Raw genomic sequence first — 55,504 nt, forward strand, 5'->3', positions numbered from 1 at the left:
GCCGGAGCCGTACCGCACGGTCGCCAACGCCCAGTACCGGTACTACCTGTACTACGGCGGCATCACCGACGGCGACACCATCGTGACGATGTTCCTCGACCTCGCCGACCTCTGGGAACGCGCCGCCCTCGACGGCACGCCGGTCAGCGCGATCGTGGGCGACGACCCCGTCGAGTACGCCGAGGAGTACGCCCGTGCCTACGGCGGGACGCAGTGGATCGACAAGGAGCGCGCCCGCCTCATCAAGGCGTTCGACGACGCGAAGAAGAAGGAGGAATCATGACGACGCCAGCCCTCTCGGTGCACGGCATCGAGAAGTCGTACAAGGATCTGCACGTGCTGCGCGGCGTCGACTTCGAGGTGGAGCGGGGATCGATCTTCGCCCTCCTCGGGTCGAACGGCGCGGGCAAGACCACCATGGTGCGCATCCTCTCCACGCTGCTGAAGTCCGACGCGGGCACGGCGACGGTGCAGGGCATCGACGTCGCGGCGAACCCGGTCGGAGTGCGCGAGCGCATCAGCCTCACCGGACAGTTCGCCGCGGTCGACGAGATCCTCACCGGACGCGAGAACCTGGTGCTGGTCGCGAAGCTGCGGCATCTCCCCGACGCCGGCGCCGTGGCCGATCGGCTTCTCGCGCGCTTCCGGCTCACCGAGGCCGGGGGCCGCAAGGTCGGCACGTACTCCGGAGGGATGCGGCGCCGGCTCGACATCGCGATGAGCCTGGTCGGCGACCCCGAGGTCATCTACCTGGACGAGCCGACCACGGGCCTCGACCCCGAGTCGCGCATCGAGGTTTGGGACGTCGTGAAGGAGCTCGCGGGCGGCGGCACGACCGTGCTGCTCACCACGCAGTATCTCGACGAGGCGGAGCAGCTGGCCGACCGCATCGCGATCCTGCACGAGGGCCGCATCATCGCGAACGACACCCTCGCCGGGCTCAAGCGGCTGCTTCCGGCCGCGAAGGTCGAGTACGTCGAGAAGCAGCCCACCCTCGAGGAGATCTTCCTCACCCTCATCGGCCCCTCATCCCCTTCGACGGGCTCAGGGACCCAGGTCCAGAGAGGAGATGCAGCATGACCACGCACTTCGCCGCCGACACGGCGACGCTCACCGGCCGCTCGATGCGGCACATCTTCCGCAGCCCCGACACGATCATCACCACCGCGGTCACCCCGATCGCCCTGATGCTCCTGTTCGTGTACGTCTTCGGCGGCGCGCTCCAGCAGAGCACCGGCGCCGAGAACTACGTGAACTACCTGCTGCCGGGCATCCTGCTCATCGCGATCGCGTCGGGCATCGCCTACACGGCGTTCCGACTGTTCACCGATATGCAGAGCGGCATCTTCGAGCGGTTCCACTCCATGCCGATCGCGCGGTCGAGCGTGCTGTGGGCCCACGTGCTCACGTCCCTCACGGCGAACGCCATCACCCTCGCGATCATCTTCGGGGTCGGGTTCCTCATGGGCTTCCGCACCGGGGCGAGCGTCTGGGCCTGGCTCGGAGTGATCGGCATCCTGATGCTGTTCACGCTGGCACTCACGTGGCTGGCGATCATCGCGGGCCTGAACGCCAAGACCGTCGACGGCGCGAGCGCCTTCTCGTATCCGCTGATCTTCCTCCCGTTCATCAGCTCGGCGTTCGTGCCGACCGACACCATGCCGGCACCGGTGCAGTGGTTCGCGGAGAATCAGCCGGTCACCTCGATCGTCGACTCCCTCCAGGCGTTGTTCGCGGGGGAGCCGGTCGGGTCCGACATCTGGGTCGCTCTCGCCTGGTGCGTGGGGATCCTCGTGGTCGCCTACGTGTTCGCGATCATCTCGTACCGGAAGAAGGTCAGCTGATCGACGCCCAGCGAGACGGAACGCTCCGACCGGGGACTCTCCCCGGCCGGGGCGTTTCGCCGCGCTCGGCGGCCGTTCGAATCGCCCGATTGGCTCCATCCCGCCTGGATTTGCCGCAAAGTGGGCGACTCGAAGTCAGCGGAGGCCGACCGGACCGAGCAGCACGCGGCGACCGGTCCGGACCCAGACGGCGCCGTCGGCACGGTGCTCGGCGCGGGTCGTGAAGCGGTACCGGTAGGACACGGCGCGCACCCATCGCGGCCGCTCGCCGTGGAAGGGGTCCACGCGCAGCATCCGCAGCGTCGGGGCATCCGCCTCCAGGAGCCGCACGAGGAACACCGAGAACCAGTCGTCCAGCGAGTGCCCGAGCGGCAGGAACCACATCAGCCAGTCCAGCCGCAGGTGATACGGGGCGAACTGCCGCGGGATCCGCCGCACGTCCCCCGGCTTCCCGCGGAACTCGTACTCGCGCCAGTGCCGACCCTCCTCGTCGTCAGACCCCTCAACGACGATCTCGATCCGCTCCCGCGTGACCGTGCCGAAGGCTCCGTAGGCGTTGGCGAGCTGCCAGCGGTGGAAGCTCGCGTTCATGAGCTGCCGTCGAGCGAAGAGGTTGCGCACGGCGGGCACGCTCAGCACGACGAACAGCACCCCGACCGCCGAGGCCACCACGACCCACCACAGCGGCATGCCCGACACCGTCCACGGCAGCGAGGTCTCCGGCGTCCGCTCCGGAGTCCCGATGCCGGGGAGGCCGATCGCGGAGAACCCGAGCACGATCGTCGCCCAGTTCAGCCACGCGAAGTTCCCGGTGAGCACGAGCCACAGCTGCGTCGCGATCACGATGCCGCCGGCGACGGCGCCGACGATCTGCGGCACCGGACCGGGAAGCCACAGCGACAGCAGCGGGGCGAAGAGGAAGAACGGCACGACGAGCTGCGCGACGTGGTTCCCGACGACCTCGAGCTTGTGGAACCACCGCGGCAGCAGATGCGCCTGGCGGCTCAGCGGCCCGGGCATCGGCTGAGTCTCGTGGTGGAAGGTCATCGCGGTGAGGTCGCGCCACTCCCGTCCGCCGCGGATCTTGATCATCCCGGCGCCGAACTCCAGCCGGAACAGCAGCCACCAGAACAGCACGATCACCACGGTCGGCGGCGGCTGGTCGTTCGATCCGAGGAAGGCCGCGAGGAACCCCGCCTCCAGCAGCAGCATCTCCCACCCGAAGGAGTAGAACGTCTGCCCGATGCTCACCACCGACATGTAACCGAACCACAGGGCGAGGAAGGCGAGCAGCGGCACCCACGGCGGTCCGAGCTGCGGCACCCCGGCGATGAGCAGGGCGGCGATGACGATCCCCGCCCCGCACAGCGCGACCAGGCGCCGGTCGGTGTAGCGGACGCGGGTGAAGAGCGTGGGGTGCAGCAGCTTCCGGCGCTCGCGCTTCTGCGCCACCCAGTCCAGCAGCACGGGCGCGGGCAGGAGCCCGTGCTCACCGAGGAGCGGACGGAACTGGTCGAGCGTCGAGACGAACGCGACGAGGTACAACGCCGCGATGCCCCGCTGCAGGACCTCGCGGGCGAACCCGAAGTCGACCGCCGCGAACCCGTCCACGGCCACAGGCTACGCCGCGGCCGCCCTCCCGATGAGGGGGTTGCGCGGAGTGGGGATCAGTTCTGCATCGCGATCTGCTGCCCCTTCACGAGCGGATAGGCGACGAGGTCCGTACCGTCGAGATCCTCCTTGTGCATGTCCACACCGGTGATCTGGCTGTTCTCGTAGGTCGTGTAGTAGTACACGCCCGTCGCGGTGTTGGCGCACGACGAGTAGATGGTGATCTCGTACTTCTCCTCGTCGCCGACCTGCACGCACCCGCGCTGCTGGGCGACAGAGCCGAGGATCTGGAAGAACTGGCTGATCGACTCCGACTCCGTCGTCCCGCACACCGAGTTCATGCGCGTGAACACCGCCTTCACGAACCGCGACGACGACGACAGGTCGCCCGGCAGCCCGATCCCGCCCATGCCGCGGCTGTAGAGGTCCATCGGCACGTCCGCGGCGAACGTGTTCTCCGGCTGCCGCTTCGAGAGGTGCTGATAGTCGTTGAGCCGGAAGCTCTGGATGTCGAACGTGGGGTTGTTCGTGAGCACGCCCCACGGGTTGTCGTAGACCTTGAGGCCGCCGCGCACGCTCTCGACCGTGATCGATGCGCTCTTGTCGGCGATGATCCAGTGCAGCGGCGACAGCGGGAACTCCGGGCTGAAGTTGATGTCGACGAGACTCACCGACCGCAGCGCCTCTTTCACCTCGGCCACCGTTCCGAACTGCCCGAGGACCCAGGGGATGAACTCGAACGGCGTGACCTCGGTGTCCCCCGACCCCGGCGCCGGATAGTGCGCGTTGTCCGGGAAGTTGAGCCCCGCCATGCCGAGCCCCTTCTCGTTGACCGCGTCGTAGTAGAGCGGGTAGCCGTCGGCGATCGTGGCGATCCCGATGATCGCGTGGTGCGTCGGCAACGACGGCAGCCGATGGAACGGGAACGGGAAGTTCCGCGGTGTGACGGTCACGGTCTCGTTGTACGAGAACTCCAGATCGAGATTCCTCCCGAAGTAGTGGTCGGCGGTCGTGAAGCTCAGTCCTGTGCACATGGTCGTGTCCCCCCATCCGCGGGCCGGTCGACCCGCCGGTTTCGCGCCATGCTTCCACCTTCGGCACCGGAATATAAGTGGGGTCACCCACGACGAAGGAGGGCCTCCCGCTGCGGGAGACCCTCCTTCGAGACGTGCGTCAGGTGTCAGCTGGTGACGGTCCAGTCGAACTGGTCGCCGTACTCCTCGAGCCACGCGTCGACGGCGTCGGCTTCCTTGCCCTCGCCGTACTCGTTGACCACGAGGTCTTCGAGCGCGCCGTACTGCTCGTCGTCGAGCTTGATCTTCTCGATCAGCTCCGCCGCCTCGGGGAACTCGTCCGCGAAGCCCGCGGTGCCCAGGAAGTGCAGGCCCTCGGCCTTGCCCATGGCGCCCTTCGGGTCTTCGAGGTCCTTCACGGGGAAGGCGTCGTTGGCCCAGAACGGACGCCACAGCGTGACGACGATGTCCTCCTTCTTGTCGGTCGCGGTCTTCAGCTCGGTGAGCATCGCCGCGGTCGACGAGGTGACGAGCTCGTACTCGCCGTCGAGGCCGTACTCGGGCATCATCTTCTGGGTCTGGGCGGTCAGGCCCGCACCCGGCTCGATGCCGTAGATCTTGCCGTCGAAGTCGGCGCCCTTGCCCGCGAGGTCCTCGATCGAGGTGAGCTCGGAGTACTCCGGCACCGCGAGGGTCAGCTTGGCGTTCTCGTAGTACTTGCCGAGGTCTTCGATGTCGTCGCCGTACTTGTCCATGTACGAGGCGTGGGTGAGTTCCGGCCACGCCGACGGGTAGATGTCGACATCGCCCTGCGCGAGCCCGGTGTAGAGCGGGCCGGCCTCGGTGAGCGTCTTCATCTCGACCGTGTAGCCGATCTTCTCGAGCTGGTCCTGCAGGAGGTAGGCGGTGCTGAGGCCGTCGGTCCAGGAGGGCAGGAACCCGAGGGTGATGGTGCCCTTGTCGTCGGCACCGTCGCCGCCGCCGCTCGTGCCGCCGGCGCCGTCGCCGCTGCATCCGGCGAGGGTGAACGCTGCGGCAGCCCCGAGGGCGGTGATGGTCAGGATCTTCTTCTTCATGTGACTCTCTCTCTTGCGTTCCGTATGTGATTCAGGAGGTGCGGACGAGGCCGCGGGACAGCTGTGCCGGGATCGAAACCGTGCCGGGATCCGCGCCCCGGCGCCCCTTTTCCGTCCCGCACCGGACGAAAGGGGGCGGGGGCGGAGACAGGGGCGCTCAGGCGCGGGCGAGCTCGGATTCGGTCGAAGCCTCCTCGGCGGGTGCGGAGGCTGCGGGCTCCGACGCCACGGGGGCGGACGGCCGGGACGAACCGCGACGCTTCAACATGCCGAGGAGCGAGGAGCGGTTCTCGCCGGGCGCGCCCAGAGCGGCGGTCACCCGGTCGAGGAACACGGCGATGAGCACGACGCCCAGTCCGGCCTCGACGCCCTTGGGGATGTTGATCGTCGAGATCGCCTCGACGACCATCTTCCCGAGCCCGTCGGCACCGGCCATGCCGGCGATGACCGCCATCGACAGGGCGAGCATGATGACCTGGTTGACGCCGGCCATGATGGTCGGCATCGCGAGGGGAAGCTGGATCCCGCGGAGGATCTGCCCCGGCGTCGCTCCGAAGGCGTGGCCGGCCTCGACGGTCTCCGCGTCGACGCCGCGGATGCCCAGCTCGGTCAGGCGCACGCCGGGAGGCAGCGCGAAGATCACGGTGGCGACGAGTCCGGGCACCACACCGATGCCGAAGAACACGATCGCCGGGATCAGGTATACGAAGGCCGGCATGGTCTGCATGAAGTCGAGCACCGGCTTGAGCGTCGCGCGCACGGTCGCATTGCGCGCCGACCAGATGCCGAGCGGCACCGCGATCAGCACGGCCACGACGGCGGCGACGAGCACCAGGGCGAGCGTCTGCATCGCCGGGACCCAGAGGTCCATGGCGACGATGAGCCCGAACGACAGGATCGTACCGATGGCGAGCTGCCACGAGCGCACGACCCAGGCGATCAGCGCCGCGATCACGATGATCACGGCGAAGTGCGGCGTGAGGAGCAGGCGGGTGAGGCCGTCGACGAGGAAGCTCACCACGAACGAGATCGCGTCGAGCAGTCCGTCGAGGTTGGCGGTGATCCAGTCGACACCGGCGGCGACCCAGTCGCCCACAGGAATGCGGAAACCGTCCATCAGCGCACCTCCTCCGCCGGGGTCCCTGAGGCGAACCCGCCCGGGGTCCCTGAGCTCGTCGAAGGGCCGGGCTCTGCCGTCCATCCGTCGTCGAGCACGGCGTCGATCTCGGCCTGGGGCATGGGGGTCATCGGCAGCAGGATCTCCTCGGTCGCTCCGGGCCCGGGACCGAGCGCCGCGAGCAGCGTGACGCGCGGGATCACGCCCGCGAGGCGGCCGTCGGCATCCGTCACCGCGAGGGGCAACGGCGACTCGACGGCCGGGACGAACAGGTTCATGAGGACGTCGTCCTCGCGGACGCTCTGCAGCACCGGCTTGATGATCGAGTCGAGGCGCGTGGCGCCCTGCCGCACGAGCTTCACGGCGTCACGGTCGGTGACGACGCCGACGAGCTGGCGGTCCTTGCCGACCACGTAGGTCGCCGACATGTAGGCGTCGCGCATCTGGCGGAGCGCCGTGCGGGGGCCTGCCGACTCGGCGACGACCGGGCGCGGGCGCTCCATCACGTTCGCGGCGGTGAGCACGCGGGCCCGGTCCACGTCCTGCACGAACTGCTCGACGTAGTCGTTCGCCGGGTCCATGAGGATGTCCTCCGGCGTGCCGATCTGCACGATGCGGCCGTCGCGCATGACGGCGATGCGGTCGCCGAGGAACATGGCCTCGTTGAGGTCGTGCGTGATGAAGACGATGGTCTTCTGGAGCTTCTGCTGCAGCTCCAGGAGCTGCTCCTGCATCTCGCGGCGGATCAGCGGGTCGAGCGCGCTGAAGGCCTCGTCCATGAGCAGGATGTCGCTGTCGGCGGCGAGGGCGCGGGCGATGCCCACGCGCTGCTGCATACCGCCGGAGAGCTCGGAGGGCAGCTTGTCGCCCTGACCCTCGAGCCCGACGAGAGCGAGGATCTCCTCGGCCTTGGCCTGGCGCTCGGCCTTGCCGACGCCCTTGAGCTCGAGCGGGTAGGCGACGTTCGCGGCGACCGTGCGGTGCGGCAGCAGCGCGAAGTGCTGGAACACCATCGAGATCCGGTCGCGGCGGATCTCCCGGAGGCGCGCGGCCGGGATCCCCGTGATGGGGTCTCCCCCCACGGTGACGGTGCCGGCGGTGATGTCGTGCAGGCCGTTCAGCATGCGGATGATGGTCGACTTGCCCGATCCGGACAGGCCCATGATGACGAAGATCTCACCGCGGTTGACGGTGAAGCTGGCGTCGATGACGGCTGCGGTACCCGCGTCGGCGACGGCGGCACGGCTCTCCCCGGCCTTCAGTCGGCGGACGGCGGCGCTCGGATTCCTCCCGAACACCTTGTACAGATGGCGCGCTTCGAGTGCTGTTTCGGACACGTTTCCCCTGCGGCTCGGCCTTCGGGTGGCTGAGCCTGCTTCGGTCACGTCCGGGTGATCCTCACGAGGCCGTTCGACGTCTTCGCTGTGGCGGCACAGGCGGCGGATTTCGGATCCGCCGCAGAGGGGATCGACCGTACGCCCACGCCTCTTCGCCGCACAGCTCATCGAAGGAAGGACGTGACCGCGGACTGGTCTATGGGCCGTCAGGCCCGCAGACCAACGTAACGAAATGGCCGGTCAGCGGCAAATCCTGCACTGTGGACGTGCCCGGGTTTCCGCCGCTGACCGGGGGATAGTACGAGCGTCTAGCAATCTCGGCGCACCGTGTTCACGGGCGTCGGACGGTGCGCGTCACGGTGAATTTCGGGGTGCGCCGGAGCTGCTCGGTGGGGCCGATGAGCCGGGTCAGCTCGGCCCGATAGCCGAGGCTCGAGTTGTACACGGTGTACAGCTCCCCGTCCGGTCGGAGCAGGCGCGCGGCGGCCTCGAACAGCCGGGTCGCGGCGCCGGTGTGCACGCTGGCGCCGAGGTGGAACGGCGGATTCAGGAGCACCGTGTCGAAGCTCCCCGCGGCGAGCGCCGACCCCGCGTCGTCGTGGGTGACCTCGACCCGATCGGCCACCCCGTTCGCCGACGCGGTGGCACGGGCGGAGGCGACGGCGGCGGCCGAGCGGTCCGTGGCGACGACCCGGTCCCGCGGGGAGGCGAGTGCCCAGGAGACGGCGAGCGCGCCGGTCCCGCAGCCGAGGTCGAGGACGCGGCGCCCGGCGTTCCCGTCGAGGTCGAGCACATCGAGCAGCGTGCGGGTGCCGATGTCGAGATGGGGTCCGGCGAAGGCGCCGCCGTGGGCCACGAGGACGAGGTCGCCGTGCCGCGCCGACACCGGGAACGGCGGGGACTCGGGCACGGGAAGGGGCTCGGTGGCGATGAGCAGCCGCGACTTCCGCTCCGCACGCTGGGCCTGGACGTGCGCGAAGCTCCGCCCCAGGACATCGTTCTGACCGAGGGACATGTGCTTCACGCGGCCGCCCGCGACGAGCACCACCTCCGGGTCGGCCCAGCGGGCCACGGCGTCGGCGATCTCCTCCAGTTCGGCGAGGGCCTTCGGGAGCTGCAGCAGCACCAGTCTCGCTCCGGCGAGCAGATCGGCGTCGAGCTCGTGCGGCGCGAACCCGCTGATTCCGAGCTCCTCGGCGTTGCGGGCGAGTGCGCGGCGTCCGGTCGCGAGGTCCTGGTGCACCCGGACACCGGAGCGCTCGGCAGCCGCGAGCGCCAGCGTGATCGCGCCGTACTCGTCGCCGATCACGACCGTCTCGGACCCCGGCACGTCGAGCGCGAGTGCGCGTTCCACGAGCAGGAGGTCGGTCGCATCGTGGGCCTGGAGGTTGTCCGCCTCGACGTCGGGCCAGCGACGCAGGCGGCTGTAGGGGAACTCCGGCACCAGCCCACTGTACGCGGGGCACGTAAGGATCTCGCATGTGTCGATTTCGCCCGATTCACAACGTCGTGGATCGGGCGTACGCTCCCGCGCATGACCACCGTCATCGCCAGCCGCGACCTCGCGAAGCACTACGGCCGCGTGCACGCACTCGACGGCCTCGATCTCACCGTCGAGCAGGGCCAGGTGCACGGGTTCCTCGGTCCGAACGGCGCCGGCAAGTCGACCACCATCCGCATCCTCCTCGGCCTCGCACGGCGCACCGGGGGTGCGGTCGAGGTCTTCGGCGAAGACCCCTGGGATCGCGCCGTCGACCTGCACCGGCGCATCGCCTCCGTGCCCGGAGACGTCAGCGTCTGGCCGAACCTGTCCGGGGGCGAGGCCGTCGACCTGCTCGCCCGGCTGCGCGGCGCGCGCACGAAAGACGCCGCGTACCAGCACGAGAAGAAGCGCCTGATGGACGCATTCCAGTTCGACCCGCGCAAGAAGGGCCGCGCCTACTCGAAGGGCAACAGGCAGAAGATCGCTCTGATCGCGGCGTTCGCCGTGCCCGCCGACCTCTACATCCTCGACGAGCCGACCAGCGGACTCGATCCCCTGATGGCGGTCATCTTCCAGCGTGAGGTCGCCCGCGCCCACGCGAAGGGCGCGACCGTGCTGCTGTCGAGCCACATCATGAGCGAGGTCGAGCAGCTCTGCGATCGGGTGTCGATCATCCGCGCCGGCCGCGTCGTGGAGACGGGGACCCTGTCGGAGCTGCGTCATCTCACCCGCAGCGACGTGTCGTTCACCTCCGCCGGAGCGACCCTCGAACAGGTCGGCCGCATCCCGGACGTGCACGACCCCGAGCAGCACGGCGACCGCTTCCGCCTCTCCGTCGACAGCGATCGCACGGCGTCGGTGCTCCCCGCACTCGCCACCCTCGGCATCAGCGACCTGCGCGTCGCCCCGCCCTCGCTCGAGGAGCTGTTCCTGCGTCACTACGGCGACGACCTCGCCGGCCTCGAAGCGGCCGAGGACGACGACGGGAATCGTGAGAAGCCCGCCACCCGTCGCGGGCGCGGTTCGCTGAGGGATCGTGCGTGATGACCGCCTTCGGCGTGCTGCTGGGACAGCGGCTGCGGCGCGATCGGCTGCAGCTCACCCTGTGGGTCGTCGGAACGGCACTGATGGCCTTCGCCGGATACGCCGGTGTCAGCCAGTCGTACTCCACCGTCGCCGACCGGCAGAACATCCTCGCGGCCGCGCTCGCGAACCCGGTGATCCTGATGTTCCGCGGACTGCCGTCCGGTACGTCCGAAGGGGCGTTCCTGGCTTTCGAGGTGCTGCCGTGGCTGGCGTTCCTCGCCGCCCTCATGAGCACGTTCCTCGCCGTGCGGCACACGCGCGGCGACGAGGAGGCGGGACGGGCGGAGCTCGTCTGGGCCACCCCGGCCGGGCGCCGCCTTCCGACGGTCGCGACGATCGTGCACGGGGCGCTCGCCAACGTCGCCCTGGCCGTTCTCACCGCGGTCGCGCTGATCGCCACCGGTCTTCCGCTCGCGGGGTCGGTCCTGGCGGGGGCGGCAGCGGCATCCTGCGGCGTCGCGTTCCTCGGCGTCGGCCTCCTCGCCGCGCAGCTTCTGCGCACCTCTCGAGGCGCGAACGCGCTGACGATCTGGGTACTCGTGGCGATGTTCCTGATCCGCGGCATCGGCAACGCGGCGGGCACCCCGAGCGACGATCTCACGAGCATGACCAGCGCGTGGCCGGCGTGGCTGTCCCCCTTCGGGTGGGTGGAGCAGAGCCGCCCCTACGACGCCGACCTGGTCGGGCCGATGCTGCTCGGCCTCGCCTTCGGGCTCGTGCTCGCCGGCGCATCCGTCGCCCTGCAGTCGCTGCGCGACATCGATGCGAGCTTCGTCGCGGAGCGCCCCGGCAGAGTCTCGGCACGGCCCGCGCTCGCCTCGCCGCACGCGCTGGTGTGGCGGCTCACGTCCGGGGCCATCGTGGGGTGGGCGGCCGGCGGGGCGATCACCGGCATCCTCGCCACCACCCTGAGCGGACTGGTCGACCGGATCTCGGGCGAGAACCCGGCCGTGGCCGACATCCTGACCACCATCGGCGGAGCGACGGGCGGGCTCGACGAGGTCGTGGTCACCGTGTTCTTCACCCTTCTCGGGATCCTCGCCGCGTGCTGCGCCGTGCAGATCGTGGTGCGCGCGCGGCAGGAGGAGGCCCGCGGCACTGCCGAGGCCGTGCTGGCGACCCCGGTCGGTCGTGTGCGCTGGCTCGCCGACTACGTGATCGTCGGCGTGGTCGCGGTGCTGATCGTGGTCGCCGCCGCGGTGCTCGCCGGGTGGGTCGGCATCCGGGTGAACGGCGGCGCTGATCCGCTGTACCGCATCGTCGCCGTGGCAGGAGCGGGGCAGGCGCTCGCGGCGGCGGTCTTCGCCGTGCTCACCGCGCTCGTCTTCGTGCTGCTCCCCCGCGCGACGACGGCCGTCGCGTGGAGCCTCGTCCTGCTGGCGACCCTGTTCGGGCTGTTCGGCCCGTTGTTCGGACTGCCGGACTGGACGATGAACCTCTCGCCCTTCGGCGTGACCCCGGTGGTGGACGGCAGTGGCGTGGACGCGCGCGGCCTGTGGTGGCTCGTGCTCGCCCTGATCGCGGGAGCCACCGGGGCCCTGACCCTGATGCGACGCCGTGAGCTCGCCCCCGGGGCTTAGGCAGCAGCTGCTTGACACCGTCCCGGTTCCGTGGTTACTTAGTCAAGTAAGTAACCCAGCAACCACGGAGGACTCGTGATCGAAGAAGGCAAACCGCTCTTCCTCCAGATCGCCGAGCAGATCGAGGACTCCATCCTCGACGGCTCGCTGGCCGAGGAGGCGCAGGCCCCTTCGACGAACGAGCTCGCCGCGTTCTACCGCATCAACCCCGCCACCGCCGCGAAGGGAGTCGCCATGCTCACCGACAAGGGAGTGCTCCACAAGCGCCGAGGCATCGGCATGTTCGTCTCGGAAGGCGCCAGGGACCTGCTCCTCGGCGAGCGCCGCGCGGCCTTCGCCGACCGCTACATCGACCCGCTCCTCGCGGAGGCCCGCACGCTGGGCCTCGGCGCGGAAGACCTCGCGGACCTGCTCCGTCAGCGCGCCGCATCCGCCCCCACCCCAGAAGGGAAGAACCCCGCATGACCGCCGTCATCGAGGTGCAGAACCTCACCAAGCGCTACAAGGAGAAGCGGGCGCTCGACAACGTGTCGCTCGCCCTCGAGGGAGGCTCGATCTACGGACTCCTCGGCCGCAACGGCGCCGGGAAGACGACACTCATGTCGATCCTCACGGCCCAGAACTTCGAATCCTCCGGCACCGTGAAGGTGTTCGGCGAGCACCCGTACGAGAACGCCCATGTGCTCGGCCGGATCTGCTTCGTCCGGGAGAGCCAGAAGTACCCGGACGATGCGACCCCGCGGCACGCGTTCGCCGCCGCGCGCCTGTTCTTCCCGCACTGGGACCAGGGCCTCGCGGACGAGCTCATCGCGGAGTTCCAGCTGCCGATGAAGCAGACCATCAAGAAGCTCTCCCGCGGGCAGCTCTCCGCGGTCGGCGTGATCATCGGCCTGGCCTCCCGCGCCGAGATCACGTTCTTCGACGAGCCCTACCTCGGGCTCGACGCCGTCGCCCGGCAGATCTTCTACGACCGCCTCGTGGAGGACTACGCGGAGCACCCGCGCACGATCATCCTCTCCTCGCACCTGATCGACGAGGTCGCGAACCTCATCGAGAAGGTCATCGTGATCGACAACGGCCAGATCCTCCTCAACGAGGACACGGATGCCGTCCGCGACCGCGCCGTGACCGTCGTCGGCGACGCCGCCAAGGTCGACGCCTGGGTCGGCGATCGCGAGGTGCTGCACCGCGACGAGCTCGGCCGCGTCGCCTCGGTCACCGTGCTCGGTGCGCTCACCGCCGACGACCGCGCAGAGGTGCGGGCCGCCGGCCTCGACCTCGCCCCCGTGTCCCTGCAGCAGCTCATCGTCCGCCTCACCCAGAAGGCCGAGACCCGCGCCGCCACGAGGGCCGAGGCCGCAACGGAAGGAGTCCGCTGATGCGACGCACACTCAACGTCATCCGGCTGCAGCTCATCAACCGGCAGACCTTCGTCTGGGTACCGCTGATCATCCTCGGCTCGGCTGTCGTGATCTCGGTGCTCATCTACGCGATGATCCCGGGCGACGAGCCCAAGTACGGCGGAGGCGGCCAGGCGCCGCTGTGGTACTTCTTCGCGATCGGGCTGTCGGCCATGACGCTGACCTTCCCGTTCTCGCAGGCCATGAGCGTCACCCGAAGGGAGTTCTTCGTCGGGACCCTCCTCACCGCGATCCTCGGCAGCGCGCTGCTCGGGATCCTCTTCCTCCTCGGCGGCGCGATCGAGCTGGCCACGAACGGGTACGGCGTGAACGGGTGGGTGTTCCACCTGCCGTGGCTGTGGGAGGCCGGCCCGCTCGGAGCCTTCGTCGTCTACTTCACGCTCGCTCTGTTCTTCTTCGTGGTCGGGTTCACCGGTGCGACGATCTACAAGAGCTGGGGTCCGATGGTCCTCACGATCGTGGGCGTCGCCCTGGCGCTCCTCCTCGTCGGGGTCGTGTTCCTCGTGACCCGGCTCGAGCTGTGGGGCGACGTGTGGCTCGGCATCCTCGACCTCGGAGCCGTGGGCCTCGCCCTCTGGGGGCTCGTGGTCGTCGCCGTCCTCAGCGTCATCTCGTTCCTCGCGTTCCGTCGAGCCACGCCCTGAGGGACAGTCCGGAATCGGCGGATGCCGCGGCTGCGCACCCTGCGCGGTCGCGGCATCCGTGTCTCCCCTACCCGGCGACCGGAGCCGAGGCAACCCGGTGGCCGCACGCCGCGCGCCGCCCTATCCTCGCCGGACAGGACCACCCGACCGCCGCGAGGAGAGGATGACGTGACGCCCGATCTCTCGCGCCTGCGCGTCCGCGAACGCCGCTCGTACCTCGCCCGCACCGTCCGCGAGGCCGTCCGCCCCGCTCGTCTGCTCCTCGTGGCCAAGACAGCACTCGCCGTCGGGCTCGCGTGGACGATCGCGCCGCACATGCCGGGGGTCACCGACGAGTACCCGTATTACGCACCCCTGGGCGCGCTCGTGAGCATGTACCCCACGCTCATGGGGTCCATGCGGTCGAGCCTGCAGACCCTGTTCGGTCTGGCCACCGGCATCGGTCTGGCGGCGGTGATCGTGCTCACGGTCGGGCCGACGTGGTGGACGATCCCCCTCGTTGTCGGCCTCGGCGTCCTCGTCTCCGGCACCGGCTGGTTCGGCGTCGGCAAGGAGTACGTCCCGATGGCGGCACTGTTCGTGCTCATCATCGGCGGTCAGAACGCGGACGACTACTCCCTCGGCTACCTGGCGCAGATGGGGGTCGGGATCGTGATCGGTCTGGTGGTGAACCTCCTCTTCGCCCCCGCGCCGCTCATCGGATCGGCCGAGGCGCGGGTGGAGGAGTTCCGGCGACAGCTCGCGGGGCACCTGCACGACATCGGCTCCGCGGTCTCGGAGTCCTGGCCCCCGGAGACCGCGCAGTGGGCGGACGATGCCGCAGCGCTCGCCGAGACCACCGCCGACCTCCGTGCGGCCCTGGCCGAGGCCGACGAGAGCGTCCGCTACAACCCGCGGGCGCGACGCCGGCATGCGGGCACCGCCCACATCCACGAGCAGCTCTCCACGCTCGACCGCATCGCGCATCTCATCCGGGACATCGCCGACGCGACGGCCGACACGATCTGGGAGCGTCCGGCCGCCATGTCCCTGGACCCGGCACTGCCCGAGCCGTTGTCGGCGGCCTGCCACGCCGTCGCCGACGTCATCGCGGAGGACGACCCCTCCTCGAGCGCGGCGCACCGCCGCCGTGCGGAGGCGGCGCGGGCGATCCGGCTCCTGCTGGAGAAGGTCGACGACCGCACGTTCGACGTGCGCAGCTCGATGGGACCGGGCGTGCTGACGGCGATGCACCTCCGCCGCATCCTCATCCTCAGCGGCGAGCGCCCCGACGACGAGGACGACGAGTGAGTCAGATGGTGTCGTCACCGACGACGATGTCCACCTGCCAGTGACGGCCCGCGGGGTCGGTGTCGTCGTGCGCGTCGTCGGCGGCGGAGAGCACGTCGTCGATCCTGCGCATCACGTCGTCGAACTCGGCCTCGGTCAGCCGGATGGTGCGCTGCACGAATGACGCGTGCACCTCGGCGGTGCGACCGGAGACGTACTCGGGCGTCCAGGCCACCACCCGACGCAGCAAGTCGATGTGGTCCTCCGCGAGCGCGGCCACCACCGCATCGCCGAGCGCCTCGTCGGCGACGGGATTCTCCGGGCCGCCGACGTTGAGGGCCCCCTTGCGTCCCGTCCACACGCGGTCGCGGCGGTCTCTGGCCTGCTCCGGAGCCTCCTCGATGAGCCCCGCCTCGGCGAGCACCCGCAGGTGGAAGCTGGCGCTGTTGGCCGGCACGTCGAGCTCGCCGGCGATGTCCGCGGCGCGCAGGAAACCGCGGCGCGCGATGAGGCGGAGGATCCGACGACGCAAGGGGTGCGAGTAGGCCTTGAGCATGGCCGACGTCATGAAGGCGGCGTCCTCCCGAGAGGTCTTCTCCGCGTCGTCAGCCATTCCCCGATCCTAGTCACGCAATTGCGCACGAACAGTTGCGCAATTATTCTTGCGCAACTATCGTCGAGCCATGAGCACGACGATCACCTCCCACCGCCTGTGGCGGAACACGCGCTATCTCACCTGGCTCGTCAGCGACACGAGCAAGGGGCTCGCCTCGGCGCTCTTCGGGTTCGCGGTCCCGCTCCTCGCGCTCGTCATCACGAACGACCCCGCGCAGGCCGGCATCATCGCGGGAGCGGGCATGGTGGCGCGCCTGCTGCTCACCCTCGTCGGCGGCATCCTGGCCGACCGCCACCGGCGCATCGTGCTCATGCTCGTCGGCTCGGTCCTGGGGATCGTGCTGGCCGGGGCCTTCACCCTCCTCGCCCTCGGCGGCGCTCTCACCTTCGCGACCCTCCTCGTGATCGACGTGCTGCTGGCCGCGCGGAGCGGCCTCTTCGACGTCGCCGGGGAGAGCGCGCTGAAGGAGATCGTCCCGGATGACGCGATGGGGCGCGCACAGGCCGCGAACCAGGGACGCGATGCGGCCCTCCAGCTCGCGGGCGGCCCCCTGGGCGGCCTGCTCCTCGGGGCGGGCGGCTGGCTCGTCGGCGCGGTCATGACCCTCTGCCACCTCGTCGCCGCCGTGACCGCCGGGCTCCTCGGGCGACAGGTCCGGCGTGCGGGAATCGCCGACGTCGGCGCTCTGGAGGAGGAAGAGGGCGACGCGCCCACCGCGCGCCCGAACGCCTGGCGGGAGTTCCGCGAAGGCTTCGGCTGGCTGCTGTCCCGCCCCGACCTCGGCGGCGTCATGCTCATCATGACCATCGTGAACCTCGGCTTCAACGCGGCGATCACCACGGCCGTCTATGCACTGCAGCAGGCGGGGCACTCCGAGTTGCTCATCGGCACCGTCAGCGCCGCCATCGGCGCCGTGATGCTCGTCGGCGCGATCGTCGCCCCGCTCCTCGTGCCCCGGATCCCGGCGGGCGTGCTCACGATCGGCGGGCTCGCGGTGGTCGCCCTCGGCGCCGTCGTGCTGTCGTTCGCCTCGGCCCCGTGGACCGTCGCCGCCGTCCTCGGTGCCACGGTGTTCCTCGTCCCCGCCCTCAACGCGGGGATGATGGGCTACTTCATGGTCGCCACGCCGTCTCGACTGCTGGGGCGCGCGAACAGCGCCATGGGGGTCCTCGCGATGGGCGCGATGCCGCTCGCCCCGCTCATCGCCGGGTTCGGTCTCGCGGGGCTGGGCCGCCAGGGCACCATCCTCATCTGCGCGGCCCTGTGCGTGGTGGCCGCCGCCCTCGCGATCGGGAACCGCGCCCTCCGCAGCCTCCCGGTCGAGTCTCGCTGGGCCGCGCACGCCGCCCGGTACGAGGCGGTCTGAGACGGAGAAACGGCGCTAGGGCGCGACCGCGAGCACGGTGATCCCCGCCGCCGCGGAGGCCACGGCCAGCGCCAGCGCGATCGCGATGAGGATGACGTGCACCCGGAGGAACGGGGTGGCCTTGCCGTTCTCGTCCCTGGCACGCGGGTCCTTCGCGACGCGGGTGTAGAACCGCGGCCAGACGAGCACGTTGAAACCGGCGTTGAGGAACAGCACGACGACGAGAGCGATCACCTCTCCACGCTATCGAGGGCATCGTCGCACCACGGAGACGGCCGTCGGAAATTCTTGGACGGCGACATGTATCACCGAGCCCTTGCCGTGCTCCTGGTAGGTGTGATCACAATGGGCTTCATGATCGACGGTGCCCCCGGCGCCGCCTTCGATCCGGCATCCGACGACGGGCGCGCACGCTGGGAACGCGCCGCGGACCTGTTCGATGCGTGGCGCGATGGCGACGGCCGCTCGATGGACGACCTGGTGCGGCTGATGACGCCCGTGCTCTGGCACGTCGTGCGCGCCTACGGCCTCGAACGCACCCTCGCGGAAGACGTCGTGCAGACGACCTGGCTCCAGCTCGTGCGCGGCCACGGCGCCATCGCCGACGCGCGCGCCGTCTCGGCCTGGCTGACGACCACGGCCCGCCGCGAGGCCTGGAAGGTCGGCAAGGCCGACGGGCGCGTCGACACCGCCGAATCCGACGACCTGGACGCCCTGCTTCCGGAGCAGGCGTCCGCCGAGGAGCACGCCGCGCTCGACGACGAGAACCGCCGGCTCTGGGCCGCGGTCCGCCGCCTCGCCGAGCGGTGTCAGCGCCTCCTCCGGGTGATCGCCTTCGAGGACCGCCCGGACTACGCGCGCCTCGCCCGCGACCTCTCCATGCCGATCGGCAGCATCGGCCCGACCCGCAGCCGCTGCCTCGCGAAGCTCCGCGACCTCCTCGACGCTCCGGCCACCCGGACGGAGGGACGATCGTGAGCGATGAGGACGACGCCCGGCTGTTCGCCCGCCTGCGCAGCCTCTGGAGAGAGGTCGATCCGGTCCCTGCCGGGCTGATCGACCGGATGGTCGCCGCGGTCGCCGCGGACGGGCTCAACCGCGAGTACGCGCTGCTGACGCTCGTGGAAGGCCAGCGCGGCGCGGTCCGCGGCGAGACCGACGCCCTCACCCTGCAGTTCAGCGACGGCAGCACGAGCATCCTCCTCCACGTCACGACGACCGCGTCCGGACGACGGCGGATCGACGGCTGGGTGGACGCCGCCGCGGCGGAGATCCTGTTGCTGCAGGGCGAGCGCGAGCGCCGCACGACCCCGGCGGAGACGGGCCGATTCGTGTTCGACGAGGTGCCGTCCGGGCTCAGCCGCGTGCGCCTGACCGCGACGGTCGGCGACGAGACCCGCACCCTGGAGACCCCGCAGTTCGAGTTGTGACCCCGCATCGACGGCGACGGCGCCGTCGATGCCCACGGAGAGGATGACCGATGGAGCAGCCCCAGGGATGGACCTGGCAGGACCGCGCGGAGGGATCGATCCGCCGCGGCACCGCCCTCGACCCCAGCACCGAACCGGTGGACGGGATCCGGGCGTTCCCCACCGCGTACCTGCCGGAGCGCCTGCTCATCACACGCGCCCTCGGCGAGGAGGAGGCGTACGACCGCGAGCTGCGCGCCCTGAGGGATGCCGCGGACTCCTTCGGCTGGCTGTTGGAGCTGGAGTCGCCGGAGCGCGAGATCGGGAACGGCGAGCTCGCGCCGGGCGTCGCGGGGTTCCTGCGGGCGCGCCTGACCACGCCGGATGAGCCGACCAGGGGCGAATCCCCCGTGGCACCGGACGCCTGGCGGGTCTTGCAGCGCGCGCGCCGGCTGTCGCGCTCGACCATGCCGCGAACCAGCCTCGAGCACGTGCTCTCGATCGATCCGGTCGGACTCAACCCGTTCACCCGGACGAACCCCTTCACCCGGACCAATCCGTTCACCCGGACGAATCCCGTCCGCGGCGCCGCTCCCGGCGGTGGCGGCAGCGACGACTACCTGGAGCCCGGACGCGGGGCGCGGCAGCCGGTCACCTGGCTCGGACCCGCACCCGCTCGCGCCGCTGCTCCGAAGCGCGGACGACGGCCGGTCGTGGCGATCCTCGACACCGGGTGCGGCGAGCACGCCTGGCTGCCGTCCGACATCGTCACCCGGCACGTCGAGCTCGACGGCGTCCCCGTGGGCTTCACGGACGACGCCGATCCCGAACGCTACCCCGACCTGTACGGGCAGCTCGACGGGGAGATCGACGCGGTCGCCGGGCACGGCACCTTCATCGCGGGCCTCGTGCGTCAGGCCGCACCGGACGCCGACATCCTCTCGATCCGTGTCGCCGGCGCTCTCGGGGTGGTCGACGAGAGCACGCTCCTGGAGACCGTGGCGCAGGTCGTGGAACTGCTGCGGCGGCACCGCGAGGATCCGACGACGGGCTTCCCGATCGACGTGCTCAACCTCTCCCTCAGCTACTACCACGAGACCCCGACCGACGGACTCTTCAGCAAGACCCTGTACGAGCTGCTCGCGAAGGCCAGAGAGCTCGGCTGCGTGGTCGTCTGCTCGGCCGGCAACGATGCGATCGACCGGCCCTCGTTCCCCGCCTCGCTGTGGCCGTGGCCCGGCGCCGACAACGGACTGCCGTCCGACGACGGCGCTCCGCACGTGTCGGTCGGCGCCCTGAACCCGTCGGCGCACTCCGTCGCCCTGTTCTCGAACGTCGGCCCCTGGGTGCAGGTGTACGCGCCGGGCGCCGCCGTGGTCAGCACCTCGCCGGCCTTCGTCGGCGGCGCGCAGGCGGCGACCCGCGCGGACATCGACGGGCTGCCGCGCGAGACGCTCGACCCGGACGACTACCGCGGCGGCTTCGCGGTGTGGAGCGGCACTTCCTTCGCGGCTCCGTACATCGCGGGTCGGGTCGCGGCCCAGCTCGGCGCCGTCCCGGCCGAGGGGGTGAAGCCCGCCGTCGCCGGGAAGGCCGTCGCCGCCGTGCTGAAGTCGCTGCCGACGCCGCACGAGAGGTCCTGACACCTCGCACCCTTCCGCACGACCACTCCGGCACGGCATCCTGGACGGATGCCCCTGTCCGCGAGCGCGCTGCACCGACGCGGCGTCGAGGCGGCCAACGCCCGGCAGTTCACCCGTGCCAGGCGGGAACTGGAGAAGGCCGCCGCCCGCACCGACGACGCCGACCTCCGCGCCCGCATCGACGGGACGGCCGCCTACGTGCTCGCGCAGACCGGCGAGCCCGCGGCGGCGGAGGCGCTGTGCCGGGAGGCGCTGGCCAGGGAAGGGCTGCAGGCCGAGACGGTCGCCCTCCTCGGCGGGCAGCTCGGCGCCCTCCTCATGCACGGCGGACGGATGGAGGAGGCCGAGGCGAGCCTCACCGCCGCGATCGACGCCCTCGGCGCCGGCACCGAGACCACCGCGCTCGCGAACTGCCTGATGAACCGGGCGGTGGTGCGGATGCAGCGCCATCGTCTGGACACCTGCATGGCCGATCTCCGTCGCGCGATCGCCATCTACGAGGCGCACGAGGAACGGGACTCCCTCGCCGAGGCCACGCACAACCTCGGCTATGCCGCACTCCTCGGCGGCGACCTCGTGTCGGCGCTGCGCCTGATGGCCGCGTCCCGGCCGACGTTCGCCGCCACCAGCGCCCTCGCCACCGCCATCAGCGACCTCGACCGCGCCGAGGTGCTCCGCGACGCCGGGCTGACGACCGAGGCGGAGGCCCTGCTCGCCCAGGTGGCCGTGCAGTTCGGCGCCCAGCGGATGCGCCAGGCCCGCGGCGAGGCGGAGTTCCACCTCGCCCGCTCCCTCGTCCGGCACGATCCCCGGGCCGCCGCGCGCGCCGCGAGGACGGCAGCCCGCCGCTTCACCTCCCTCGGCAGCAGCGGCTGGGCGGCCCGCGCCGCGGCGGTGGAACTGGAAGCGCGACAGCGGATCCGACCCGATCGTCCCCTCGACGCCGCGGCGTGGGAGCAGGTGGCGCAGGAGCTCGACCGCAGCGGCTTCCGCACCGAGGCCACGGCCCTGCGGCTGACCGCCCGCCGCGACGGCACCGGTCGTCTCCCGCGCGTCCCCGCCTCGGCTCCGACGCCGCTGCGGCTCCGCGCACAGGAGGTGCGCGCGGCCCGCGCCGCCGGACGCGGTCGCGACGGGGAGGCGCTGCGCGCCGCGGCCACCGGGCTCGACCTGCTGTCGGCGTGGCAGCGGTCGTTCGGCGCCCTCGACCTGCAGGCCTCCGTCGCCATGCACGCCAGCGACCTCGTGTTCACGGGACTCGCCGCCGCCGTCCGTCGCCGCGACCCCGCCACGCTCTTCGAGTGGTCCGAGCGCGCCCGGCATCTCAGTCAGCAGGTCGCCCCGGTGCGCCCGCCGCACGACGACGCCCTCGCCGCCGACCTCGCCGAGCTGCGGATGCTGCGCGCCGACCTCGCGGGGGCGGACTGGACGACCGATCCCACTGTCCGCGCGCTCCGCGACCGGGTGCGGGAGCGGCAGTGGTCCGCCACCGGCTCCGGGGCGATGCGGGAACGTCGGACGCTGGCCGAGGCCTCCGCGCTCCTGCCGGCCGACACGGCAGTCCTGGCCTACGTCTACACCGGCGCCGGCCTGCACGGGGTGGTGGTGCAGCCGGACGGCGCGACGCTCGTCGACCTGTCCTGGCCGCGGGTGCGGACCGCCCTCGACGGCCTGCGTGCCGACCTCGACATGGCCGCGCTCACGCGGGACGGCGCGATGGGTCCGGTGACCGCGCGCGCTCTGGCAGCGCGCCTCGCGGTCCTCGACGAGGAGCTGCTCGGGCCGATGCGCCGGGCCGCCGCGGGAGCCGCGCGGTTCGTGATCACCGTTCCCGGAATCCTCGGCGGGGTGCCGTGGGCCATGCTCCCCGGCATGCACGGCGTGCCGTTCACCCTCGCCACCTCGGTCTCGCGCTGGCTCGACGGGGAGGCCCCGGCCGCCTCGACCCCACGCGTGGGGTTCGCGGCGGGACCGCGGGTGGCGCGGGCCGCGGAAGAGGTCCAGCGCGCGGCGGAATCGTGGGCGGGACGAGGGACGACCCGGATGCTGCAGGGCCCCACCGCGACCGTGACCGCCGTCACGGAGCTGGCGGCCTCCGTCGACGTGCTCCACATCGCCGCGCACGGACGCCATGCGGTCGACAATCCCCTGTTCTCCGGCTTCGAGCTCGACGACGGCGTGCTCTTCGGCTACGACGTCGACCTCATCCCCCGGGTGCCGCAGACCGTGATCCTCTCGGCGTGCGAGCTGGGTCGCTCCTCCGTGCGCTGGGGGGAGGAGGCCCTGGGTATGACGCGGGTGTGGTTGCACGCGGGCGCGGAGGCGGTGATCGCGGCCCCGGTCACCGTGCCGGACGACGATGCGTGCGAACTCCTGGCCGCGGTCCACGACGGGCTCTCCGCCGGCGCCTCTCCCGCCGCGGCGCTCGCGGCGGCCGCGCGGACGACGGGGGTTTCCGCCCCGTTCCAGTGCCACGGCAACGGATTCTGACTTTTTTCGCCGGTGCAGGTATCAGAACCGCACCCGCCCCCTCCTGTTCTTCGGAAGGTGTCGAGCGACAGGCCTCGAAGGGAGAGGCCCGAGGGAGGCGCCGTCGGTTCTGGGGAAACGCCGCTGGGGAGCGGGAAGACGAGACGGACACCATCTGCTCCGGGAGCGTCGCGGTATGCAGCCGCGATGCTCCCGCAGGGCCTCGGCGATCTGGGGACGCCGAGGCCCTCGGGGCGCCCGCGTGCGGCCGGAGGGTCTCAGGCGAGAAGGACGGAGTAGCCCGCGGCGCGCAGCGCGTCGACGGCGGCCTGGTCGGCTCGTCGATCGGTGATGACCGTGGCGAAGAGCTCGGGCCCGCCGACGGTGGAGAACGCCTCGGCCCCGAGCTTGCTGCCGTCGGTCACGACGACGGCCCGCCGCGCCCGCTCCGCCATCATCCGGTTCACGGCCGCCTCGCGCTCGTCCTGGGTGGTCGCCCCGGCTGCCGCGTCCATCCCGTTCACGCCGATGAACGCGAGGTCCAGCCGCACCCCGCGGAGGAGCTGCTCGACGAACGGGCCGACGAGCTCGTAGGTGCGCGAGTGGATGACCCCGCCTGTGACGACCACCTTGATCTCCGGCCGGGTGGCGAGCTGGGCGGCGATGTTCACCGCGTTCGTCACCACCGTGATCCCGCCCTCCGCCGCCAGATCCTCGCGGGCGGCGAGCGCGGCCGCGATGGCCGTGGTCGTCGTGCCTCCGGAGAGGCCGACCACCATGCCGGGGGTGACGAGCCCCGCCGCGGTCTGCGCGATGCTCTCCTTCTCGTGCGTGCGGAGATGGCTCTTGTAGCGCAGCGGCAGTTCGTAGGCGACGGTCTGCGCCACCGCACCGCCGTGCGTGCGGGTGAGCAGCCGCTGCTCGGCGAGGGAGTCGAGGTCGCGGCGGGTGGTGGCCGGGGAGGCCCCGAACCGCTCGACCAGCTCCTCCACCGTCACCTCCCCGTCCGCCGCGAGGAGGTCGAGGATCGCGTGCAGGCGGGCCGCGCGCTTCACCGGTCGTCGTTTCGCGTCGAGGTCGCAGCCGTGCCCGGAACCTCTGCGACCTGAGCGGGATTCTGCGACGGCAGCAGGGCGAACAGTCGCAGCATCCGGGCCGCTTCGTCCGCGAGGGCGGCGCGGGCGGGAGCGAGGTACTTGCGGGAGTCGACGAGACGCTCGTCGGCGGCGAGCACCTCGCGGACCGCCCGCGTGAAGAAGCCGTTGAGGTGGGTGGAGACGTTGACCTTGGTCATCCCGGCGCGCACGGCATCGGCGATCACGGCGTCGGCTACTCCGGACGAGCCGTGCAGCACGAGGGGCACGTCGGTGCCGTCCGCGGCGGCTCCGCGCAGAGCTGCACGCAGGCGAGCGATGAGGTCGAGGTCGAGGGAGGCCGTGCGGTCGGTCATGGCGTGCGACGACCCCACGGCCACGGCGAGGGCGTCGACGCCGGTGGCGGCCACGAACGCCCGCGCCTCGTCCGGATCGGTGCGTACCCCGGGGGCGTGGGCGCCGTCCTTCCCGCCCACCTCGCCGAGCTCGCCCTCCACGTACACCCCCGCCGCGCGGGCCCGGGCAGCGACCTCGGCGGTCACCGCCACGTTCTCGTCGTAGGGCAGCGCGCCGCCGTCGAACATGACCGAGCCGAACCCGAGGGCCACGGCCTCGTCGACGAGCTCCGGTCGCTCCGCGTGGTCGAGGTGCACCGCCACCGGGGTCTCCGCGCGTCGCGCCGCGGCGAGCGTCGCGAGGGCGATCGGCTCCAGACCGCCGTGATAGTCCGCGCAGTTCTGCGAGATCTGCAGGATCACCGGGAGCTGGGCGCGCGCGGAGGCTCGGACGAGGCCCTCCGCGGTTTCCAGGTGGATGACGTTGAATGCGCCGATGCCGGTGCCGGCGGTGGCAGCCGCGGAGACGAGCTCCCGGGCGGAGACGAGGGTCACGAAGGGTCCTTCCGGAACGAGGCGGGGTCGGGGCGGGAGATGCGGAGCTGCTCCTCGAGCGCGCGCCAGCGGGGGGAGATGTCGCCGGCGAGCGGCATGAGGACGGCGGCCGCCGACCACGCGGTCGCGCGGCGGAGGAGGGCCTCCGGGTCGCGCTCGCCCTCCGCGGAGAGCACGGCGCAGGCCGCGACCGCGGCGTCTCCCGCACCGGTCGGATTGCCGGAGAGCGGCTCGTCGAGTCGGGCGTGGAGGAGGTCGGTCGCGGTGACCGCGAGCATGCCGTCGGCCCCGAGCGACAGGAGCACGAGCTCGGCGCCCCGGGCCAGCAGCGACCGCGCGCCCTCGACGGGGTCGTCGATGCCGGTGGCCTCGGCGAGCTCCGCCGCGTTGGGCTTGAGCACGGTCGCTCCGGCGTCGGCAGCGCTCAGGAGGGCCGGACCGGAGGTGTCCACGATCACGGGGACGCGGGCGTCCGCACCCACCGCGACGAGCATCGGCACGAGCGACTCCGGCGCCCCGGGCGGAAGGCTCCCGGAGACGACGAGGACCCCGGCGCCGGGAAGCCGGTCGACACTCTCCGCGAGAAGCCCGCCCCACTCGGCATCGGTGGGGTTCACCCCACGTTCGTTGACGATCGTGGTGTCGCCCGCGGCCTCGTCGACGAGGGCGATGCTGCGACGGGTGTCGGCCGCGACGGGCACGAGCACATGGGGCACGCCGCTGGCCGTGAGCTCCGCGGCGAACTCCGCGCCGACCGGACCGCCGGCCGTGGTCAGCGCGAGGACGGACGCCCCCTCGGCGTGCGCGACCCTGGCGACGTTGAGGCCCTTGCCGCCGGCGCGGGACGCGCCGGTCTCGGCACGGTGCGTCCCGCCCGTCACGAGCCGATCGACCTGCCAGGTGAGGTCGAGCGCGGGGTTCGGGGTGACGGTGAGGATCATGCGAGCTCCCTGGCACGGAGGGCGGCGCCGATCAGTCCCGCGTTGCCGGACAGCTCGGCGGGGACGAGCGCGGGGAGGCGGTGGAAGCTGAGGCGGGCGGCGAGACGGGACCGCAGCTCGTCGAAGAGCGCACCGCCCGCCCGCGACAGTCCGCCGCCGATCACCACGGCCTCGGGGGCGACCACGGCGGTCAGCTGCGCGAGCGACAGGGTGAGCGCGTCCAGCGCCGAGTCCCAGATGTCGGCGGCGACCCGGTCCCCGGCGGCCGCCCGGGCGATGACGTCCTTGGCGCCGTCCGGAGCCGTCCCCGTCGCCTCGCGGTAGCGGCGCGCGATGGCGCCCGCCGAGGCCACGGCCTCCAGACAGCCGCGGGCACCGCACGGGCACACCGGTCCGTCGGCGATCGGGGAGTGCCCGATCTCGCCGGCGTAACCCCCGGCCGTGTAGGGGCGGCCGCCGACGAGCAGGGCCCCGGCGATCCCGGTGCCGATCACGAGGATCACCGCGTCGTGGTAGGCCCGCGCGCCGCCCAGCTCGTGCTCGGCCCAGCTCGCGGCGCGTACGTCGTGGTCGAACGCGACGGGGAGGCCGAGACGCTCCGCGGCGAGCGCGCGCAGCGGCGCGTCCCGCCAGCCCATGTTGCTCGCGAACACGCCGATCCCGGCGGCCGCGTCGACGATCCCCGGCACCACGAGCCCCGCGGCGCGCGGCGTCAGGTCGGGGTGCTCGTCGCGGAGCTGCGCGGCGAGCACCTGCAACCGGTCGATCAGCGCGGGGGTGCGGTCGCCGTCGGCCGCGGGGGTGGGCGTGCGGCGGAGGCCGAGCGCCCGCCCGTCCGCATCGAACAGCGCCGACTTGATGTCCGTCCCGCCGACGTCGAAGGCCAGGACGGGCGACCCGGCGCCGAGCGTGCGCACCGCGGCGAGCTTCTCGCCGGCCTCGTCCCTGGCGACGTCGGGGATCGCGTCCGCGGCGTCGTTCGGGGTCATCGCTCGGCTCCGGGAATCGCTGGCGTCATGCATCCAGGATGACGGATCGCGTGAGGTTGCGCGGCTGGTCGGGGTCGAGCCCGCGGGCCACGGCACGGTCGAGGGCTGTCCGGTGCAGGCGCACGAGGTCGGCGAGGGGGTCGATCGCGCGGTGCTCGAAACGGGCACCCGTGGCGCGCACCTCCGCGGCCAGTCCTTCCGGCGCCGCTCCGAACTGCCACGTCACCCGGCCCGGGGCGGCGATGGCGATCGGCCCGTGGCGGTAGTCCATCGACGGGTACGCCTCGGTCCACGACTGCGACGACTCGCGCAGCTTCAGGGCGGCCTCGTGGGCCAGGCCGATCGTCCAGCCCCGGCCCAGGAACGTGTACTGCTCCGCGTCGCGCAGCTCGGTGTCGTCACCCTCCTCGGCGAGCACGGCCGTCGCGTCGGCGATGGCTCCGGAGAGGTCCTCGCCCAGCGACGCCCGGAAGAGGGCGAGCGCGGTCGTGGCGAAGCGTGTCTGGACCACCGACTGCTCGTCGGCGAACGGCAGCAGCACGGCGTCGTCGACGAGCGAGACGAGCGGGGAGTCGGGGTCGCCGATCACGCCGATCGTGCGGGTGCGCCCCTTGATGCGGTCGACGAGCTCCAGCACCTCGGTCGTGGTGCCGGAGCGGGTGAGGGCGACGACGGCGTCGTAGCCGCGGTCGACGAAGGCCTCGGACGCCGCGAACGCATCGGTCTCGCCGTGGCCGGACGACTCGCGCAGCGCGGCGTAGGACTGCGCCATGAACCACGAGGTGCCGCAGCCGACGACCGCGACGCGCGCACCCCGGGCCGGCAGCAGGGCCCGCTCGGCGGTGAGTTCGGCGGCGGTGGCCCACATCTCCGGCTGGGAGCGGAGCTCTGCGCGCATGTGTGCGCCGGGCAGCGAAGCGGTCATGAAGAGGCCTTTCAGACGAGATGTTGCGTACTTGTGATTGTTTCGGGCGTGATCCGATCATAGTATTTCGTCCCAAGAGAGCAACATCTTGATTTGTTTGTTTGCCTGACAAATAATCGGGACGAGTTCCCCCGAGCCCCCGCTCGGACGATCACGACCGCGTAGGCGGCGTGATCATCACGCACCGTCGCGTGGAGTGTTCTGCGACTGTGCACCACCCCCCTCTCCGGAGAGCGGATCCCGCCCGCTGGAGCAGCACCCACAGTGAGGAATGCAATGCCCATGAACAAGTCACGGCGATACGGGGCCGCAGCGGTCGCGGCCGTCGCCACGCTGTCGCTCGCATCCTGCGGTTTCGGTGGATCGGGAGGAGACAGCGGTGGCGGCGACGACGCCAGCACGCTCGACCTGCTCGTCCCCAGCTACTCCGACGCCACGAAGGGTCTCTGGGAAGACGTCATCGACGGGTTCACCGAGAAGAACCCCGACATCAAGGTCAACCTCGAGGTGCAGTCGTGGGACAACCTCGAGAAGGTCATCTCCACGAAGGTCCAGGCCGGCGAGGCGCCCGACATCTACAACGGCGGTCCCTTCGCGGGCTTCGTCGAGGACGAGCTGCTCTACCCCGTCGAGGAGGTCGTGTCCGACGACGTCTACTCCGACTTCCAGGACTCCTTCCTCGCCAACGCCGAGGTCGACGGCACCGCCTACGCCCTGCCGATGATCGCCTCGGCGCGTGCCCTGTTCGTCAACAACGACCTCCTCTCCCAGGCGGGCGTCGAGGCGCCGACCGACTGGGACTCCCTGCTCGACGCGGCGACCAAGGTGTCCGGGCTCGGCGGCGGCGTCGCGGGCTACGGCATGCCGCTCGGCTCGGAGGAGGCACAGGCCGAGGCCGCCGTGTGGCTCTGGGGCGGCGGCGGGTCCTTCGGCGACGCATCGGAGATCACCATCGACACCCCGGAGAACCTCGTCGGCGCCGAGCAGATCAAGAAGATGATCGACGCCGGGGCGACCCAGGCCGACCCCGGCTCCACGCAGCGCTCCCCGCTGATGGACATCTTCATCCAGGGCAAGATCGGCATGCAGGTCGGCCTGCCGCCGACGGTCGGCCAGATCGCCGACAACAACCCGGACCTCGACTACTCGATCGTGCCGATCCCGACCGAGGACGGCTCGCCGTTCACCCTCGGGGTCATGGACCAGCTCATGGCGTTCGAGAACGACGGCGACAAGCAGGAGGCGATCACGAAGTTCCTCGACTACTTCTACTCGCCCGAGGTCTACGTGCCGTGGGTGCAGGCGGAGGGCTTCCTCCCCGTCACGAAGTCCGGTGCGGAGGAGCTGTCCGGCGAGGAGGCCCTCAAGCCGTTCCTCGACGTGCTGCCCGACGCGCAGTTCTACCCGTCGACCAACCCGAAGTGGTCGGCAGCGGACGGCGCCTTCAAGTCGCTGTTCGGACAGATCCAGGACCAGCCGGCGGCCGATGTGCTGAAGCAGATCCAGGACCAGGTGGACGCGGGCTGACCCGCGGAACGGAGAGGTTCGGGAATCCCCCATGAGCCAGACGACAGAATCCTCGAACCTCGCGGGGGCGGCCACCGGCCGCCCCCGCACCCCGGACGCCGGGGCGGCCGTGCGCGGTCGCCCCGGCGGACGGGACCTCCTCCAGGCGCTGCCGTGGATCGCCCCCGCGCTGGTGCTCATCATCGGCGTGGTGCTGTTCCCCGCCGGCGTCATGTTCTTCAACTCCACCCGTGACATCTCGCTCTCGGGTCTGGACAAGGGCTCGGTCGGCTTCGACAACTTCGCGACCGTCTTCACGTTCCCGGAGTTCTGGCCGATCTTCGTCCGCACGATCGTCTGGGTCGTGTCGGTGGTGCTGTTCACGGTCGTGATCTCGCTCGGCCTCGCGCAGATCCTCAACAAGGCGTTCCCGGGGCGCCAGCTCGTGCGGATGGCGGTCATCGTGCCGTGGGCCGCGTCCGTGGTGATGACCACGATGGTCTTCTACTACAGCCTCGAGCCGTACTTCGGGGTCTTCAACAAGTTCCTCTACGACATCGGGCTCTCCGACGACGCGGTGGGCTACGGCTGGACGAAGAACCCGACGACGGCGTTCGCCTGGTCGATCGTCATCGCGGTGTTCGTGTCGCTGCCCTTCACGACCTACACGATCCTCGCGGGGCTCCAGGCGGTCCCCGCCGACGCGATCGAGGCCGCGAAGATGGACGGCGCCGGCGCCGCCCGCACCTACTGGTCGATCATCCTGCCGCAGCTGCGCAGCGCCCTCGCCGTGGCGATCCTCATCAACATCATCAACGTCTTCAACTCGCTGCCGATTCTCAAGGTGATGACCGGGTCCATCCCGGGCTACGGCGCCGACACGATCATGACGCTCATCTTCAAGTACATCGAGCTGCAGAAGAAGGTCGACGTCGCGAGCGCCCTGTCGGTCGTGGCCTTCCTCATCGTGATCGCGATCGTCGCGGCCTACGTCAAGATCGTCAAGCCCATGAAGGAGGTCTGATCATGACCGTGACCGAGACCGCCCTCGTGACCACCGCCGACTCCCGCGGACGCCGCACCCCGCCGATCCCGGGCCGCCGGCGCCGCTACACCGCGGATCAGGTGTCGCTGCCCCGGGTGATCCTGCGCACCGCCGCCGGGTTCCTCGTGCTCGCGATCTTCGTGCTGCCGTACCTCATCATGTTCTTCGGATCGGTGAAGACGAAGGCGCAGATCCGCTCGGTCGACCCGACCTACCTCCCGGTGGAGTGGCACTGGGAGAACTACCTCACGATGTGGTCGACGCCCGAGACGCCGCTGCCGTACAACCTCGTCTCGACCATCGTCATCTCCGTGTTCGCGACGCTCCTGGTGCTGCTCGTGTCGCTCCCGGCGGCGTACTACACGGCCCGGTTCCGCTTCCCCGGCCGCATGGTGTTCCTGTTCCTCGTGATCGTGACGCAGATGCTGCAGCCGGCGGTGCTCACGTCGGGCCTGTTCCGGCAGTTCACCGTCCTCGGCCTCGGCGACACCTGGACCGCCATGATCTTCATCAACGCGGCCTTCAACCTCTCGTTCGCCGTGTGGATCATGCACTCGTTCTTCGCCGGCATCCCCAAGGAGGTCGACGAGGCGGCGCAGATCGACGGCGCCGGACGCCTGACGGTCCTGTTCCGGATCAACCTCCCGCTCGTCTGGCCGGGCATCGTCACCGCGATCGTGTTCACGTTCGTGGCCTGCTGGAACGAGTTCGCCGCCTCGCTGGTGATCCTGTCGACGGACAAGAACCAGCCGCTGTCGGTCGCGCTCACGAAGTTCGTCGGTCAGTACGAGACGAGCTGGCAGTACGTGTTCGGCGTCTCGATCGTCGCGATCCTGCCCGTCATCATCCTCTTCATGCTCATCGAGAAGCGTCTCGTCGGCGGCCTCACCGCCGGCAGCGTGAAGTAGCGTCCGGTCGCGCACCCGCACCCGGATCGTGCAGCCGGAACACCCGACGGCAGAGGTCAGGGGCGGGGGCCGCCGGCGCGGAGCTGCTCCGGGCTCCATCGCACGCCGAGGACCGCGGTGAGGGCGGCCTGCGCGGGACCGGCGGAGGGGGCCACGCGCGGGTCGGCATACCGGATCGGCACGTCGGCGGTGCCGCGCGCCGGGTAGCCGCTCTCGGCACGCACCCGCTCCAGGAACCGGGGGCCGAGCTCCGTCGCGGGGCCGCCGATGACGACCTCGATCGGATCGAGCAGCGCCCCGATGAGCTTGATGGCGCGGGCCAGCGCCCGCGCGCCGTCGTCGATCAGGGTCTGATCCGCCCGGGCGACGAGGGCACGGACCGCCGACGCGTCCAGGGCGTCCGAGAACTCCTCGCCGAGCATCGGTCCCATCGCGGCGGCCGACTCCAGGCAGCCGCGACGCCCGCAGCGGCACGGGCGGGCGGCGTCGCCGAACACCACCTGCACATGGCCGATCTCCCCGGCGCGATCACGGGGGCCCGGCGCGAGCTCCCCGTCGAGGGTGACCGCGGCGCCGATGCCGCCGCCGCTGTGGATGAACAGCCGGTAGCCCGAGGGGGCGGCGTCCAGACCGGCCTCCGCGATGGCCTCGGCATCGACGTCGTTGACGAGGAGGACCGGGACGCCCGCGATGCTCTCGAAGCGCTCCGCCAGCGGAACCTCGTGCCACTCCAGTTGCACGCTCTCCAGCACCGTGCGCCCGTCGGTCGTCCCCGGGACCTGGACGCCGACCGCGAGCAGCCGCGACCCGTATGCCGCGACCACCTCCGCGACGGTCTCGTCGAGGACCCGGTCGCGGGTCGGCATCGTGTAGGAGACGCTGCGTCGGGCGACTTCGGAGCCGTCGAGGGCGACGAGCGCCAGGTACGCACTGGTCGGCTGGACGACGAGCACGAGGATCAGGTGATGCTCCGCGTCGATGCTGAGCGTGGTCGCGCGCTTGCCCCCCGTGCTCACCGCCTGCTCGCCTTCGGCGATGAGCCGGTGCTCGATGAGTTCCGCGACGAGGGACGACGCGGTCGCCGCTGTGAGGCCGGTCGTCCGCGCGATGCCGGCGCGGGTCTGGGAGCCGGAAGCCTGGAAGACCAGCTGCAGCGCCCGTCGCAGGTTCGCTCGCCGAACCGCCGCCTGGGTGTCCAGCGCGTCGTCGTGGGTGAACATCTGCGAGTTCCTTCTCGGGGCCGAGGTGGCGTCGATTGACAGCGCGCGTACCGCTCCGTACGCTCGGTCCGTTAGTTTATTCATTGAACTTAGTCAGCCCGAGCGTCGATCGGGAGGAGCATCGTGCGCTACCCCCAGATCCTAGAGCGCCCCGGCGATCGGGCACGAGCCGCGCAGCCGCCGACCAACGGCCATGCCCGCGGCATCCGGGAGCGCAACCGCGCCCTCGTCCTCCGCACGCTCATGGAGCAGGCGGCCCTGAGCCGCGCGGATCTGTCCCGCCTCACCGGCCTCGCCCGCCCCACCGTCTCCGAGGTCGTGCGCGACCTGCTCGCCGACGGCGTGATCCGGGAGAGCGGACCCAGTCAGGAGTCCCGGCCGGGAAAGCCCGCCGTGATGCTCGAGTTCGACCAGCGCGCCGTCCAGGTCATCGCGCTCGACCTCTCCGCGCCCGACGACATCGTCGGCGCGCTGGCCTCGCCCGACGGCCGCATCGCGCACCGTCTCCGCCGGCCGCGCACCCCGGACGCCGCCGCGGCCGTCGCCGGTCTCGTCGCCGAGCTGCGGGCCCTCGCCGACGGTCCCGCGCTCGGCATCGGCATCGGCGTGCCCACCGGCTCCTCCGCGCTGCTCGGACTCGGCCCACGACTCGCGGAGATCCTCGACGCTCCCGTGCACCTCTTCGACGACGCCGATCTCGTGGCCGACGCCGAGCAGCGGTTCGGCTCCGTCGGCACCGACTTCCTCCTCGTCCGCATCGGCACCCGCATCGGCACCGCGATCCGCGTCGTCGGCGACGACGGCGCCCCGGTCGAACGATCCATCGGGGCCCGCGAGCTCGCGCACGTCGGTGCGGGTGGCGACCCCGGCGAGGTCTGCCTGTGCGGCCGCGACGGCTGCGTCCACGCGTGGGCCGCGGCTCCCGCGATCGCCCGGCGCCTGGAGACCCCGGGCGCGGACCACGCGACGGAGTTCGCCGCCGCCGGCGCCCGGCTCGGCACGTCGCTCTCGGTCATCGCCGCCGCCGTCGACCTTCCCACGATCGTCGTGAGCGGTCCGGACGAGATCGTCTCCCCCGAGTTCGTGGACGCGACGGCCGCCGCGGTCCGTGCCGCCTCCCACCCCTCCCTCGGACCGAGCGTGGTGCCGAGCGCGCTCACCGACGCCGTCCTGCTGGGTGCTGCGACCCGCGTGGTGGCCGCCGAGTTCAGCCCGCGCTGACGACGGCTCCGTCATCCGTCGACACCCGGCCGGGGAGGGATGGGAGACTCGATCCCGCGAGGCGGCGATCCGTCGCCTCGATCCGTCCTGGGAGGAATCCGCATGAAAGCACTCGTGATCGGCGCAACCGGCAGCATCGGAGGGGTCGTCGCCGCCACCCTCGACGTCCGCGGACACGAGGTCGTGCGCGCCTCCCGCTCCGGCGAGCAGAGCGTGGACGTGACCGATCCGGCCTCCCTCCGCAGTCTGTTCGAGCGGGTCGGCCCCGTCGACGCCGTCGTGGTGGCGGTGGGCTCCGTGCCCTTCAAGCCGCTCGTCGACCTCGACCGCGACGACTACCTGGCCGCCTTCACCGGGAAGACCCTCGCGCAGCTCGACGTCGTGCGGGAAGCCCTCTCCCACGTGACCGACGGCGGCTCCATCACCCTCACCAGCGGCGTGCTCGCGCGGGAGCCGATCGCGACGGGAGCGGCGGCGGCGATGGCCAACGGCGCCCTGGAGTCGTTCGTGATCACGGCGGCGGCCGAGGCCCCGCGCGGGATCCGCATCAACGCGGTCTCCCCCGACGTCCTGGCGAACTCCCCCGGGTACTTCTCGACCTTCCCCGGCCACCGCCCGGTCACGGACGACGAGGTCGGCCAGGCCTACGTGCGCGCGGTCGAGGGCATCGTCACCGGGCGGGTGCTCCCCGTCTGATGGCGCTCTCCCTCACCCCGGTACCCACGCTGACCACCGAACGGCTGGAGCTCGTCCCGCTGGGACCTGCGCACCTCGACGGCACCTGGGAGGCCCTGCAGGAGCCCGAGGTGCTGCGGTTGACCGGAACCCACGCGCGCTTCACCCGCGAGGGCGTCGAGACCTGGCTCCGGTCGCTCGCCGACCGCGACGACCGGGCGGATTGGGCGATCCTCTGTTGCGAAGACGGCGCGCACATCGGCGAGGTGGTCCTCAGCGATCTGGACGAGGAGAACCGCTCCGCGGGGTTCCGCATCGCGCTCGCGGGCCCGCAATGGTTCGGCGCCGGATACGGGACGGAGGCGACGCGCGCGGTGCTCCGTCACGCCTTCGACGCCGTGGGTCTGCATCGCGTGGAGCTCGAGGTGTATGCGTTCAATCCGCGGGCGCAGCGCGCCTACGAGAAGGCCGGGTTCGTGGTCGAGGGCCGGCGTCGGGAGGCGCTGCGCTGGGACGGCGAATGGGTCGACGCCATCGTCATGGGCATCCTCGCGGACGGGTGACTGCACGCCGAACGGCGGTCGGCGCAAGGGGGGAGGCGGAGCACAGGTCCGTGTCGGAGGATGGGAGCATGACCGACGCGCCGCTGTCTTCCCGTCCCTGGCTCCGCTCCTATGCCGAGGGCGTGCCGGCCGACATCGACGAGCCGACGCAGACCCTGCCGCAGATGCTGGCCGCCAGCGTCCGGCGGTACGCGCGTCGCCCCGCCCTCGAGTTCTTCGGCGCCGTCACGAGCTACCGGGAGCTCGGCGAGCAGATCGACCGCGCCGCGGAGGGACTCCGCCACCTCGGGGTCACGAAGGGCGACCGGGTGGCGCTCGTCCTGCCGAACTGCCCGCAGCATGTCGTGGCGTTCTACGCGGTCCTCCGTCTCGGGGCGATCGTCGTCGAGCACAACCCGCTCTACACCGCGCGGGAGCTGCGGCATCAGTTCGAGGATCACGGGGCCCGGGTCGCGATCGTGTGGGACAAGGTCGCCGACACCGTCGCGGGATTCCCCGACGACCTCCGGGTCGGCCACATCGTGAGCGTCGACCTCACGGCGGCGATGCCCCTGACGAAGCGCCTCCTGCTGCGACTCCCGGTCCCGAAGGCCAGGGAGTCGCGGGCGAAGCTGACCGGCACGCCACGCGCGCGGCACCTGATGCCGTGGAAGAAGCTCGTGTCGCACCGGAGGCTGCCCCGCCGCACGCCCGCGCCGTCGCTCGGCGACACCGCCGTCCTGCAGTACACGAGCGGCACGACCGGGATTCCCAAGGGGGCCATCCTCACCCATGCGAACCTGCGGGCCAACGCGATGCAGGGGCGGGCCTGGGTGCCCGGGCTCCGCGACGGCGAGGAGACCTTCTACGCCGTGCTCCCGCTCTTCCACGCCTACGGACTCACCCTGTGCCTCACGTTCGCGTTGAGCATCGGGGCGAAGGTGGTGCTGTTCCCGACGTTCGACCTGGGTCTCGTCACCGACGCCGCCCGCACGAGCCCGCCGACCTTCCTCCCCGCGGTGCCGCCCATCTACGATCAGCTGGCCCGCGCTGCCGGACGCGGCACGGTGGACCTCTCCGCGGTGCGGTTCGCGATCTCCGGGGCCATGAGCCTTCCCGTGGCGACCGTGCGGCGGTGGGAGGAGGCGACCGGAGGGCTGCTCGTCGAGGGGTACGGGATGACCGAGGCCTCCCCCGTCGCGCTCGGCAACCCGATGGGTCCGACGCGGCGCCCCGGCACGGTCGGCGTCCCGTTCCCGAGCACCGAGATCCGCGTCGTCGACCCCGACGACCCCGACGTCGACGTGCCCACGGGTGAGCCCGGCGAACTGCTCCTCCGCGGGCCGCAGGTCTTCCAGGGGTACTGGGGCCGCCCCGGAGAGACCGCCGAAGCTCTCCTGCCGGGAGGCTGGCTGCGCACCGGTGACATCGCCGAGGTCTCGCCCGACGGGTTCGTCACCATCGTCGACCGCCGCAAGGAGCTCATCATCACCGGCGGCTTCAACGTCGCGCCCAGCGAGGTGGAGAGCGCGCTGGAAGCCCACCCGGACGTCGTCGCGGCAGCCGTCGTCGGCCTCCCCCGGGCGAGCGGCGGCGAGGAGGTCGCGGCGGCGGTCATCCTCCGCGACGGCGCGGCGGCGGACATGGACGGCCTCCGCGACTTCTGCCGCACCCACCTGACCGCCTACAAGGTGCCGCGCCGGATCACCGCCGTCGACGACCTCCCCCGGTCGCTCATCGGCAAGGTGCTGCGGCGCGAGGTGCGCGACCGGCTGCTCGCCGAGCGCGGGGCCTGACGCGCGGGCTCAGCGCCCCTCCGCGGCCTCGGTGTGGTGGCGGATGACCTCGGCGACGACGAAGTTGAACCACTTCTCCGCGAACTCCGGATCGAGATGGGCGTCCTCCGCGAGCGCGCGGAGCCGAGCGACCTGCTGCTCCTCGCGGTTCGGGTCGGACGCCGGCATCTCGTGCTCGGCCTTGAGGTGGCCCACCTGCTGCGTGGCGCGGAACCGCTCCGCGAGCAGGAAGATCAGCGCCGCGTCGATGTTGTCGATGCTCGCACGCAGCCGGAGCAGTTCGGCCTTCGGGTCCTCAGCGGCAGTCATGCCCCTACTCTAGAGCCGCGGATCACCCGGCCTCCGACGAGGGGCACCGCTATCGTGTGCTCATGAGCAACGACCAGTCGCCGGCCTCCGCTCCGCACGACGGGCAGGGCGGTCCCGCCCCGGACTCCGTCCCCACACCCGTCGACGCCGCGCTGGTCGGAGCCGCGGTGGAGACGCCCGATGCCGTCGCGAAGCCGTCCGCCCCCGTGGTGATCGAGCCGACCACGCCCAGTCGCTCGTTCTGGACGCGGATCGATCGGCCGTTCGTCTTCGGGTTCCTCGTGACCCTCGGCGGCCTCGGGGCGATCGTGATCGGCAGCGCGCTCTACAACCTCTCCACCGTCCTCATCTACATCGCGCTGGCCCTGTTCGCCGCGCTCGGCCTCGACCCGGCCGTCCGCTTCCTCGAGCGCCGCGGCATCTCCCGCGCGCTCTCCGTGGTGGTGACGATCCTCGCTCTCATCGTCGTGGTCGCCCTCGTCCTGTGGATGATCGTGCCCATCGTCGTCGATCAGATCGCGGGGTTCGTGAAGTCGGTCCCCGGCATGATCCAGGACTTCACGAAGTCCGACCTCTACGCCACCCTCAACAACCAGTTCGGGGACCAGTTCCAGGACCTCGTGTCGGAGGTGCAGAAGTTCCTCTCCGACTTCGGGAACCTCGCGACGATCGGCGGCGGGGCGCTCCAGGTGGGCGCATCCATCGCCAGCGGGATCTCGGGCGCGATCGTGGTGCTCGTGCTGACGCTGTACTTCCTCGCGACCCTCCCGGCCATGCGCCAGGGGCTGCTGCGTCTGGTCCCCGCCCGCGACCGCGACCGCGCCGGCGACATCTCCCAGCAGATCACCGACTCGGTGGGCGGCTACGTGATGGGGATGGTGGTCCTGGCGTTCTGCAACGCGACCCTCGCCCTCATCCTCTACACCGTGCTCGGCCTGCCGTTCCCGCCGCTCATGGCGGCGATCGCCTTCTGCGTCACGCTCATCCCGCTCGTCGGCTCCGTGCTGTTCTGGATCATCGGCACCGTCCTCGCGCTGTTCACCAACCCGATCGCCGCGCTGGTCTTCGCCGCGATCTACCTCGTCTACATGCAGATCGAGGCCTACGTGCTCACGCCGCGGGTCATGAACAAGGCCGTCGCGGTGCCGGGCTCGCTCGTGGTCATCGGCGCCCTCGCCGGCGGCACGCTCCTCGGCCTGCTCGGCGCTCTCGTGGCCGTGCCCGTCACCGCCTCGATCCTCATCATCGTCAAGCAGGTGGTCGTGCCGAAGCAGGACTCCCGCACCTGACACCGGCGGGCGCGGACGACGAAGCGCCCGGCCCCTGAGGGCCGGGCGCTTCGCGGGGAGACGACTCAGATGAGGTCGTTGTCCGTGAGCCACTGCTTCGCGATGTCCTCCGCCGACTTCTGGTCGACCGTGCTCTGCACGTTGAGGGCGACGAGCTCCTCGGCGGTCAGCTTGGCGCTGATGCCGTTGATCACGTCGGCGATCTCGTCGGCCACGTCGCTGGACGCGATGGGGACGACGTTCGAGGCCAGGATGATGTTCTCCGGGTCTTCCAGCGCCACGATGTCCTCGGTCTGGAATGCCGGGTCGGCCGAGTAGATGTCCGCCACCTGGATCTCGCCGGCGAGCAGCGACTCCAGCGTCGTGGGACCGGTGGCCGAGAACGCCAGGTCGACGCCGTAGACCTCCTTGGCGGCAGCCGGGCCGTACGGACGCTGCTCGAACTCGGGCGCCGCGCCGATCGTGACCGGGGTGGTGACGTCTGCGAGGTCGGCGATCGAGGTGAGGTCGTTCTCCTCGGCGAAGCTCTTGAGCACCGTGTAGGTGTCCTGGTCGGACGCCTCCGCGTAGTCGAGCGCGGTGAGGCCGTCCGGGAGCGCGTCCTTCAGAGCGGCGTAGACGTCGTCCGGGCTGGTGGCGGTCGCATCCTTGTCCAGGTACTCGAGCAGGTTGCCCGTGTACTCCGGGAACAGGTCGATCGCCCCGGACTCGACGTCCGGCATGTAGGCGTCGCGCTGGCCGATGCTGAACTGGCGGTCGACGTCGAAATCGGCGGCCTCGAGCGCCTGCGCGTAGATCTCGGCGATGATCTCGTTCGAGTAGTAGGCCTGCGAGCCGATGACGATGGTGTCGCTGCCCCCACCGTCGCCGGAGTCGTCGGTGGGCGCGTCCAGCGGATTGCTGTTGGCGCAGCCGGAGAGCGCGAGGGCGGCGGCGAGCGCGACGCCGCCGGCAAGGGCGAGGCGGGACTTTCGTGCGGTGAACATGGACTTCCTCTTCTCTGGGGGACGATGCTGTGGGTCAGGCGGGTGCGGCCGCGGGCGCGGTCGCCCGCGCGCGGCGTCGTTGCGGACGCGTGCGCACACCGCGGGGGACCGCGGCGTGCTGGGCGAGCGCGAGCAGGAGGTCGACGAGGAGCGCGAGCACCGCGACGAGGATCGCGCCGCCGAGCACCTGGTCGAAACGGCGGAGCGGGATGCCCTGGATGATCGGCCAGCCGAGGCCGCCGAGGTTCACGTAGGCCGCGATCGTCACCGTGGCGATGACCTGCAGCAGCGCCGAACGGAGGCCTCCGACGAGGAGAGGCATGCCGAGCGGAACCTCGACCTTCCAGAACACCTGCCAGCCGGTCATCCCCATCGCCCGCGCCGCGTCGATGGTTCGGCGATCGACCGCCTCCAGGCCCGTGTAGGCACCGGCGAGCAGGGAGGGGATGGCCAGGATCACGAACGTGATGATCGCCGCCAGCGGCGTGCGCAGCACGCCCAGCAGGAGCACCAGGAGGACCATGAGTCCGAAGGACGGGATGGCGCGGGCGGCTCCGGAGACGGCGACCGCGATCTCCCGCCCCTTCCCGGTGTGCCCGATGAGCCAGCCCAGCGGCACGGCGATCACCGCGGCGATCAGGACCGAGACCACCGTGTAGAAGACGTGCTGGCCGAACAGGACGGGGAGCGAATAGGTCCCCACCCAGCGGTCGGGGGAGAACAGCCAGGCGAGGGCTTCGGTGAAGACGTTCATGCGGCCGTCCTCAACGTGATGGTCCGACGCGCGGCGGCGGAACTGGCCGCCACCCTGGTCCACGGCATGAGGGCCCGCCCGAGGAGGACCAGCAGGAGGTCGATGACCAGGGCGATGACGACGACGGCGACGATGCCGGTGAAGACCTCGGCGAGGATGCGGCGCTGGAGGCCGTTCGTGAACAGGTAGCCGAGGTTCGTGACGCCGACGAGGATGCCGACCGTCGCGAGCGAGATGGTGCTCACGGCCGCCACCCGGAGACCCGCGAGGATGACCGGTCCGGCGAGGGGGAAGTCCACCGTCCAGAACCGACGGAACCCGCCGTATCCCATCGCGACCGCCGACTGCCGGATGGCGGGGTCGACCGAGTCCAGCCCGTCGGACACCGCGCGGACGAGGATCGCGACCGCGTAGATGGTCAGGCCGATGACGAGGTTGGCGGGGCTGCGCGCGGGATACCCGGCCACCGAGGGCAGGAGGATGAGGAGGGCGAGGGACGGGATCGTGTAGAGAAGCCCGGTGAGGACGATGACCGGCCCCTTCACGAGCTGATAGCGCCAGGCCACCCATCCCAGCGGCAGCGCGAGGACGAACCCGAGCACGATCGAGATCGTGCTCTGCTGGAGATGCACGGCGGTCAGCTCGAGGATCAGCCCGAGGTTGTCCCCGACCCAGTTCACGGAGCCGCCTTCAGCGCGTCGGCTCCGTCGACCACGCCCTCCGGGGCATCGACGATCGCTCCCTGCGTGCGGCCCTCGGAGTCGACGACCACGGTCCCCCGCGGAGTCTGCTTGAGGTGCAGGGCCCGGCGGCCTCGGTCGGCTCCGATGAACGAGGAGACGAAGTCGTCGGCCGGGTTCTCGATGATCTCGCTCGGGCTTCCCACCTGCACGATCCGGGCGCCCTTGTCGAGGATGACGACCTGGTCGCCGAGGAGGAAGGCCTCGTCGATGTCGTGCGTGACGAACACGACCGTCTTGTCGAGCTCGTGCTGCAGCCGCAGGGTCTCCTGCTGGAGGTCGGCGCGGACGATGGGGTCGACCGCACCGAACGGCTCGTCCATGAGGAGGATGTTCGGGTCGGCGGCGAGTCCGCGGGCCACCCCGACGCGCTGCTGCTGACCACCCGACAACTGGCTCGGGTACCGGTCGGCGAGCGCCTGGTCGAGGCCGACCGTCGTCAGCAGCTCGCGGGCCCGCTCATGCGCCTCCTTGCGCTTCACCCCGTTCAGCCGCAGCACGGTGGCCACGTTGTCGATGACGGTGAAGTGCGGCATGAGCCCGGAGTTCTGCATCACGTAGCCGATGCGTCGGCGCAGCGCGACCGGGTCGCCCGACAGCACGCTCTCCCCGTCGATCTCGACCTCTCCCGACGTCGGCTCCACCATGCGGTTGATCATCCGCAGCAGGGTGGTCTTGCCGCAGCCGGACGAGCCGACGAACACGGTGGTCTTGCGGGAGGGCAGCACGAGGCTGAAGTCGTCGACGGCGAGCGTCCCGTCGGGGAAGCGCTTCGTGACGTTGCGGAACTCGATCATGAGGGTGTCTCTCCGACGGTCGTGCGGACGTGCGTTCGTACGGGGCTAGGCCGAGACCTCGACGCCCGGGGCGAAGGCGACGTAGCCGGAGAAGTCCTTGCCGACCCGGTCGAACGCCGACGGGTACGGGTGCGGGTACGACCACACGAGATCCTTGTGCAGCTCTCCGTCGACCTGGACGGAGTAGTACTGGCACTCGCCCTTCCACGGACAGGTGTACGGCGTGGGGCTCTCGACGAGGACGTCGGGCGCGACGGCTGCCGGCGGGAAGTACCAGTTCCCCTCGATGCGGATGAGGTCGTCCTGGTCGGCCTCGGCGATGACGTTTCCTGCGAGTACAGCCTTCATGGTCCTGCCTCCTCGGATGTGGGTTCGAGCGTATAAGACGGGTGCGACATCCGGCACCGGGTTGCGCGCGGGGTCGTCAATCTGGGACACAATGCGCGTTCTGTTCGTCACGCGACCGGAATCGGATTGCCCGGATCAGGCCGATTCGCGGCCGTAGCCCTCCAGGAGCCGCAGCCAGATCTCGCTGATCGTGGGGTACGAGGGCACGGCATGCCAGAGTCGGGCGATCGGGACCTCGCCGACGATCGCGATGGTCGCGGCCTGCACCAGCTCGGCGACCTCGGGGCCGACGAAGGTCGCGCCGATCACGACGTCGCGGTCGGTGTCGACGACCAGGCGCGCCTGCCCGGCGAAGCCGTCCTCGTACAGGCTCGCGCCCGCCACCCACCCGAGGTCGTAGTCGACGACGCGGACGGCGGTCCCGGCATCCTTCGCCGCTGCCGCGGTGAGCCCGACGGACCCGACCTCCGGGATCGAGAAGGTGACCTGGGGCACCGCGGCGTGGTCCGCCGTGGCGACGTGACGGCCCCAGGGCGCGTCGTCCACGGCGTCGCCCTTCGCCCGCGCGACGATGACGTCGCCCGCGGCGCGCGCCTGGTACTTGCCCTGATGGGTCAGCAGCGCGCGGCCGTTGACGTCGCCCACCGCGTAGAGCCAGTCGCGCCCGGGGACGCGGAGGGTGTCGTCCGTCTCGATCCAGCGGCCCGGCTCGAGCCCGACCGCGTCGAGCCCGATGTCGGCGCTGCGAGGAGAGCGTCCGGTCGCGACGAGCACCTCCGCCGCGGTCACCGACTCCCCGTCGTCGAGGGTGATGGTCACCCGGTCCCCGTCGCGGTGGACCGCCGTCGTGCCGGTGTCGGTGCGGACGTCGACGCCGAGCTCACGCAGGCCGTCGGCCACGCGCTCTCCGGCGAAGGGCTCCATCCCGCCCAGCAGCCCGCTGCGCGCGAGCAGCGTCACCGACGAGCCGAGCGCGGCGTACGCGGTGGCCATCTCGACCGCGACCACGCCGCCGCCGATGACCGCGAGGCTGTCGGGCAGCTCCTCGGCGCTGGTCGCCTCGCGGCTCGTCCAGGGCGATGCCTCCCGCAGGCCCTCGATCGGCGGGATGACCGCATCCGAACCGGTGCTGATGGCGACCGCGTGGCGCGCGCGCAGCACCCGCGTCCCGCCGTCCTGATCGGTCACCGTGACCTCGCGCTCCCCGGTCAGCCGGCCGTGACCCCGGGCGAGGTCGATGTGAGCGGACTCCAGCCACTTCACCTGCCCGTCGTCGGACCAGTTGCTCGTGAAGGAATCGCGACGCTCGAACACCGCGCGCACGTCGAGCGTCCCGGTCACGGCCTGCGCGGCGCCGGCGACGTGCTGCGCGGCGCGGAGCGCCTGGGCCGAGCGGAGCAGCGCCTTCGACGGCATGCACGCCCAGTACGAGCACTCCCCGCCGACGAGCTCGCTCTCCACGATGATCGCGGTGAGACCGCCCTGCACGGCACGGTCCGCCACGTTCTCCCCGACCGGGCCACCGCCCAGCACGATGAGGTCGTATTCGTCGGTCTTGTCGGCAGCAGTCATGCTCGCCCCTCTCGTGGCCACGACGGTCCGTGGCCCAGTCTCGCTCATGACGAACGTCGAGTCACGGGTGAGTTGTTCCCGTCCGCCGATATGCCCGTCCTTCGCGGATCCGGTTCCGACCTTCCGGGTGCACGACGGGGAGTCGACGGGACGGGCAGGGGCGGTCCGAGGGTCAGGCGACGACGGAGGGAACGGGGCGGGGGTCGGCGAAGGCGCGGGGGTACGCGCGACGGAGGGCCACGACGATGAGGGTGGCCGCGGTCACCTTGATGAGGTCGCCCGGGAGGAAGGCCAGCGTCGAGAGGGCCGTGAGGTCGAGCGGCACGCCGGTGACGAGAGCCTGGACGGGGATGCCGAAGGCGTAGACGACGAGCACGCCGCCGACGAAGGCCGCGAGCGCGGCACGCCACCAGGTCGGGCGGCCCGTGCGCATGAGGAGGCCGATGACGACGACGCCCACGATCCAGCCGAGCATGTACCCGGCCGTGGGGCCGACGAAGACCCCGAGACCTCCGCGTCCGCCCGCGAGGACGGGAAGGCCGACCGCCGCGAGCACGAGGACGAGGGCGACCGACCACGGCGCGACCCGGGGGCCGAGGACGAGACCGGCCAGCATGACGGCGAGCGTCTGTCCGGTGATGGGCACCCCGCCGGGCAGCGGGACGACGACCGTGCCGAGCACGATGATGAGCGCGGCGAAGACAGCGACGCGGCCGAGGGTCGCGGAGGTGTCGCGGGGGGTGGATGCCATCGGGTGTTCCTTCCTGAACGGTGTTCACCTGAACACCGTTCACCAGGGTAGGGGCGCCCGCACATCCCGCGCAAATCACTCCGCAGCGGGCTCCACGCTCCTCGTCCGCGGGGCGAGGACGGCCGCCGCCGCACCGATCACCGCGGCGAGCGCGAAGACTCCCGCGAACGCATCCACCCCGGTTACGGCCCCGAGCGCGACGAAGAGCGAGCCCGTCACGGCGAGGGCGAGCGCGCTCCCGAAGGAGTCGGCCACGGTCATGGCCCCGCTGTTGAAGCCCTGTTCCGCCGGGGAGGACATCGCGAGGACGAGCGCACTGGATCGCGGGCTCATCAACCCCATGCCCGCACCCGCGACGACCCAGGCGAGGGCGGCGAGCAGCGGGGCGGCCTGCGTGACCGTGATCACCAGGATCAGGGCGATCCCGATGACCACGAGGACCGTCCCCACCCGTACCGCGGCCACGCTCGACAGGCGCTCGCCCATCCGCCCCTGGACGGTCGCCGCCGCCGACCAGGCGAGCGCACCCCCGGTCAGCGCGAGCCCGGCGAGGGTCGGCGACAGCAGGTACCGGTCGGTGAGCAGGTACGGCAGGTAGATCTGCGCCCCGAAGAACGCCGCCGCCCCCAGACCGCGCACCAGGATCACCGACGGCAGGCCCCGGCGGGCGACGAGCGCGCCCCGCGGAACGAGTGGGCGCACCGCCGCGATCGCGACCACCACCGCGGCCGCCGACAGGAACGGACCGGCGACCGGGACCTCTCCGACGAGGTCGAGGGCGAGCACGGCCGAGGCGGCGAGCACCGACCACCCCAGCCGCCCGAGAGCCCACGGCGTGGTGGCGTCTCCGCTGCGCGCGAGGCCCCGGAGGGCCGGGACGACCATCAGCAGCGCGAGCACGACGAGCACCACGACCCCGAGGAACACCCAGTGCCAGCTCCACACCTCCGTGACCGCACCCGCGATCGTCGGACCGATCAGGGAGGGGATGACCCACGCGGCGGCGAACCCCGCGAAGATCGCGGGATGCAGGGACGTCGGGTACACCCGGGCGACCACGACGTAGAGAGCCACCATGAGTCCGCCGTTGCCGAGCCCCTGCGCGAAACGTCCCGCGACGAGGACCTCCATGGTCGGCGCGAGTCCCGCGACGAGCAGACCCACGGTGAACAGGGCGACGGAGGCGTACAACGGCAGCACGGGGCCCCGCCGATCGGACCAGTTGCCGGCGACCACCATGCCGATCACGCTCGTCGCGAGCGGTCCCGCGAAGGCCAGCGCGTACAGCCGCTCGCCGTCGAGATCGGCGCTGACCGCCGGCATCACGGTGGTGACCGCCAGCGATTCGAAGGCGCCGAGGAACACGAGGGCGCACGCGCCGATCGTGATCCAGACGTACTCGCCGCCGAGGATGCGGGGCGGGGCGGGCGTGGACGGCGCGGTGCGCCCGGTCTCGGTCGTCATGAGGACGACGCTAGAACCTCAAGAAAGGTTGAGGTCAAGTCCCGGATGGACGCGGGCTCGGCCCGGCGTCAGCGGAGCGGGAGGATGCTCGTCGGCGCGGGAGCCTGCGCCTCGTGCCGGATTCCGAGCGGGGCCCCGGTGCGATCGTCGAGGTCGAGCAGCGTCACGGTGTCGGAGCGCTGTCCCGCGACGAGGAGCTTGCCCTGGTAAACGAGGTGGTGTCGCGGCCAGTCGACTCCGGAGTCGGCGAGCGCGACCGGCTCCAGGGCCTCGCCGCTGCCGCGTACCCGCAGCACCGCGATGGTGTTGCTGCCGCGGAGTGCGGTGTAGAGGAACCGGCCGTCCTTCGAGCGGGCGAGCTCCGCGGGGAAGTCCACGCCGATCTGCGCGATGGGGCTCGCCGGAGCCGAGGAGACGACGCCCCAGGTGCCGTCGACGGCGGCGGCGAGCGTGAAGACCTCGCAGGAGTACTCGGTCACGACGTGCAGGTGACCACTCGGATGCACGACCATGTGGCGCGGACCGGTGCCGCGCGGCAGCACGACCTCCTGATCCAGGATGAGCCCGGCGCCCTGCAGGCGCCAGAACCGGACGAGATCGAAGCCGAGGTCGGTCGTCGCCACGCGGCCGTCCGGCAGGAAGGCGGCGGCGTGCGCGTGAGATGCCCGGCCCGCGTCGCCGTAGGGGTCGACCGCCGCGATCCCGTCCCCGGCGGGCGTGGCCGGGGCCGCATCCGGATCGCCCTCACCGAAGAGGGCGGCGCGCAGGGCTGCCGCCGCGTCCTCCTTCGCCGGCACGAGACGACCATCAGCGGCGAGTCCGAAACGGACGACCCGCCCGTCGCCGTAACAGCTGGCGACGAGCGTCCGGCCGTTCGGCGACACCGCGAGATGGCAGACGCCGTCCCCCGTCGCCACCGGATCACCCAGCGGCGTCAGCGCCAGCTCCCCCGTGCGCGCGAACGCCTGCACGGCCGCGTCGCCCTCCAGCGCCGCGTACACGACGTCGAGGGACGGATGCGCCGCCAGCCACGACGGCGATGGCGTCTGCGTCACGGGTCCGCGGTAGGCGAGCGTCGCGGCCTCACGGCCCTCGTCGCCTGCCAGCACGCCGATCCCCTCGGCGGAGCCTTCCATCGCCGGGCCGTAGCCCCCGAGCCAGAACCGCGTCATGCCGGTCAGTCGAGCAGGTCGTGGCGCACGATCACCTGATCGCGCTCCGGACCGACGCCGATCACCGAGATGCGGGTGTTGCTCATCTCCTCCAGCGCGAGCACGTAGTCCTGCGCCGTCTGCGGAAGGTCCTCGAAGGTACGCGCGGTCGAGATGTCCTCGCTCCAGCCCGGGAAGTACTCCAGGATGGGCTTCGCGTGGTGGAAGTCGGTCTGGTTCACCGGCACCTCGTCGAACCGCTCCCCGTCCACGTCGTAGGCGACACACACCGGGATCTGCTCCAGGCCCGTGAGGATGTCGAGCTTCGTGAGCACGAGGTCGGTGATGCCGTTGATGCGCGTGGCGTACCGGGTGATGGGGGCGTCGTACCAGCCCACGCGGCGCGGACGCCCGGTCGTGGTGCCGAACTCGAAGCCCTGCTTGCGCAGCCAGTCGCCCTGCTCGTCGAACAGCTCGGTCGGGAACGGACCGGAGCCGACGCGGGTCGTGTAGGCCTTGACGATGCCCACGATGCGGTCGAGGGCGCCGGGGCCGACCCCGGAGCCGGTCGAGGCGCCGCCGGCCGTGGCCGAGGACGAGGTGACGAACGGGTAGGTGCCGTGGTCGATGTCGAGCATCGTGGCCTGACCACCCTCGAACACGACGACCTCGCCGCGGCTCAGGGCCTGGTCGATGAGGTAGCCGGTGTCGGCGACCATCGGGCGCAGACGCTCGGCGTAGGAGAGCAGGTCGTCGACGATCTCGTCGCAGGTGACGGCGCGGCGGTTGAAGACCTTCACCAGGAGGTGGTTCTTCTGGTCGAGGGCGCCCTCGACCTTCTGGCGCAGGATGTTCTCGTCGAAGAGGTCCTGCACGCGGATGCCGACGCGGTTGATCTTGTCGGCGTAGGCCGGACCGATGCCGCGGCCGGTCGTGCCGATGTTGCGCTTGCCGAGGAAGCGCTCGGTGACCTTGTCGAGCGTGCGGTGGTACTGGGTGATGATGTGCGCGTTGGCGCTGACCTTGAGCCGCGAGACGTCGATGCCGCGGGCGGACAGGGCCTCCAGCTCGGAGAAGAGCACCTCGAGGTCGATGACCACGCCGTTGCCGATGACCGGGTTCACGCCGGGCGACAGGATGCCGGAGGGCAGCAGGTGCAGGGCGTACTTCTCGTCGCCCACGACGACGGTGTGCCCGGCGTTGTTGCCGCCGTTGAACTTCACCACCCAGTCGGTGCGCTCACCGAGCAGATCGGTGGCCTTGCCCTTTCCTTCGTCGCCCCACTGCACGCCGACGATAACGATTCCTGGCATGGGTAACCCCTTGGCTTTCGCCGGGTTTGCACCGGCCGATGAGCTGGCCCTCTTCGGGCGATCCCATCCTATCGGCAGGCCTCGGACAGCCCCCGGGAAGCTCGATACGGGACGGAATACGCACCTTCCCAAGGCGTCGGCGGCACCTTTTCGGTCCCGCATCGTGCCGGGAGGGCGCGGTTTCGATCCCGCTACAGTGGCGACGGAGGTGGCGATGACGCGGTGGTGGCCCTACATCCGACTCGCGGCGGCGGCGCTCGCGGTGGCGGCGATCGTGGCGCAGCTCGTGCGCACGCTGGAGATCGCCCTCGCCGCGGACACCGCGTGGGGCGCGCACCTGCCCACCGTGTTCGCGAACTTCTTCAGCTTCTTCACGATCCTCTCCAACGTGCTGGCCGCGGTGGTGCTGGCCGTCGGCGGGATCTGGGGGCTGACGCACCGCGACGCGAGAGTCGAGCCGACGTGGCTGGCGACGCTGCTCGTGTGCGCGAGCACCTACATGATCTTGACGGGCGTGGTCTACAACACGCTGCTCCGGGGCATCGCGCTGCCGCAGGGGGCCACGGTCGCCTGGTCGAACGAGGTGCTGCACGTCGTCATCCCACTCGTCCTGCTCGCCGACGTGCTGTTCGCGCCGCGTCGTCGTGCGCTCGGCTGGGGCACCGTGGGGATCGCCGCGATCTTCCCGATCGTGTGGGTGGTCTACACCCTGCTCCGCGCGAACCTCGTGACCGCACCCGCGACCGGGAACCCCTGGTGGTACCCGTACCCCTTCCTCGATCCCGCACTGAACGGCGGCTACGGCGGCGTGGCGCTCTGGGTGCTCCTCATCGCCGCGATCATCCTCGCCGCCGCCGCGCTCGTCGTGGGGATCGGGCGGCGTCGGGCCCGGCCGTGACCCACCCCTTCCCGTGCGCCCCACCCCCTTGCGAACGTACGAAAAGGGGTGGGACGGCCGGAAGGGGGTGGGTCGGCGATCAGACGAGGAGCGCGTCGGCCTCGAGGTAGCGCGCGAGGGAGTCGTCGAGCTCGTCCAGCCACGGGGTGTGGTGTGCGGCGGCGAGCGTCCCGGTCATGACCGAGGGGTACACGCGGTCGCGGTAGCCCATGATGTCGGCCTTCTTGTCGTGCTTCCAGGCGAGGAAGATCTCCACGACGCGATCGAGGTCGAACGCCGGATAGTCGGTGCACTCCAGCAGGTCGCGGATGTAGTCGGCCTGGAAGCGGATCTCCGTCGCCGCCGAGTCGATCTCCGCGAACCGCTTGCGCCACGCGGCGATGGACGCGGCACGCTCGCCCTCGTCGGGCAGGGCGATCCGGCCGAGGATGACGTCCCGCACGAACCAGGCCTGCGCGTCGAACATGTTGAACGTGAACCACTGGTCCTGCGCGCCGAGGTAGGCCAGGCGTGGATTGCCCTGCCAGAGCACGCCCCGGTACAGCCCGTCGGGGTAGACGTTGTTCGGCGAGGACAGGGCGAGCTCCGCGGGCAGGAACGGGTACTTGTGCAGGTAGCCGGTGCAGAGGATGACCGCGTCGACCTCCTTGGAGGTGCCGTCGGCGAAGTGCACGGTGCGGCCCTCGAAGCGCTCGACGCACGGACGCTCCTCGAAGCCCTCCGGCCAGTCGTAGCCCATCGGCGCGGTCCGGTAGCTCGCGGTGACCGAGCGGGCGCCCATCTTGAAGGCCTGGCTGCCGATGTCCTCCGCCGAGTAGCTCGACCCGATCACGAGCACGTCCCGTCCGGCGAGGGCCTCCGCGCCCCGGAAGTCGTGCGCGTGGGCGACGGATCCGGGGAAGGTCTCGATGCCGTCGAAGTGCGGCACGTTCGGGAAGGAGAAGTGCCCGCTGGCCACGACCACGCGGTCGAACTCCTCCGTGGTCGTGCGCCCGGTCGGCAGGTGCTCGCTGGTGAGACGGAACACCTCACGGTCCTCGTCGAAGTCCACCCAGCGCACCGCGGTCTCGAAGCGGATGAGGTCGCGCACCTGCGTCTTCGCGAGGCGGCCGGCGATGTAGTCCCACAGCACCGGACGCGGCGGGTACGACGAGATCGGCCGTCCGAAGTGCTCGTCGAAGGTGTAGTCCGCGAACTCCAGGGCCTCCTTCGGGCCGTTCGACCACAGGTTGCGGTACATGCTGGAGTGCACGGGCTCGCCGTACTCGTCCAGCCCGGTGCGCCAGGTGTAGTTCCACTGGCCGCCCCAGTCGGCCTGCTTCTCGAAGCAGACCAGTTCGGGGATCTCCGCCCCCGCACGGGCTGCGGACTCGAAGGCCCGCAGCTGCGCCATCCCCGAGGGGCCGGCGCCGATGATCGCTACTCGTTCACTGTTCGTCACGTATCGTCCTCAAACTCTTCCGTCATGTATCGGGCGCAGCCGTATCCGGGAGAGGAGGACAGTTCTTCCCCGGTGGGAGCGGAACGCTCGACCCGCCCGGACAGTGGCTGCTCTTCGACGTTAGCAGTGCCCCGCGGTGACGCTGGCGGGAATGCGACGACGGCTGTCGCTTCCGCGCATCGCCGATGTCGGCGGCCGGTGCCAGGATCGGACGGTGCGACAGGACATCAAGGCATCGGAGCGGCTCGACCCGCAGAGCTCGCCGGCGCGATCGCGCGGTGCCCTGGTCCTGCTCGCGGCCGCGGTGACGGTGGTGCTCTGGGCCTCGGCCTTCATCGGGATCCGTGGCGCGGGGCCGCACTACGACCCCGGGGCCTTGGCGCTGCTGCGCATGGCCGTGGGCACCCTCGTGCTGACGATCATCGCGCTGCGGCACGGCATCCAGCTCCCGGAGCGCCGCCACTGGCTGCTGATCGCCGCGTGGGGAGTCGGATGGTTCTGCATCTACAACCTGGCCCTCAACAGTGCCGAACGGACCCTCGACGCCGGGACCGCCGCGATGGTCGTGAACCTGGCGCCGCTCATGGTCGTCGTCTTCAGCGGTCTCTTCCTCCGGGAGGGATTCCCCCGACCCTTGGTGATCGGCGCCCCCATCGCCTTCCTCGGGGTGGTCCTCATCGGCATGAACTCCACCAGCAGCACCGGCCCCGACCTCACGGGCCTCCTGCTGGCCCTTCTCGCCGCGGTCATGTACGCGGGGTGCACCCTGCTGCAGAAACACCTGCTCACCTCGGGGGTCGACGCCACCACGCTGACCTGGCTCGGGGCGGCCGCCGGCACGATCGCCCTGCTTCCCTGGCTCGGCGCATTGATCGCCGACGTGCAGACGGCGCCCCTCGACGCGACGCTGTGGGTGGTCTACCTCGGCATCTTCCCCACCGCCATCGCCTTCACCACCTGGGCATACGTGCTGCAGCGCAGCACCGCGGGGAAGACCTCCGCGACGACGTACGTGGTCCCGGCCCTCGCGATCCTGCTGTCGTGGCTCATCCTCGGGGAGGTGCCCACCCCGCTCATGTTCGTGGGCGGCGCGCTGTGCCTGCTCGGCGTGCTCATCACGCGCATGCGCGGGCGGCGCTCGCGCTGAGTGCACCGCCCGCGCGGGTCGAGGTCGGTCCGCGCGGATGCGATTACGCTGGTCGGCGGAGGGGCGCGCCGTGCGGGCCCGCGTGTGACCGAGGGAGACGAAGACCGATGACCGACGCCGACGCGCAGACCCCGCCGACGATCTCCGCGCCCCCACCGCCCCCCGCGTCCGGCGCGCCGATCGCCGCCGCGGCCCCCGCCGCCGCTCCGAGCGACGCCGAGATGGCGCGCGCCGGTGCCGTGCTGCAGACGATCTCGGACGCCTACTCCGCGAAGATGGTGGGCCAGGAGCGCCTGCGCACCAGCCTGCTCGTGGCGCTCATCGCCGGCGGTCACATCCTCCTGGAGAGCGTGCCCGGCCTCGCCAAGACCACCGCCGCCAGCACGCTCGCCGACACCGTGAAGGCGAAGTTCAAGCGCATCCAGTGCACGCCCGACCTCCTGCCGAGCGACATCACGGGCAACCAGATCTACGACGCCGCGACAGGCAGCTTCCGGACGGTGCTCGGCCCCGTGCACGCGAACTTCGTGCTGCTCGACGAGATCAACCGCTCCAGCGCCAAGACCCAGAGCGCCATGCTCGAGGCGATGCAGGAGCACCAGACCACCATCGGCGGCGAGATCCACCCGCTGCCGAAGCCGTTCCTCGTGATCGCGACGCAGAACCCCATCGAGCAGGAGGGCACCTACGAGTTGCCCGAGGCGCAGATGGACCGGTTCCTCCTCAAGGAGATCGTGGAGTACCCGAGCCCGGCGGAGGAGTTCGAGATCCTCAGCCGCATCGACTCGGGCGTGCTCGACCCCGACCGGCACGTGCACAGCGCCGTCACGCTGGACGACGTGCACCTGCTGCAGGACGTCGCGAGCCGCATCTACGTCGACCCCGCGATCCGCAACTACATCGTGTCGATCGCGTACGTGACCCGGAATCCCGCGCCGTACATCGGGGACGAGCGCGCCCGCTTCATCAAGTACGGCGCGAGCCCTCGGGCCAGCATCGCCTTCCTCCAGGCCTCCCGCGCCCTCGCCCTCCTCAGCGGCCGGACCCACGTCCTCCCCGAGGACATCCGCGCCCTGCGCCACCTCGTGCTGCGGCACCGCGTGCTGCTGACGTTCGAGGCCGACGCCGAGGGCATCCGCAGCGAGGAGATCATCGACCAGATCTTCGCTGCCGTGCCCACCCCCTGACCCGCCGACACGTCCAGGGATCCCGCGCCCGATGCCCAGCCTCATCACGCAGGTGAAGAGCAAGCTCTTCATCCACTCGAACCGCAAGTCGCTGCACGCGCTCGACGGCGCCTACGCATCGTTGCTGCACGGGCGGAGCCTCGACTTCGAGGACCTGCGCAAGTACGAGTACGGCGACCAGGTGCGCGACATCGACTGGCGCGCGACCGCCCGCCTCGGCACGCCGCTGGTCAAGCGGTCACGGGCCACGCGCATGCACACGGTGATGTTCGTCGTCGACACGGGACGCTCGATGACCGCTCTCGCCGCGGACGAGCGCTCGAAGAAGGACCTGGCGATCCTGGCGACCGGAGCCCTCGGGGTGCTGACACTCCGGCACGGCGACGACTTCACGGTCGTCTACGGCGACGTCTCCCGCGTCCGCCGGCTGGCGCCGGGGCGCAGCGAAGGGGCCCTCGAACACGCGCTGCGGACGATCGACCGCGCGGTCGACGACGCGGCGGCCCCCAGCGATCGGGACGCCCTGCTGTCCTTCGTCACGCGGACGATCGCCCGGCGCATGATCGTCGTCGTGCTCACCGACGAGGCCCCGGTCACCACCGAGACCGAGCGCCTGCTGCGCCGCCTGCGCGTGCAGCACGACGTGCTCTGGCTCACCCTGCGCGACGCCGAACCGGTGCTCGACCACCGTTCCGCCCGGCTGCGCGCCGACGTCGACAGCCTCTGGGAGGTCCCCGATTTCATCCAGGGCGACCGCACGATCGTGAACGAGCTCCGTGCGCAGCGGGCGGCCGACGCCGCCCGGCTCGCCGACCTGCTCACGCGGATGGAGATCAGCCACGCCGCGCTCGACGGTCAGGACGACGCCGTTCCGCAGCTGCTGCACCTGTTGAACCGGAGGTCCGATGCCCGGTTCTGACGAGCTCTACCCGCCCGCGCAGTACGGGTGGGGATGGATGCTGCTCGCGCTCGGCATCCTGGCCCTGCTGATCGTCGGCACGTGGCTGCTGTTCCGGCTCACGCGCCCCCGCACCGCCGCCTCCGGAGCGGCCTCAGATGCCGGCCGGCCGTCCACGCTCGACGTGCTGTCCGCTCTGCGCTCGGAGTACCTCGACCGCATCGACCGCGTCGAGCACGACTACCGGAACCGCCACCTCTCCGCGCGGCAGGCGAACCTGGAGCTGAGCCGCGTCGTGCGCACGTTCGTCAACGAGTACAGCGGTCTGGAAGCACCGGTGCTCACCCTCGACGACCTCGTCTCCCGCGGCGTGCACCCTGCGCTCATCGACGCGATGGGCCGCCACTACTATCCGAGCATCTTCCGGCAGGGACCCGCCATCGATCCGGCCGCCGGCGCCGAAGCCGCCAGGACGGTGGTGCGCGCGTGGCACTAGCGAACGTCTGGATGCTGGTCCTGGCCGCGGCGGTCGTCGTCGCCGCGGTGGCGGTCGGTCTCGCGGTGGGCCTGCGCCGCCATCGCGACCGGCGCGCAGCGGACACCGCCCGCGTGGCCAGGGCGGAGCGGCTGCGGGCCCTGCCGTCCTTCCGCCAGGCGCTGTCCCGTCGCGCCGTCGCCCTGACGGGGCTGCTCGCCCTCGGCGCCGGGGCGGCGCTGGCCGCCGGCGTCGTGGCCGCGCGTCCGATGTCCGCCCAGACCGTCCAACCCGTCGACACGAGCCGCGACATCATGCTGTGTCTGGACGTGTCGGGCTCGATGTCCGAGGTCGACGTCGAGGTGCTCTCCGTGTTCGACGAGCTGCTCGACGGCTTCGAGGGCGAGCGCATCGGCCTGACGATCTTCAACAGCTCCCCCGTGCAGATCTTCCCCCTCACCGACGACTACGACTTCATCCGCGAGCACCTCGCGAGCATGATGTCGAGCTTCGACTACGTGGACGAGATCCCGGAGCACTGGCTCGGCACCCTGAACGGCGACGGTGCCTCGCTCATCGGCGACGGGCTCGCGGCCTGCACCATGGGCTTCGATCACCCGGACGACGACCGGTCGCGGTCGGTGATCTTCGCGACGGACAACGAGATCAACGGCGCCTCGATCGTGACGCTCGACGAGGCCGCGGCGTATGCGGCCTCGAAGGACGTGCGGGTGTTCGCGATCAACCCGGTCGAGGGCAAGGATGCCGACGTCAGCGCCGAGCTGGCCGCCGCCGCCGAGGGCACGGGAGGCGCCGCCTACGGGCTCCGCGACACGACGACGGTCGGGGACATCATCGACGAGGTCCAGAAGCAGGAGGCCACGGCACTGCGCGGCGAGGCGCAGGTGGTCTGGACGGACACCCCGAACCTGTGGATCGCCGTCCTGTCGGTCCTCGCGCTCGGCTTCGTCGTGCTGGTCTGGAGGGTGCGCCTGTGATCTTCCAGCCCGTGCTCCCCGTGTTCCTCATCCTGTTGCTGTGCGCCGGTGTCGCCGGCGTGGCCGTCTGGATGCTCGTGCGTGCTCCGCGGGCCGGGGGCGAGGTCGTGACCGACCGACGTGTTCTCGCCGTGCATCGGTCCCTCTGGGCGCTGCGCCTCGTGATGGTGCTCGCCTGCGCCGTGATGCTGCTGCGGCCGGGGCTCCCCGGAGGCTCCACGCAGACCCTGGCGACCGACACCGACATCGT

General features: G+C 71.2%; 55 protein-coding genes (2 of these 55 cut by a window edge). 29 read left to right on the forward strand and 26 right to left on the reverse strand.

Annotated elements, in window-relative coordinates; translation table 11 throughout:
• The 3 genes in view from ACIQID_RS09930 to ACIQID_RS09940 are tightly spaced (each overlapping or abutting the next) and all read left to right on the forward strand, a layout consistent with a single transcriptional unit that may run on beyond the window.
• Window positions 1–283, forward strand: the 3' portion of a protein-coding gene (locus ACIQID_RS09930; protein WP_071327951.1) for a DUF1048 domain-containing protein. It extends 86 nt beyond the left edge of the window; only the last 283 of its 369 coding nucleotides appear in the window; its start codon lies off the left edge, out of view; its stop codon occupies window positions 281–283.
• Entirely contained in the window at window positions 280–1,080 is an 801-nt protein-coding gene (locus ACIQID_RS09935; RefSeq protein ID WP_400284399.1) for an ABC transporter ATP-binding protein, read from the forward strand. Before ACIQID_RS09930 ends, ACIQID_RS09935 begins: the two co-directional genes overlap by 4 nt.
• The gene (locus ACIQID_RS09940) at window positions 1,077–1,844 is read left to right on the forward strand and encodes an ABC transporter permease (protein ID WP_400284402.1); all 768 of its coding nucleotides are present in this window, start codon (window positions 1,077–1,079) and stop codon (window positions 1,842–1,844) included. The genes ACIQID_RS09935 and ACIQID_RS09940 overlap by 4 nt, the downstream gene beginning before the upstream one ends.
• Before the next feature lie 135 nt (window positions 1,845–1,979).
• On the opposite strand, the gene ACIQID_RS09945 is transcribed toward ACIQID_RS09940, so the two are convergent.
• The 6 genes from ACIQID_RS09945 to ACIQID_RS09970 all read right to left on the reverse strand — a co-directional run bounded on the left by ACIQID_RS09945 (window position 1,980) and on the right by ACIQID_RS09970 (window position 9,442).
• On the reverse strand, window positions 1,980–3,455 hold the full coding sequence (locus ACIQID_RS09945) for a lipase maturation factor family protein (protein ID WP_400284405.1): 1,476 nt from the start codon (window positions 3,453–3,455) through the stop codon (window positions 1,980–1,982).
• A gap of 56 nt (window positions 3,456–3,511) precedes the next feature.
• Complete coding sequence (bsh, locus tag ACIQID_RS09950) at window positions 3,512–4,489, reverse strand: choloylglycine hydrolase (protein ID WP_312674253.1); 978 nt, start codon at window positions 4,487–4,489, stop codon at window positions 3,512–3,514.
• 146 nt (window positions 4,490–4,635) lie between these two features.
• The gene (locus ACIQID_RS09955) at window positions 4,636–5,544 is read right to left on the reverse strand and encodes a glycine betaine ABC transporter substrate-binding protein (protein ID WP_312674254.1); all 909 of its coding nucleotides are present in this window, start codon (window positions 5,542–5,544) and stop codon (window positions 4,636–4,638) included.
• Between the two features lie 157 nt (window positions 5,545–5,701).
• Window positions 5,702–6,661 (reverse strand): proline/glycine betaine ABC transporter permease, encoded by a 960-nt coding sequence (locus tag ACIQID_RS09960; protein WP_312674255.1) that lies wholly within the window; start codon window positions 6,659–6,661, stop codon window positions 5,702–5,704.
• Entirely contained in the window at window positions 6,661–7,998 is a 1,338-nt protein-coding gene (locus ACIQID_RS09965; RefSeq protein ID WP_400284410.1) for a glycine betaine/L-proline ABC transporter ATP-binding protein, read from the reverse strand. The genes ACIQID_RS09960 and ACIQID_RS09965 overlap by 1 nt, the downstream gene beginning before the upstream one ends.
• 331 nt (window positions 7,999–8,329) lie before the next feature.
• Window positions 8,330–9,442, reverse strand: coding sequence for a class I SAM-dependent methyltransferase (locus tag ACIQID_RS09970; protein WP_400284413.1), 1,113 nt, complete (start codon window positions 9,440–9,442; stop codon window positions 8,330–8,332).
• 90 nt (window positions 9,443–9,532) lie between these two features.
• Between ACIQID_RS09970 and ACIQID_RS09975 the strand changes: the two genes are divergently transcribed.
• From ACIQID_RS09975 to ACIQID_RS10000, 6 genes are all read left to right on the forward strand, one after another.
• Complete coding sequence (locus tag ACIQID_RS09975; protein WP_312674259.1) at window positions 9,533–10,525, forward strand: ABC transporter ATP-binding protein; 993 nt, start codon at window positions 9,533–9,535, stop codon at window positions 10,523–10,525.
• Window positions 10,525–12,147 (forward strand): ABC transporter permease, encoded by a 1,623-nt coding sequence (locus ACIQID_RS09980; RefSeq protein ID WP_400284417.1) that lies wholly within the window; start codon window positions 10,525–10,527, stop codon window positions 12,145–12,147. The genes ACIQID_RS09975 and ACIQID_RS09980 overlap by 1 nt, the downstream gene beginning before the upstream one ends.
• A gap of 75 nt (window positions 12,148–12,222) precedes the next feature.
• On the forward strand, window positions 12,223–12,612 hold the full coding sequence (locus tag ACIQID_RS09985) for a GntR family transcriptional regulator (RefSeq protein ID WP_060923259.1): 390 nt from the start codon (window positions 12,223–12,225) through the stop codon (window positions 12,610–12,612).
• Window positions 12,609–13,526 carry an ABC transporter ATP-binding protein gene (locus ACIQID_RS09990; RefSeq protein ID WP_312674264.1) on the forward strand — a complete coding sequence of 306 codons (918 nt, stop codon included), beginning with the start codon at window positions 12,609–12,611 and terminating at the stop codon, window positions 13,524–13,526. The genes ACIQID_RS09985 and ACIQID_RS09990 overlap by 4 nt, the downstream gene beginning before the upstream one ends.
• Window positions 13,526–14,212 (forward strand): hypothetical protein, encoded by a 687-nt coding sequence (locus ACIQID_RS09995; RefSeq protein WP_312674265.1) that lies wholly within the window; start codon window positions 13,526–13,528, stop codon window positions 14,210–14,212. The genes ACIQID_RS09990 and ACIQID_RS09995 overlap by 1 nt, the downstream gene beginning before the upstream one ends.
• A gap of 168 nt (window positions 14,213–14,380) precedes the next feature.
• A complete protein-coding gene (locus tag ACIQID_RS10000; protein ID WP_400284422.1) occupies window positions 14,381–15,502 on the forward strand; it encodes an aromatic acid exporter family protein in 1,122 nt (373 codons plus the stop codon).
• A gap of 1 nt (window position 15,503) precedes the next feature.
• Here the strand turns inward: ACIQID_RS10000 and ACIQID_RS10005 are convergent, their stop codons facing one another.
• Window positions 15,504–16,094, reverse strand: coding sequence for a helix-turn-helix domain-containing protein (locus ACIQID_RS10005; protein ID WP_312674267.1), 591 nt, complete (start codon window positions 16,092–16,094; stop codon window positions 15,504–15,506).
• Window positions 16,095–16,164: 70 nt separating this feature from the next.
• Here ACIQID_RS10005 and ACIQID_RS10010 point away from each other — a divergent pair, with 70 nt between their 5' ends.
• On the forward strand, window positions 16,165–17,463 hold the full coding sequence (locus ACIQID_RS10010; RefSeq protein WP_400284425.1) for an MFS transporter: 1,299 nt from the start codon (window positions 16,165–16,167) through the stop codon (window positions 17,461–17,463).
• A gap of 15 nt (window positions 17,464–17,478) precedes the next feature.
• Here the strand turns inward: ACIQID_RS10010 and ACIQID_RS10015 are convergent, their stop codons facing one another.
• Complete coding sequence (locus ACIQID_RS10015; protein ID WP_312674269.1) at window positions 17,479–17,697, reverse strand: SCO4848 family membrane protein; 219 nt, start codon at window positions 17,695–17,697, stop codon at window positions 17,479–17,481.
• A 120-nt stretch (window positions 17,698–17,817) separates the two neighbouring features.
• Between ACIQID_RS10015 and ACIQID_RS10020 the strand changes: the two genes are divergently transcribed.
• The 4 genes from ACIQID_RS10020 to ACIQID_RS10035 are packed head-to-tail and all read left to right on the forward strand — an operon-like array spanning window position 17,818 to window position 23,005.
• Window positions 17,818–18,441, forward strand: coding sequence for an RNA polymerase sigma factor (locus tag ACIQID_RS10020; RefSeq protein ID WP_400284429.1), 624 nt, complete (start codon window positions 17,818–17,820; stop codon window positions 18,439–18,441).
• Complete coding sequence (locus ACIQID_RS10025; RefSeq protein ID WP_312674272.1) at window positions 18,438–18,893, forward strand: hypothetical protein; 456 nt, start codon at window positions 18,438–18,440, stop codon at window positions 18,891–18,893. The genes ACIQID_RS10020 and ACIQID_RS10025 overlap by 4 nt, the downstream gene beginning before the upstream one ends.
• A gap of 50 nt (window positions 18,894–18,943) precedes the next feature.
• Window positions 18,944–20,515 (forward strand): S8 family peptidase, encoded by a 1,572-nt coding sequence (locus ACIQID_RS10030; protein ID WP_400284433.1) that lies wholly within the window; start codon window positions 18,944–18,946, stop codon window positions 20,513–20,515.
• A 48-nt stretch (window positions 20,516–20,563) separates the two neighbouring features.
• Entirely contained in the window at window positions 20,564–23,005 is a 2,442-nt protein-coding gene (locus tag ACIQID_RS10035; protein ID WP_400284436.1) for a CHAT domain-containing protein, read from the forward strand.
• A 257-nt stretch (window positions 23,006–23,262) separates the two neighbouring features.
• Here the strand turns inward: ACIQID_RS10035 and ACIQID_RS10040 are convergent, their stop codons facing one another.
• The 5 genes from ACIQID_RS10040 to ACIQID_RS10060 are packed head-to-tail and all read right to left on the reverse strand — an operon-like array spanning window position 23,263 to window position 27,823.
• On the reverse strand, window positions 23,263–24,039 hold the full coding sequence (locus ACIQID_RS10040) for a DeoR/GlpR family DNA-binding transcription regulator (RefSeq protein WP_400284439.1): 777 nt from the start codon (window positions 24,037–24,039) through the stop codon (window positions 23,263–23,265).
• Window positions 24,036–24,968, reverse strand: a complete 933-nt coding sequence (locus tag ACIQID_RS10045; protein WP_400284442.1) for a ketose-bisphosphate aldolase — start codon at window positions 24,966–24,968, stop codon at window positions 24,036–24,038. The genes ACIQID_RS10040 and ACIQID_RS10045 overlap by 4 nt, the downstream gene beginning before the upstream one ends.
• Window positions 24,965–25,909 carry a 1-phosphofructokinase family hexose kinase gene (locus tag ACIQID_RS10050; RefSeq protein ID WP_400284445.1) on the reverse strand — a complete coding sequence of 315 codons (945 nt, stop codon included), beginning with the start codon at window positions 25,907–25,909 and terminating at the stop codon, window positions 24,965–24,967. The genes ACIQID_RS10045 and ACIQID_RS10050 overlap by 4 nt, the downstream gene beginning before the upstream one ends.
• A complete protein-coding gene (locus ACIQID_RS10055; RefSeq protein ID WP_400284448.1) occupies window positions 25,906–26,898 on the reverse strand; it encodes an ROK family protein in 993 nt (330 codons plus the stop codon). The genes ACIQID_RS10050 and ACIQID_RS10055 overlap by 4 nt, the downstream gene beginning before the upstream one ends.
• Before the next feature lie 25 nt (window positions 26,899–26,923).
• The gene (locus tag ACIQID_RS10060) at window positions 26,924–27,823 is read right to left on the reverse strand and encodes an SIS domain-containing protein (protein ID WP_400284451.1); all 900 of its coding nucleotides are present in this window, start codon (window positions 27,821–27,823) and stop codon (window positions 26,924–26,926) included.
• 276 nt (window positions 27,824–28,099) lie between these two features.
• Between ACIQID_RS10060 and ACIQID_RS10065 the strand changes: the two genes are divergently transcribed.
• The 3 genes from ACIQID_RS10065 to ACIQID_RS10075 are packed head-to-tail and all read left to right on the forward strand — an operon-like array spanning window position 28,100 to window position 31,282.
• Window positions 28,100–29,350: an extracellular solute-binding protein gene (locus tag ACIQID_RS10065; RefSeq protein ID WP_400284454.1), complete on the forward strand. Its 1,251-nt coding sequence runs from the start codon at window positions 28,100–28,102 to the stop codon at window positions 29,348–29,350.
• Window positions 29,351–29,381: 31 nt separating this feature from the next.
• Window positions 29,382–30,353, forward strand: a complete 972-nt coding sequence (locus tag ACIQID_RS10070) for a carbohydrate ABC transporter permease (RefSeq protein ID WP_400284457.1) — start codon at window positions 29,382–29,384, stop codon at window positions 30,351–30,353.
• Between the two features lie 2 nt (window positions 30,354–30,355).
• The gene (locus tag ACIQID_RS10075; RefSeq protein ID WP_082750161.1) at window positions 30,356–31,282 is read left to right on the forward strand and encodes a carbohydrate ABC transporter permease; all 927 of its coding nucleotides are present in this window, start codon (window positions 30,356–30,358) and stop codon (window positions 31,280–31,282) included.
• A 56-nt stretch (window positions 31,283–31,338) separates the two neighbouring features.
• On the opposite strand, the gene ACIQID_RS10080 is transcribed toward ACIQID_RS10075, so the two are convergent.
• On the reverse strand, window positions 31,339–32,502 hold the full coding sequence (locus ACIQID_RS10080) for an ROK family protein (RefSeq protein ID WP_331201589.1): 1,164 nt from the start codon (window positions 32,500–32,502) through the stop codon (window positions 31,339–31,341).
• A gap of 123 nt (window positions 32,503–32,625) precedes the next feature.
• Between ACIQID_RS10080 and ACIQID_RS10085 the strand changes: the two genes are divergently transcribed.
• The 4 genes from ACIQID_RS10085 (at window position 32,626) to ACIQID_RS10100 (ending at window position 36,736) form a co-directional block, all read left to right on the forward strand.
• A complete protein-coding gene (locus ACIQID_RS10085; RefSeq protein ID WP_400284462.1) occupies window positions 32,626–33,723 on the forward strand; it encodes an ROK family protein in 1,098 nt (365 codons plus the stop codon).
• 102 nt (window positions 33,724–33,825) lie between these two features.
• On the forward strand, window positions 33,826–34,419 hold the full coding sequence (locus ACIQID_RS10090) for a short chain dehydrogenase (protein ID WP_312674286.1): 594 nt from the start codon (window positions 33,826–33,828) through the stop codon (window positions 34,417–34,419).
• Window positions 34,419–34,961 carry a GNAT family N-acetyltransferase gene (locus ACIQID_RS10095; RefSeq protein ID WP_400284465.1) on the forward strand — a complete coding sequence of 181 codons (543 nt, stop codon included), beginning with the start codon at window positions 34,419–34,421 and terminating at the stop codon, window positions 34,959–34,961. Before ACIQID_RS10090 ends, ACIQID_RS10095 begins: the two co-directional genes overlap by 1 nt.
• 68 nt (window positions 34,962–35,029) lie before the next feature.
• Window positions 35,030–36,736 carry a long-chain-fatty-acid--CoA ligase gene (locus ACIQID_RS10100; protein WP_400284468.1) on the forward strand — a complete coding sequence of 569 codons (1,707 nt, stop codon included), beginning with the start codon at window positions 35,030–35,032 and terminating at the stop codon, window positions 36,734–36,736.
• 9 nt (window positions 36,737–36,745) lie between these two features.
• Here the strand turns inward: ACIQID_RS10100 and ACIQID_RS10105 are convergent, their stop codons facing one another.
• Window positions 36,746–37,045 carry a chorismate mutase gene (locus ACIQID_RS10105; protein WP_071327978.1) on the reverse strand — a complete coding sequence of 100 codons (300 nt, stop codon included), beginning with the start codon at window positions 37,043–37,045 and terminating at the stop codon, window positions 36,746–36,748.
• Window positions 37,046–37,107: 62 nt separating this feature from the next.
• Between ACIQID_RS10105 and ACIQID_RS10110 the strand changes: the two genes are divergently transcribed.
• Window positions 37,108–38,334, forward strand: a complete 1,227-nt coding sequence (locus ACIQID_RS10110; RefSeq protein ID WP_400284472.1) for an AI-2E family transporter — start codon at window positions 37,108–37,110, stop codon at window positions 38,332–38,334.
• A 65-nt stretch (window positions 38,335–38,399) separates the two neighbouring features.
• Here ACIQID_RS10110 and ACIQID_RS10115 read toward each other — a convergent pair whose 3' ends face one another.
• The 10 genes from ACIQID_RS10115 to ACIQID_RS10160 form a co-directional block, all read right to left on the reverse strand.
• A complete protein-coding gene (locus ACIQID_RS10115; protein ID WP_268777556.1) occupies window positions 38,400–39,320 on the reverse strand; it encodes an ABC transporter substrate-binding protein in 921 nt (306 codons plus the stop codon).
• Window positions 39,321–39,354: 34 nt separating this feature from the next.
• Window positions 39,355–40,074 (reverse strand): ABC transporter permease, encoded by a 720-nt coding sequence (locus ACIQID_RS10120; protein ID WP_312674292.1) that lies wholly within the window; start codon window positions 40,072–40,074, stop codon window positions 39,355–39,357.
• On the reverse strand, window positions 40,071–40,754 hold the full coding sequence (locus ACIQID_RS10125; protein WP_312674293.1) for an ABC transporter permease subunit: 684 nt from the start codon (window positions 40,752–40,754) through the stop codon (window positions 40,071–40,073). Before ACIQID_RS10125 ends, ACIQID_RS10120 begins: the two co-directional genes overlap by 4 nt.
• A complete protein-coding gene (locus tag ACIQID_RS10130) occupies window positions 40,751–41,611 on the reverse strand; it encodes an ATP-binding cassette domain-containing protein (RefSeq protein WP_312674294.1) in 861 nt (286 codons plus the stop codon). Before ACIQID_RS10130 ends, ACIQID_RS10125 begins: the two co-directional genes overlap by 4 nt.
• A gap of 45 nt (window positions 41,612–41,656) precedes the next feature.
• Window positions 41,657–41,959: a DUF427 domain-containing protein gene (locus ACIQID_RS10135; protein WP_400284477.1), complete on the reverse strand. Its 303-nt coding sequence runs from the start codon at window positions 41,957–41,959 to the stop codon at window positions 41,657–41,659.
• A gap of 135 nt (window positions 41,960–42,094) precedes the next feature.
• Window positions 42,095–43,531, reverse strand: coding sequence for a dihydrolipoyl dehydrogenase family protein (locus tag ACIQID_RS10140; RefSeq protein ID WP_400284480.1), 1,437 nt, complete (start codon window positions 43,529–43,531; stop codon window positions 42,095–42,097).
• 172 nt (window positions 43,532–43,703) lie between these two features.
• Window positions 43,704–44,282, reverse strand: a complete 579-nt coding sequence (locus tag ACIQID_RS10145) for a biotin transporter BioY (protein WP_331201583.1) — start codon at window positions 44,280–44,282, stop codon at window positions 43,704–43,706.
• A gap of 75 nt (window positions 44,283–44,357) precedes the next feature.
• Window positions 44,358–45,746 (reverse strand): MFS transporter, encoded by a 1,389-nt coding sequence (locus tag ACIQID_RS10150; RefSeq protein WP_400284483.1) that lies wholly within the window; start codon window positions 45,744–45,746, stop codon window positions 44,358–44,360.
• A gap of 68 nt (window positions 45,747–45,814) precedes the next feature.
• Window positions 45,815–46,918 carry a lactonase family protein gene (locus ACIQID_RS10155; protein WP_400284486.1) on the reverse strand — a complete coding sequence of 368 codons (1,104 nt, stop codon included), beginning with the start codon at window positions 46,916–46,918 and terminating at the stop codon, window positions 45,815–45,817.
• A gap of 5 nt (window positions 46,919–46,923) precedes the next feature.
• Window positions 46,924–48,210: an adenylosuccinate synthase gene (locus ACIQID_RS10160; protein ID WP_071327988.1), complete on the reverse strand. Its 1,287-nt coding sequence runs from the start codon at window positions 48,208–48,210 to the stop codon at window positions 46,924–46,926.
• A 214-nt stretch (window positions 48,211–48,424) separates the two neighbouring features.
• Between ACIQID_RS10160 and ACIQID_RS10165 the strand changes: the two genes are divergently transcribed.
• Window positions 48,425–49,108, forward strand: a complete 684-nt coding sequence (locus tag ACIQID_RS10165; protein WP_400284489.1) for a Pr6Pr family membrane protein — start codon at window positions 48,425–48,427, stop codon at window positions 49,106–49,108.
• Between the two features lie 79 nt (window positions 49,109–49,187).
• On the opposite strand, the gene ACIQID_RS10170 is transcribed toward ACIQID_RS10165, so the two are convergent.
• The gene (locus ACIQID_RS10170; protein ID WP_400284492.1) at window positions 49,188–50,549 is read right to left on the reverse strand and encodes an NAD(P)-binding domain-containing protein; all 1,362 of its coding nucleotides are present in this window, start codon (window positions 50,547–50,549) and stop codon (window positions 49,188–49,190) included.
• Window positions 50,550–50,763: 214 nt separating this feature from the next.
• Between ACIQID_RS10170 and ACIQID_RS10175 the strand changes: the two genes are divergently transcribed.
• The 6 genes from ACIQID_RS10175 to ACIQID_RS10200 all read left to right on the forward strand — a co-directional run.
• Window positions 50,764–51,696: a DMT family transporter gene (locus tag ACIQID_RS10175; protein ID WP_400284495.1), complete on the forward strand. Its 933-nt coding sequence runs from the start codon at window positions 50,764–50,766 to the stop codon at window positions 51,694–51,696.
• A gap of 107 nt (window positions 51,697–51,803) precedes the next feature.
• Window positions 51,804–52,883 (forward strand): MoxR family ATPase, encoded by a 1,080-nt coding sequence (locus ACIQID_RS10180; protein WP_312674303.1) that lies wholly within the window; start codon window positions 51,804–51,806, stop codon window positions 52,881–52,883.
• Window positions 52,884–52,914: 31 nt separating this feature from the next.
• Window positions 52,915–53,802 carry a DUF58 domain-containing protein gene (locus tag ACIQID_RS10185; protein ID WP_400284498.1) on the forward strand — a complete coding sequence of 296 codons (888 nt, stop codon included), beginning with the start codon at window positions 52,915–52,917 and terminating at the stop codon, window positions 53,800–53,802.
• Window positions 53,789–54,277 (forward strand): hypothetical protein, encoded by a 489-nt coding sequence (locus ACIQID_RS10190; protein ID WP_400284501.1) that lies wholly within the window; start codon window positions 53,789–53,791, stop codon window positions 54,275–54,277. Before ACIQID_RS10185 ends, ACIQID_RS10190 begins: the two co-directional genes overlap by 14 nt.
• On the forward strand, window positions 54,268–55,254 hold the full coding sequence (locus ACIQID_RS10195; RefSeq protein WP_400284504.1) for a VWA domain-containing protein: 987 nt from the start codon (window positions 54,268–54,270) through the stop codon (window positions 55,252–55,254). The genes ACIQID_RS10190 and ACIQID_RS10195 overlap by 10 nt, the downstream gene beginning before the upstream one ends.
• Window positions 55,251–55,504, forward strand: partial view of a VWA domain-containing protein gene (locus ACIQID_RS10200; RefSeq protein ID WP_400284507.1) — the 5' end (the start) only. The gene runs 799 nt beyond the window's last position; only the first 254 of its 1,053 coding nucleotides appear in the window; the start codon lies at window positions 55,251–55,253; its stop codon lies beyond the right edge, outside the window. The genes ACIQID_RS10195 and ACIQID_RS10200 overlap by 4 nt, the downstream gene beginning before the upstream one ends.

This window comes from Microbacterium sp. NPDC091676 (assembly GCF_044756645.1).
GTDB classification, from domain to species: domain Bacteria; phylum Actinomycetota; class Actinomycetes; order Actinomycetales; family Microbacteriaceae; genus Microbacterium; species Microbacterium paraoxydans_D.

What these genes read in the sequence shown, in the direction of transcription:
- ACIQID_RS09935 (WP_400284399.1), top strand. Translation starts at nt 280, where the DNA reads ATGACGACGCCAGCCCTCTCGGTGCACGGCATCGAGAAGTCGTACAAG.
- ACIQID_RS09940 (WP_400284402.1), top strand. Translation starts at nt 1,077, where the DNA reads ATGACCACGCACTTCGCCGCCGACACGGCGACGCTCACCGGCCGCTCG.
- bsh (WP_312674253.1), bottom strand. Translation starts at nt 4,489, where the DNA reads ATGTGCACAGGACTGAGCTTCACGACCGCCGACCACTACTTCGGGAGG.
- ACIQID_RS09955 (WP_312674254.1), bottom strand. Translation starts at nt 5,544, where the DNA reads ATGAAGAAGAAGATCCTGACCATCACCGCCCTCGGGGCTGCCGCAGCG.
- ACIQID_RS09960 (WP_312674255.1), bottom strand. Translation starts at nt 6,661, where the DNA reads ATGGACGGTTTCCGCATTCCTGTGGGCGACTGGGTCGCCGCCGGTGTC.
- ACIQID_RS09975 (WP_312674259.1), top strand. Translation starts at nt 9,533, where the DNA reads ATGACCACCGTCATCGCCAGCCGCGACCTCGCGAAGCACTACGGCCGC.
- ACIQID_RS09980 (WP_400284417.1), top strand. Translation starts at nt 10,525, where the DNA reads ATGACCGCCTTCGGCGTGCTGCTGGGACAGCGGCTGCGGCGCGATCGG.
- ACIQID_RS09990 (WP_312674264.1), top strand. Translation starts at nt 12,609, where the DNA reads ATGACCGCCGTCATCGAGGTGCAGAACCTCACCAAGCGCTACAAGGAG.
- ACIQID_RS09995 (WP_312674265.1), top strand. Translation starts at nt 13,526, where the DNA reads ATGCGACGCACACTCAACGTCATCCGGCTGCAGCTCATCAACCGGCAG.
- ACIQID_RS10005 (WP_312674267.1), bottom strand. Translation starts at nt 16,094, where the DNA reads ATGGCTGACGACGCGGAGAAGACCTCTCGGGAGGACGCCGCCTTCATG.
- ACIQID_RS10010 (WP_400284425.1), top strand. Translation starts at nt 16,165, where the DNA reads ATGAGCACGACGATCACCTCCCACCGCCTGTGGCGGAACACGCGCTAT.
- ACIQID_RS10020 (WP_400284429.1), top strand. Translation starts at nt 17,818, where the DNA reads ATGATCGACGGTGCCCCCGGCGCCGCCTTCGATCCGGCATCCGACGAC.
- ACIQID_RS10030 (WP_400284433.1), top strand. Translation starts at nt 18,944, where the DNA reads ATGGAGCAGCCCCAGGGATGGACCTGGCAGGACCGCGCGGAGGGATCG.
- ACIQID_RS10035 (WP_400284436.1), top strand. Translation starts at nt 20,564, where the DNA reads ATGCCCCTGTCCGCGAGCGCGCTGCACCGACGCGGCGTCGAGGCGGCC.
- ACIQID_RS10050 (WP_400284445.1), bottom strand. Translation starts at nt 25,909, where the DNA reads ATGATCCTCACCGTCACCCCGAACCCCGCGCTCGACCTCACCTGGCAG.
- ACIQID_RS10055 (WP_400284448.1), bottom strand. Translation starts at nt 26,898, where the DNA reads ATGACCCCGAACGACGCCGCGGACGCGATCCCCGACGTCGCCAGGGAC.
- ACIQID_RS10060 (WP_400284451.1), bottom strand. Translation starts at nt 27,823, where the DNA reads ATGACCGCTTCGCTGCCCGGCGCACACATGCGCGCAGAGCTCCGCTCC.
- ACIQID_RS10065 (WP_400284454.1), top strand. Translation starts at nt 28,100, where the DNA reads ATGCCCATGAACAAGTCACGGCGATACGGGGCCGCAGCGGTCGCGGCC.
- ACIQID_RS10070 (WP_400284457.1), top strand. Translation starts at nt 29,382, where the DNA reads ATGAGCCAGACGACAGAATCCTCGAACCTCGCGGGGGCGGCCACCGGC.
- ACIQID_RS10075 (WP_082750161.1), top strand. Translation starts at nt 30,356, where the DNA reads ATGACCGTGACCGAGACCGCCCTCGTGACCACCGCCGACTCCCGCGGA.
- ACIQID_RS10080 (WP_331201589.1), bottom strand. Translation starts at nt 32,502, where the DNA reads ATGTTCACCCACGACGACGCGCTGGACACCCAGGCGGCGGTTCGGCGA.
- ACIQID_RS10090 (WP_312674286.1), top strand. Translation starts at nt 33,826, where the DNA reads ATGAAAGCACTCGTGATCGGCGCAACCGGCAGCATCGGAGGGGTCGTC.
- ACIQID_RS10095 (WP_400284465.1), top strand. Translation starts at nt 34,419, where the DNA reads ATGGCGCTCTCCCTCACCCCGGTACCCACGCTGACCACCGAACGGCTG.
- ACIQID_RS10100 (WP_400284468.1), top strand. Translation starts at nt 35,030, where the DNA reads ATGACCGACGCGCCGCTGTCTTCCCGTCCCTGGCTCCGCTCCTATGCC.
- ACIQID_RS10105 (WP_071327978.1), bottom strand. Translation starts at nt 37,045, where the DNA reads ATGACTGCCGCTGAGGACCCGAAGGCCGAACTGCTCCGGCTGCGTGCG.
- ACIQID_RS10110 (WP_400284472.1), top strand. Translation starts at nt 37,108, where the DNA reads ATGAGCAACGACCAGTCGCCGGCCTCCGCTCCGCACGACGGGCAGGGC.
- ACIQID_RS10115 (WP_268777556.1), bottom strand. Translation starts at nt 39,320, where the DNA reads ATGTTCACCGCACGAAAGTCCCGCCTCGCCCTTGCCGGCGGCGTCGCG.
- ACIQID_RS10120 (WP_312674292.1), bottom strand. Translation starts at nt 40,074, where the DNA reads ATGAACGTCTTCACCGAAGCCCTCGCCTGGCTGTTCTCCCCCGACCGC.
- ACIQID_RS10130 (WP_312674294.1), bottom strand. Translation starts at nt 41,611, where the DNA reads ATGATCGAGTTCCGCAACGTCACGAAGCGCTTCCCCGACGGGACGCTC.
- ACIQID_RS10135 (WP_400284477.1), bottom strand. Translation starts at nt 41,959, where the DNA reads ATGAAGGCTGTACTCGCAGGAAACGTCATCGCCGAGGCCGACCAGGAC.
- ACIQID_RS10140 (WP_400284480.1), bottom strand. Translation starts at nt 43,531, where the DNA reads ATGACTGCTGCCGACAAGACCGACGAATACGACCTCATCGTGCTGGGC.
- ACIQID_RS10145 (WP_331201583.1), bottom strand. Translation starts at nt 44,282, where the DNA reads ATGGCATCCACCCCCCGCGACACCTCCGCGACCCTCGGCCGCGTCGCT.
- ACIQID_RS10150 (WP_400284483.1), bottom strand. Translation starts at nt 45,746, where the DNA reads ATGACGACCGAGACCGGGCGCACCGCGCCGTCCACGCCCGCCCCGCCC.
- ACIQID_RS10155 (WP_400284486.1), bottom strand. Translation starts at nt 46,918, where the DNA reads ATGACGCGGTTCTGGCTCGGGGGCTACGGCCCGGCGATGGAAGGCTCC.
- ACIQID_RS10160 (WP_071327988.1), bottom strand. Translation starts at nt 48,210, where the DNA reads ATGCCAGGAATCGTTATCGTCGGCGTGCAGTGGGGCGACGAAGGAAAG.
- ACIQID_RS10165 (WP_400284489.1), top strand. Translation starts at nt 48,425, where the DNA reads ATGACGCGGTGGTGGCCCTACATCCGACTCGCGGCGGCGGCGCTCGCG.
- ACIQID_RS10180 (WP_312674303.1), top strand. Translation starts at nt 51,804, where the DNA reads ATGACCGACGCCGACGCGCAGACCCCGCCGACGATCTCCGCGCCCCCA.
- ACIQID_RS10185 (WP_400284498.1), top strand. Translation starts at nt 52,915, where the DNA reads ATGCCCAGCCTCATCACGCAGGTGAAGAGCAAGCTCTTCATCCACTCG.
- ACIQID_RS10190 (WP_400284501.1), top strand. Translation starts at nt 53,789, where the DNA reads ATGCCCGGTTCTGACGAGCTCTACCCGCCCGCGCAGTACGGGTGGGGA.